The sequence below is a fragment of the Stenotrophomonas sp. YJH_SMC_138 genome (assembly GCF_059369855.1).
This window is the reverse complement of the sequence record NZ_JCAFTB010000010.1, coordinates 110,084-165,608: the sequence shown is the minus strand read 5'-3', so window position 1 is coordinate 165,608 and position 55,525 is coordinate 110,084. Positions and strand designations below refer to the sequence as shown.

Annotated in this window: 55 protein-coding genes, 6 tRNA genes, 1 other RNA gene and 1 pseudogene (1 of these 63 only partly in view); 41 read left to right on the top strand and 22 right to left on the bottom strand. The window is 65.8% G+C overall.

The window, feature by feature from the left end:
- Positions 1-164 precede the first annotated feature (164 nt).
- The 14 genes from AC5P7I_RS18950 to AC5P7I_RS18885 all read left to right on the top strand — a co-directional run bounded on the left by AC5P7I_RS18950 (position 165) and on the right by AC5P7I_RS18885 (position 11,991).
- A complete protein-coding gene (locus AC5P7I_RS18950) occupies positions 165-437 on the top strand; it encodes a hypothetical protein (RefSeq protein WP_014036176.1) in 273 nt (90 codons plus the stop codon).
- 112 nt (positions 438-549) lie between these two features.
- Entirely contained in the window at positions 550-2,079 is a 1,530-nt protein-coding gene (locus tag AC5P7I_RS18945; RefSeq protein WP_310759104.1) for a pilus assembly protein TadG-related protein, read from the top strand.
- On the top strand, positions 2,076-2,861 hold the full coding sequence (locus tag AC5P7I_RS18940) for a hypothetical protein (RefSeq protein WP_014646173.1): 786 nt from the start codon (positions 2,076-2,078) through the stop codon (positions 2,859-2,861). Before AC5P7I_RS18945 ends, AC5P7I_RS18940 begins: the two co-directional genes overlap by 4 nt.
- Before the next feature lie 15 nt (positions 2,862-2,876).
- A complete protein-coding gene (locus AC5P7I_RS18935) occupies positions 2,877-3,692 on the top strand; it encodes a TadE/TadG family type IV pilus assembly protein (RefSeq protein ID WP_014036173.1) in 816 nt (271 codons plus the stop codon).
- On the top strand, positions 3,676-4,344 hold the full coding sequence (locus tag AC5P7I_RS18930; RefSeq protein ID WP_014646172.1) for a hypothetical protein: 669 nt from the start codon (positions 3,676-3,678) through the stop codon (positions 4,342-4,344). Before AC5P7I_RS18935 ends, AC5P7I_RS18930 begins: the two co-directional genes overlap by 17 nt.
- A 10-nt stretch (positions 4,345-4,354) precedes the next feature.
- Positions 4,355-4,540 carry a hypothetical protein gene (locus AC5P7I_RS18925; protein ID WP_014646171.1) on the top strand — a complete coding sequence of 62 codons (186 nt, stop codon included), beginning with the start codon at positions 4,355-4,357 and terminating at the stop codon, positions 4,538-4,540.
- Positions 4,537-5,331 (top strand): Flp pilus assembly protein CpaB, encoded by a 795-nt coding sequence (cpaB, locus tag AC5P7I_RS18920; RefSeq protein WP_014036170.1) that lies wholly within the window; start codon positions 4,537-4,539, stop codon positions 5,329-5,331. Before AC5P7I_RS18925 ends, cpaB begins: the two co-directional genes overlap by 4 nt.
- Complete coding sequence (locus AC5P7I_RS18915; RefSeq protein ID WP_262088310.1) at positions 5,318-6,814, top strand: type II and III secretion system protein family protein; 1,497 nt, start codon at positions 5,318-5,320, stop codon at positions 6,812-6,814. Before cpaB ends, AC5P7I_RS18915 begins: the two co-directional genes overlap by 14 nt.
- Before the next feature lie 13 nt (positions 6,815-6,827).
- On the top strand, positions 6,828-8,552 hold the full coding sequence (locus tag AC5P7I_RS18910; protein WP_080342718.1) for a TadA family conjugal transfer-associated ATPase: 1,725 nt from the start codon (positions 6,828-6,830) through the stop codon (positions 8,550-8,552).
- Entirely contained in the window at positions 8,545-9,399 is an 855-nt protein-coding gene (locus tag AC5P7I_RS18905; protein ID WP_014646168.1) for a type II secretion system F family protein, read from the top strand. The genes AC5P7I_RS18910 and AC5P7I_RS18905 overlap by 8 nt, the downstream gene beginning before the upstream one ends.
- A complete protein-coding gene (locus AC5P7I_RS18900; protein WP_014646167.1) occupies positions 9,396-10,286 on the top strand; it encodes a type II secretion system F family protein in 891 nt (296 codons plus the stop codon). The genes AC5P7I_RS18905 and AC5P7I_RS18900 overlap by 4 nt, the downstream gene beginning before the upstream one ends.
- Before the next feature lie 10 nt (positions 10,287-10,296).
- Positions 10,297-10,680 carry a DUF192 domain-containing protein gene (locus AC5P7I_RS18895; RefSeq protein ID WP_053091726.1) on the top strand — a complete coding sequence of 128 codons (384 nt, stop codon included), beginning with the start codon at positions 10,297-10,299 and terminating at the stop codon, positions 10,678-10,680.
- Positions 10,677-11,363 (top strand): TadE/TadG family type IV pilus assembly protein, encoded by a 687-nt coding sequence (locus AC5P7I_RS18890; protein ID WP_032958205.1) that lies wholly within the window; start codon positions 10,677-10,679, stop codon positions 11,361-11,363. The genes AC5P7I_RS18895 and AC5P7I_RS18890 overlap by 4 nt, the downstream gene beginning before the upstream one ends.
- A gap of 1 nt (position 11,364) precedes the next feature.
- Positions 11,365-11,991 carry a hypothetical protein gene (locus tag AC5P7I_RS18885; protein ID WP_262088311.1) on the top strand — a complete coding sequence of 209 codons (627 nt, stop codon included), beginning with the start codon at positions 11,365-11,367 and terminating at the stop codon, positions 11,989-11,991.
- A gap of 100 nt (positions 11,992-12,091) precedes the next feature.
- Here the strand turns inward: AC5P7I_RS18885 and AC5P7I_RS18880 are convergent, their stop codons facing one another.
- Positions 12,092-22,984, bottom strand: coding sequence for an autotransporter-associated beta strand repeat-containing protein (locus AC5P7I_RS18880; RefSeq protein ID WP_262088312.1), 10,893 nt, complete (start codon positions 22,982-22,984; stop codon positions 12,092-12,094).
- Positions 22,985-23,343: 359 nt separating this feature from the next.
- A complete protein-coding gene (locus tag AC5P7I_RS18875) occupies positions 23,344-23,661 on the bottom strand; it encodes a DMT family transporter (protein WP_005415486.1) in 318 nt (105 codons plus the stop codon).
- A gap of 301 nt (positions 23,662-23,962) precedes the next feature.
- Between AC5P7I_RS18875 and ffs the strand changes: the two genes are divergently transcribed.
- An RNA gene (gene ffs / locus AC5P7I_RS18870) (signal recognition particle sRNA small type) lies at positions 23,963-24,059 on the top strand.
- Positions 24,060-24,149: 90 nt separating this feature from the next.
- Here ffs and AC5P7I_RS18865 read toward each other — a convergent pair.
- From AC5P7I_RS18865 to AC5P7I_RS18855, 3 genes and pseudogenes are all read right to left on the bottom strand, one after another.
- Positions 24,150-24,539 (bottom strand): annotated as a pseudogene (locus tag AC5P7I_RS18865) (nuclear transport factor 2 family protein).
- A complete protein-coding gene (locus tag AC5P7I_RS18860; RefSeq protein ID WP_046429135.1) occupies positions 24,536-25,303 on the bottom strand; it encodes an MBL fold metallo-hydrolase in 768 nt (255 codons plus the stop codon). The pseudogene AC5P7I_RS18865 and the gene AC5P7I_RS18860 overlap by 4 nt, the downstream one beginning before the upstream one ends.
- Positions 25,303-26,052 carry a 3-deoxy-D-manno-octulosonic acid kinase gene (locus tag AC5P7I_RS18855; protein WP_032958195.1) on the bottom strand — a complete coding sequence of 250 codons (750 nt, stop codon included), beginning with the start codon at positions 26,050-26,052 and terminating at the stop codon, positions 25,303-25,305. Before AC5P7I_RS18855 ends, AC5P7I_RS18860 begins: the two co-directional genes overlap by 1 nt.
- 20 nt (positions 26,053-26,072) lie before the next feature.
- Between AC5P7I_RS18855 and AC5P7I_RS18850 the strand changes: the two genes are divergently transcribed.
- Positions 26,073-27,119 (top strand): glycosyltransferase family 9 protein, encoded by a 1,047-nt coding sequence (locus AC5P7I_RS18850; protein WP_262088313.1) that lies wholly within the window; start codon positions 26,073-26,075, stop codon positions 27,117-27,119.
- A gap of 18 nt (positions 27,120-27,137) precedes the next feature.
- Here the strand turns inward: AC5P7I_RS18850 and AC5P7I_RS18845 are convergent, their stop codons facing one another.
- On the bottom strand, positions 27,138-27,542 hold the full coding sequence (locus AC5P7I_RS18845) for a DUF6165 family protein (protein WP_014646159.1): 405 nt from the start codon (positions 27,540-27,542) through the stop codon (positions 27,138-27,140).
- Between the two features lie 312 nt (positions 27,543-27,854).
- Positions 27,855-27,945, bottom strand: a tRNA-Ser gene (locus tag AC5P7I_RS18840).
- Positions 27,946-28,110: 165 nt separating this feature from the next.
- Here AC5P7I_RS18840 and AC5P7I_RS18835 point away from each other — a divergent pair.
- A complete protein-coding gene (locus AC5P7I_RS18835; RefSeq protein WP_014036153.1) occupies positions 28,111-28,815 on the top strand; it encodes a PP2C family protein-serine/threonine phosphatase in 705 nt (234 codons plus the stop codon).
- Positions 28,816-28,926: 111 nt separating this feature from the next.
- Here the strand turns inward: AC5P7I_RS18835 and dnaQ are convergent, their stop codons facing one another.
- Genes dnaQ through AC5P7I_RS18820 form a run of 3 tightly spaced genes read right to left on the bottom strand, consistent with a single transcriptional unit; the run spans position 28,927 to position 30,772 of the window.
- Positions 28,927-29,658: a DNA polymerase III subunit epsilon gene (gene dnaQ, locus AC5P7I_RS18830; RefSeq protein WP_014646158.1), complete on the bottom strand. Its 732-nt coding sequence runs from the start codon at positions 29,656-29,658 to the stop codon at positions 28,927-28,929.
- 4 nt (positions 29,659-29,662) lie between these two features.
- Complete coding sequence (gene rnhA, locus AC5P7I_RS18825) at positions 29,663-30,115, bottom strand: ribonuclease HI (RefSeq protein ID WP_014646157.1); 453 nt, start codon at positions 30,113-30,115, stop codon at positions 29,663-29,665.
- A gap of 12 nt (positions 30,116-30,127) precedes the next feature.
- Positions 30,128-30,772, bottom strand: a complete 645-nt coding sequence (locus AC5P7I_RS18820) for a methyltransferase domain-containing protein (RefSeq protein WP_041863105.1) — start codon at positions 30,770-30,772, stop codon at positions 30,128-30,130.
- 11 nt (positions 30,773-30,783) lie between these two features.
- Here AC5P7I_RS18820 and gloB point away from each other — a divergent pair, with 11 nt between their 5' ends.
- Both gloB and AC5P7I_RS18810 read left to right on the top strand, forming a co-directional pair.
- Complete coding sequence (gene gloB / locus AC5P7I_RS18815) at positions 30,784-31,548, top strand: hydroxyacylglutathione hydrolase (RefSeq protein ID WP_014646155.1); 765 nt, start codon at positions 30,784-30,786, stop codon at positions 31,546-31,548.
- Positions 31,545-32,747: a lytic transglycosylase domain-containing protein gene (locus AC5P7I_RS18810; protein ID WP_046429131.1), complete on the top strand. Its 1,203-nt coding sequence runs from the start codon at positions 31,545-31,547 to the stop codon at positions 32,745-32,747. Before gloB ends, AC5P7I_RS18810 begins: the two co-directional genes overlap by 4 nt.
- 182 nt (positions 32,748-32,929) lie before the next feature.
- Here AC5P7I_RS18810 and AC5P7I_RS18805 read toward each other — a convergent pair whose 3' ends face one another.
- From AC5P7I_RS18805 to tig, 11 genes are all read right to left on the bottom strand, one after another.
- Positions 32,930-34,885 carry a peptidyl-prolyl cis-trans isomerase gene (locus tag AC5P7I_RS18805; RefSeq protein ID WP_014646101.1) on the bottom strand — a complete coding sequence of 652 codons (1,956 nt, stop codon included), beginning with the start codon at positions 34,883-34,885 and terminating at the stop codon, positions 32,930-32,932.
- Between the two features lie 181 nt (positions 34,886-35,066).
- Positions 35,067-35,143: transfer RNA gene (locus AC5P7I_RS18800), tRNA-Asp, on the bottom strand.
- Positions 35,144-35,249: 106 nt separating this feature from the next.
- Positions 35,250-35,326, bottom strand: a tRNA-Asp gene (locus tag AC5P7I_RS18795).
- Positions 35,327-35,413: 87 nt separating this feature from the next.
- A tRNA-Asp gene (locus tag AC5P7I_RS18790) sits at positions 35,414-35,490 on the bottom strand.
- An 82-nt stretch (positions 35,491-35,572) separates the two neighbouring features.
- Positions 35,573-35,649, bottom strand: a tRNA-Asp gene (locus AC5P7I_RS18785).
- Positions 35,650-35,675: 26 nt separating this feature from the next.
- A tRNA-Val gene (locus AC5P7I_RS18780) sits at positions 35,676-35,750 on the bottom strand.
- 11 nt (positions 35,751-35,761) lie between these two features.
- Positions 35,762-36,034: an HU family DNA-binding protein gene (locus AC5P7I_RS18775; protein ID WP_004146343.1), complete on the bottom strand. Its 273-nt coding sequence runs from the start codon at positions 36,032-36,034 to the stop codon at positions 35,762-35,764.
- A gap of 219 nt (positions 36,035-36,253) precedes the next feature.
- Entirely contained in the window at positions 36,254-38,701 is a 2,448-nt protein-coding gene (gene lon / locus AC5P7I_RS18770; protein WP_014646100.1) for an endopeptidase La, read from the bottom strand.
- A gap of 143 nt (positions 38,702-38,844) precedes the next feature.
- Positions 38,845-40,134: an ATP-dependent Clp protease ATP-binding subunit ClpX gene (clpX, locus tag AC5P7I_RS18765; RefSeq protein WP_014646099.1), complete on the bottom strand. Its 1,290-nt coding sequence runs from the start codon at positions 40,132-40,134 to the stop codon at positions 38,845-38,847.
- 126 nt (positions 40,135-40,260) lie between these two features.
- A complete protein-coding gene (gene clpP / locus AC5P7I_RS18760) occupies positions 40,261-40,887 on the bottom strand; it encodes an ATP-dependent Clp endopeptidase proteolytic subunit ClpP (RefSeq protein ID WP_019659528.1) in 627 nt (208 codons plus the stop codon).
- A 74-nt stretch (positions 40,888-40,961) separates the two neighbouring features.
- Positions 40,962-42,257, bottom strand: coding sequence for a trigger factor (gene tig, locus AC5P7I_RS18755; protein ID WP_014646097.1), 1,296 nt, complete (start codon positions 42,255-42,257; stop codon positions 40,962-40,964).
- 562 nt (positions 42,258-42,819) lie between these two features.
- On the opposite strand from tig, the gene AC5P7I_RS18750 reads away from it, so the two are divergent.
- From AC5P7I_RS18750 to AC5P7I_RS18650, 21 genes are all read left to right on the top strand, one after another.
- On the top strand, positions 42,820-45,255 hold the full coding sequence (locus tag AC5P7I_RS18750) for a DNA-directed RNA polymerase (protein WP_005412423.1): 2,436 nt from the start codon (positions 42,820-42,822) through the stop codon (positions 45,253-45,255).
- 44 nt (positions 45,256-45,299) lie between these two features.
- Positions 45,300-45,443, top strand: a complete 144-nt coding sequence (locus AC5P7I_RS18745) for a hypothetical protein (protein WP_005412422.1) — start codon at positions 45,300-45,302, stop codon at positions 45,441-45,443.
- Positions 45,436-45,720: a hypothetical protein gene (locus AC5P7I_RS18740; RefSeq protein WP_005412421.1), complete on the top strand. Its 285-nt coding sequence runs from the start codon at positions 45,436-45,438 to the stop codon at positions 45,718-45,720. The genes AC5P7I_RS18745 and AC5P7I_RS18740 overlap by 8 nt, the downstream gene beginning before the upstream one ends.
- Positions 45,720-45,878 carry a hypothetical protein gene (locus AC5P7I_RS18735; RefSeq protein ID WP_154267700.1) on the top strand — a complete coding sequence of 53 codons (159 nt, stop codon included), beginning with the start codon at positions 45,720-45,722 and terminating at the stop codon, positions 45,876-45,878. Before AC5P7I_RS18740 ends, AC5P7I_RS18735 begins: the two co-directional genes overlap by 1 nt.
- A complete protein-coding gene (locus tag AC5P7I_RS18730) occupies positions 45,878-46,543 on the top strand; it encodes a hypothetical protein (protein ID WP_004154595.1) in 666 nt (221 codons plus the stop codon). The genes AC5P7I_RS18735 and AC5P7I_RS18730 overlap by 1 nt, the downstream gene beginning before the upstream one ends.
- The gene (locus AC5P7I_RS18725; RefSeq protein ID WP_157178715.1) at positions 46,527-46,964 is read left to right on the top strand and encodes a RusA family crossover junction endodeoxyribonuclease; all 438 of its coding nucleotides are present in this window, start codon (positions 46,527-46,529) and stop codon (positions 46,962-46,964) included. The genes AC5P7I_RS18730 and AC5P7I_RS18725 overlap by 17 nt, the downstream gene beginning before the upstream one ends.
- On the top strand, positions 46,965-47,327 hold the full coding sequence (locus AC5P7I_RS18720; RefSeq protein ID WP_004154593.1) for an N-acetylmuramoyl-L-alanine amidase: 363 nt from the start codon (positions 46,965-46,967) through the stop codon (positions 47,325-47,327).
- A gap of 11 nt (positions 47,328-47,338) precedes the next feature.
- Positions 47,339-47,725, top strand: coding sequence for a helix-turn-helix domain-containing protein (locus AC5P7I_RS18715; RefSeq protein WP_004154592.1), 387 nt, complete (start codon positions 47,339-47,341; stop codon positions 47,723-47,725).
- A complete protein-coding gene (locus AC5P7I_RS18710; protein ID WP_004154591.1) occupies positions 47,722-47,901 on the top strand; it encodes a hypothetical protein in 180 nt (59 codons plus the stop codon). The genes AC5P7I_RS18715 and AC5P7I_RS18710 overlap by 4 nt, the downstream gene beginning before the upstream one ends.
- Positions 47,888-49,519: a toprim domain-containing protein gene (locus AC5P7I_RS18705; RefSeq protein WP_262088314.1), complete on the top strand. Its 1,632-nt coding sequence runs from the start codon at positions 47,888-47,890 to the stop codon at positions 49,517-49,519. Before AC5P7I_RS18710 ends, AC5P7I_RS18705 begins: the two co-directional genes overlap by 14 nt.
- Before the next feature lie 165 nt (positions 49,520-49,684).
- Positions 49,685-49,933, top strand: coding sequence for a hypothetical protein (locus AC5P7I_RS18700; protein ID WP_005412417.1), 249 nt, complete (start codon positions 49,685-49,687; stop codon positions 49,931-49,933).
- Between the two features lie 10 nt (positions 49,934-49,943).
- A complete protein-coding gene (locus tag AC5P7I_RS18695) occupies positions 49,944-50,594 on the top strand; it encodes a Gabija anti-defense Gad2 family protein (RefSeq protein WP_005412416.1) in 651 nt (216 codons plus the stop codon).
- A gap of 12 nt (positions 50,595-50,606) precedes the next feature.
- Entirely contained in the window at positions 50,607-52,481 is a 1,875-nt protein-coding gene (locus AC5P7I_RS18690; protein ID WP_049417451.1) for a DNA polymerase, read from the top strand.
- A complete protein-coding gene (locus AC5P7I_RS18685) occupies positions 52,463-52,801 on the top strand; it encodes a hypothetical protein (protein WP_050483582.1) in 339 nt (112 codons plus the stop codon). The genes AC5P7I_RS18690 and AC5P7I_RS18685 overlap by 19 nt, the downstream gene beginning before the upstream one ends.
- Complete coding sequence (locus AC5P7I_RS18680; protein WP_005412414.1) at positions 52,798-53,163, top strand: hypothetical protein; 366 nt, start codon at positions 52,798-52,800, stop codon at positions 53,161-53,163. The genes AC5P7I_RS18685 and AC5P7I_RS18680 overlap by 4 nt, the downstream gene beginning before the upstream one ends.
- Before the next feature lie 28 nt (positions 53,164-53,191).
- Positions 53,192-53,317 (top strand): hypothetical protein, encoded by a 126-nt coding sequence (locus AC5P7I_RS18675; RefSeq protein ID WP_005412413.1) that lies wholly within the window; start codon positions 53,192-53,194, stop codon positions 53,315-53,317.
- Positions 53,314-53,562, top strand: coding sequence for a hypothetical protein (locus tag AC5P7I_RS18670; protein ID WP_005412412.1), 249 nt, complete (start codon positions 53,314-53,316; stop codon positions 53,560-53,562). The genes AC5P7I_RS18675 and AC5P7I_RS18670 overlap by 4 nt, the downstream gene beginning before the upstream one ends.
- Entirely contained in the window at positions 53,559-53,870 is a 312-nt protein-coding gene (locus AC5P7I_RS18665; RefSeq protein ID WP_043033722.1) for a hypothetical protein, read from the top strand. Before AC5P7I_RS18670 ends, AC5P7I_RS18665 begins: the two co-directional genes overlap by 4 nt.
- Positions 53,867-54,016 (top strand): hypothetical protein, encoded by a 150-nt coding sequence (locus AC5P7I_RS18660; protein WP_005412410.1) that lies wholly within the window; start codon positions 53,867-53,869, stop codon positions 54,014-54,016. The genes AC5P7I_RS18665 and AC5P7I_RS18660 overlap by 4 nt, the downstream gene beginning before the upstream one ends.
- The gene (locus AC5P7I_RS18655; RefSeq protein ID WP_004154583.1) at positions 54,013-54,846 is read left to right on the top strand and encodes a hypothetical protein; all 834 of its coding nucleotides are present in this window, start codon (positions 54,013-54,015) and stop codon (positions 54,844-54,846) included. Before AC5P7I_RS18660 ends, AC5P7I_RS18655 begins: the two co-directional genes overlap by 4 nt.
- Complete coding sequence (locus AC5P7I_RS18650) at positions 54,834-55,040, top strand: hypothetical protein (protein ID WP_005412408.1); 207 nt, start codon at positions 54,834-54,836, stop codon at positions 55,038-55,040. The genes AC5P7I_RS18655 and AC5P7I_RS18650 overlap by 13 nt, the downstream gene beginning before the upstream one ends.
- 25 nt (positions 55,041-55,065) lie before the next feature.
- Here AC5P7I_RS18650 and AC5P7I_RS18645 read toward each other — a convergent pair whose 3' ends face one another.
- A complete protein-coding gene (locus AC5P7I_RS18645; RefSeq protein WP_032961816.1) occupies positions 55,066-55,374 on the bottom strand; it encodes a hypothetical protein in 309 nt (102 codons plus the stop codon).
- Between the two features lie 68 nt (positions 55,375-55,442).
- Between AC5P7I_RS18645 and AC5P7I_RS18640 the strand changes: the two genes are divergently transcribed.
- Positions 55,443-55,525, top strand: partial view of a deoxynucleotide monophosphate kinase family protein gene (locus AC5P7I_RS18640; protein WP_004154581.1) — the 5' portion only. The gene runs 454 nt beyond the window's last position; 83 of the gene's 537 nt are visible here — the first part of the coding sequence; its start codon is at positions 55,443-55,445; its stop codon lies off the right edge, out of view.

Below are 55,525 nucleotides of genomic sequence, written 5' to 3'. Positions count from 1 at the left end.
TGTCGATAGGCTTGGCCCCGTTCTCGAACAAGCGACAAATTTTCGACGAACCAGGGTGTGAGCTTCCTGTCTTTACCTCGCCCTGCCATTAATCAGGATCCCCCAGCGGACACGCCGAATATCCCGCACACCCGGGAGGATTCCTGCCATCAAGGAGGAAATACATGGAACGCAGCCGTCGTCACATCCGTTTTTCCCGTAAGCAGGCCGGTCAGGGCATGACCGAGTACATCATCATCACCGCGCTGATCGCCATCGCCGCGATCGGAGCCGTCACCTTCTTCGGAGGCACGGTTCGCAGCCAGGTGGCAGGCATGTCGAAAGAACTTTCCGGCCAAAGCGCGACGCAGTCGATCAACCGCGCCAAGAACCAGGCCAACAGCGCCCAGCAGGAAGCTGACAAGACCAAGGGCATGGACGCGTACAAGAACAAGTAATACCCCAGCCCTGGCGGCATGAAGCCGCCAGGGCCCTCCCAGCATAATCTCCCTGCGCGCACCGCACGCGGCGCGCGACGGGCAGCCATGGCCTCCGGCCCAGGAATTCGTTATGCGCAGCGCATTGGCTTTGGCACGAAGCCGTGCGGCCCGGGGCGTTTCCAGCCACCGAACGGTCGCCGGCCAAGCAATGGTTCTCGGGCTGGCACTCATTCTGGTTCTATGCCTCGGGATTGTCCTGCTGTTCAACACAGGGCAGGTGGTGAACAAGAAGGTGGAGTTGGTCAATGCGGCTGACGCCGCCGCCTACAGCGTTGCGATCCAGCAGGCACGCGCACTGAACTACGCGGCCTACATGAACCGTGCCCGCGTTGCCAACGAAGTGGCCGTGGCACAGACGATCAGCCTCTATTCGTGGCTGAACCAGATGCACACCACCTCCATCGTCATCCGCACCACGCTGGATGTGCTCTCCGCCATTCCCTACATCGGCGTGGTGTTCAAGGCATTGGCAACCGCCTTCAAGGTCGCCGAACGCATTCTCAAGGTCACCCGCCAGGCGTTCCAGCCTGTCGCGCAGGCGGCCATCATCGCCATCGACAAGCTCAACATGATGTTCGCCGCCTCGGTGCAGCTCGTCATCGAGGGCGTATCGCGGCTGGACAGCTACACCATCGCCAAGGATGTGCTGCAGCGGAACTCACCGCAGGCACAGCTGGGCACCATCGGAACCGCGGTGCTCGGCACGCAACTGGCCACGGCCGAGAACCGGCTGCTGCAGCGCTACAGCATTCCCCGTACCGCCAACGGTGGCTCGGCCACGCAGCGCCAGGGCGCCGACCGCTTCCGCAATGTGGTGATGCAGTCGCGTGATGGCTTCAGCAAGAGCCGCAGCGATGATTTCCTCGGCTTCCTGGTGCAGTCCGGCGGCACCGACATGGTCGACTACAACCGATGGGCAGCGCTGGACACCATGGCCGTCGAGCTTCCGCTGCCATGGCCGCTTTCCGATATCGATATTCCGGTCGGCTGGGGCGGTGCGCAGGCCGTGGAAAGCTATCGCAACCAGCGCTTCCTCAACGGCTTCGGCAACGGCAACGGCTGGTACTCGGACTGGGACCGCCGCCGCTACCGCCCGTATGGCGAAGCGGTGCGCCGCAATCGTGGCGCGGCGTGGATTGTCGACCGCAGCCAGGATGCCAACGTGCGCTTCGCCAATGGCCAGCATCGCAAGGCCTTCTTCACCGGCTACAACGGCCTGCGCGACTATCACGACGTCAAGGCCGGGCAGGCACTGCAGCCCTACGCCGAGAATGATCGTGACCGCGACAAGGTCGGCCCGGTCTTCACCATCTATGCCGAGACCGCCGGCACCAGCGCGCGCACCACGTCCGGCGCCGGCATCGGCGCCCCGGCCGGCTCGCAGATGGAACTGCCGGACAAGATGGCCAACAACAAGATCGCCGCACTTTCCTCCGCGCAGGTGTTCTTCGACCGCCCGGTGCAGCTGCGCATGTTCAGCCGCGATGACCGCAAGCGTGAAACCGGAAACCTGTTCAGTCCTTACTGGCAGGCACGACTGGTCAAGACCGATGCCGCCACCAAGGCTGCCCTGGCGGCAGCCGGAGCCTTGATGCCATGACGTTTGCTGTTTTCAATCGCCTGCACCTGTCGATCGCCACACTGCTGATCAGCGGCTGTGGCAGCGCGGCGGACAACGGCGAGCCCGCCGCTGCCAGGAACATGCCGGGCATCCATCTTGACCAGATTGCCGAAACCCTGGTGGATGGACGCAACGCGGCGCGCACCAGCTACCAGCAGGCACTGAGCGACTGCCAGGCAGCAGGATTGCCGACCCGCGCACTGGATGACGCCGATGTCGCCCGCCTGGGAACCGTCCGTTACGAAGCCTGGCTTTCCAGCAAAGAGGAAGTGTTCCGTACCCGCGAATGGCGCCTGCTCAACGATGGCCCTGCGACCAGCTGCCAGTTCCGGCTGGAGGCCACCGGCCTGCAGGAGACCCAGAGCGCCTCCGGCGTGGAGCAGGTCGATCTGGCAACGGGAGAGCGTAGCCAGTCCCCTGCCGACAGCGACGGGCTCACCCGCTTTGCCGCCGAAGCCGACGAGGGCAGCGCCTCGCCGGGCTTCCAGCGCGCGGGCAACCGCAGGGTCGCTGGCCAGCCGTGCAACGTGTGGAAGGACGAGAACGGACGGTTCAGCCAGTGCGTGTGGTCGGCTGGTGCCAGCTGGGGCTTTACCCCCGGTGCGCTGAACGACTACCGGCCGAGCCGCTACGCCATTGTCCTGGAGCAGGAACCCCTCGACGGCAATGGCACCCGCCTGACCACGCAGCGCATGACGGTGGGCCAACCCTTTGAACGCGGCGACCTCGAGGTACCGCGCGAACCGTCCTCCCAACGATGACCTGCTGAGGTAGCCATGGACAGGGAACGCCCATTCCGCGGCGCGCGTCGCCAGCGCGGCCAGAGTCTCACCGAAGTCGCCGTGCTCTGCGCCGTGCTGGTGCCGATCTTCCTGCTGATCCCGATCCTGGCCAAGTACATCCACGCCCGCCAGGCCACCCAGCAGGCCGCGCGCGCGATCGCCTGGGAAGCCACCGTATCGCCGGACTACAAGCTGCCGGCCAGCGGCCGCCAGCGCGATCTTGCCGTCGACCGCTATTTCGGGCGTGCCAACGATCCCATCGTCAGCCAGGCGCAGACCGGCGCACGCGATGCCGCCGTCGGCGACGTCCTGATGAATACCTTCTCCAACCAGCCGCTGGTGCGGCGCGGTGACCTCGCCCTGGTCTCCTACACCAGCACGTCGGCAGGCGGCATGATGAAGAAGATCGGCGACGTGACCTCGATGTTCGGTTCGTTCCCGCCCAACCGCAACGGCCTGACCCAGGCCCAGCTGCGGTTGGATGTGCAGGATCTGAAAAGTGCCAACGGCAGTGCTGCCGCCTATCTGGAACCCTTCGATTCGCTGGGCCTGAAGCTGCAGGCCACCCATGTGGTGCTGGCCGACCCCTGGAATGCAGCCGGTTCCGGGCTCAAGGTCAACTCGTCACGCTCGGTGATCGCGCAGGTCAAGCCACTGGTGCCATCCCAGCACATGGCGGGCATCGCCAAGGCGTTTGACGGCCTCTCCGGCATCCCGATGATCGGGACGCTGAGCAGGCTTGATCCCGGTTACATCGCGCCCGACGTGGTGCCTGTCGACAAGTTGCCTGCCTATGCGCCGTCGCGTTGACCTGCTGGCGGCACTGGCCGCGCTGCTGTTCGCCTGGCCTGCGCTGGCCGCGTCCTGGCCGGACATTCCCGAGCCCGAGGGCGCGCAGAGCGAGTGGGTGGCCAAGGACATGCTCTACAACGGCCTGCCCATGCGCATCTCGCGCTTCACGTCCGCATTGCCGGTGTCGTCCATCGTCAGCTACTACAACCGCGAATGGCCCGGGCAGACCGTGATCAACGAGGTCGGCGGCAAGACCGTGATCGGCCACGCACACGGCGAGTACTACGTGACCATCGAGGTATCGGCCAAGGGCAGTGGCAGCCAGTCACAGATCGGCATTACACGCCTGCTCAAGCGCAAGCCCGATGCCGCGGCCGGCGCCGATTTCCCGAAACCGTCCGGGACGCAGGTGATCAACGACATCACCTACCTGGACACGCCCGGGCGCAGCCTGTCCATGGAAAGCACGCTGTCTCCGTTCCAGACCGATGCCTTCTATGCCAGCCGCCTCCCTGCGGACGGCTGGAGCCGAAGTTCCGGCCCTGCGGGGTGTTCGATGATCGCGCTGCAGTGCGTTGTCCGCTACAGCAAGGGCAGCCAGGAAATGACCATGACCTTCAACCGGCACGAGCAGGGAACCTCGATTGTCGTCAACCAGTCGCAGCACTGAGACCACCGCCATGAGAAAACGCATTCCCCCGTCCCTACGCCGCCAGCGCGGGGCCGCACTGATCGAGTACGCCGTGGTCGCTTCCGTCGGTGTCCTGGTCCTGGTCGCCGAGCCGAACATCGTGCTCGAGCTGATCGATTCACTGCGCAAGGCGTACCAGGGGTTCACCTACATGCTGTCGATGGGAGTCGTATGAAGGCGCTCCCGCTGAAAGCCAACCGCAACGTCGTCTTCATCATCATCGCCCTCGCGCTCGGCCTGTTCGCGGCCCTGGTCGCCGTGCGCTACGTGCAGAAGGCAGTGAACGAGCGTGCCGCTCCGCCGGTGGAAATGGTGCCGGTAGCCGTGCCCAAGACCGACATGGAGCCGGGCAGCATTGTCACCGTTGCCGACCTTGCAGTGCGCGAAGTCCCCGCCGACCTGCCGCCTGCCGATGCGATCACGCCGGACAATGTGTCCGAGTACAGCGGCCGCATGCTGCGCGCGCCGATCCGCGAAGGTGCACCGCTGGGTGCCAGTGCACTGGTACCGCTGTACGACCAGTTCTCGCGCGTGATCGCCAAGGGCAACGTGGGCTACACCCTCCAGGTGGACGAGACGAACTCGATCTCCGGCATGATTGCTCCCGGAGATCACGTCGACATCCTGCTCACCGTCGAGCAGGAACAGACCGGTGCCCGGGTGCTGCCGCTGCTTGAGGACATCAACGTGCTGGCAACCGGCAACCGCGTCGGCGAAACGCCGGCCTCGGAAGACCAGCAGGGCTATTCGAACATCACTCTGGAACTGACACCGGCACAGGCGCAGCGACTCACGGTCGCCGCCAAGGCCGGTTCGATGCGGGTGATGCTTCGCCAGGTGGAGGATCGTGGTGCGTTCGGCCTCAGTGGCATGACGCAGAGGGAACTGCTCGGCAACGGCACGCAGGGTCGTGCTGGCGTGCAATTCATCATTGGGGGCAAAGGGTCGACGAATGCGCAGCAATAATGGAATCCGCAGCCTCATTGCCGCCACTGCGGCCATCGCTGTTGTCACCTCGCCACTGCTGGCCGTGGCACAGACCACCGGCACCCAGCTGACCCCGGTACCGGTCATGGCCGCACCGCGCCCTGCTGTCCAGGCGCAACCGCAGCCCAACACCAACCATGCACCGGTACCCGGTGGGCAGAGCGCCTTCCCGGCGCCGGTTCCCGATCCCGCCTATCGCACCAGCGCGTCGGCCATGCCCGCGGTGCCACTGCCCACCCGCGCCCGGATCTATGCCGGCCAGGCCGCCGTCTACACGCTGCCCAGCGGGCTCAAGCGCGTGGCCGTCGGTAGTGGCGAGATGCTCGAGGTCACCAACGTCGGCCCGCGCGACCTGATCATGATGGGCATGAAGCCCGGCTCCACCACGGTTCACCTGTGGCTGCAGAACGGCAAGCAGCTGCAGGTGCAGGTGGACATCTCCGAGAACGATGCCGTCAGCCTGGCCGAGACCATCCGTACCCTGCTGGCCGACGTGGAAAAGATCAATGTGCATGCGGTCGCCGACCGTGTGGTCATTACCGGCCAGGACATCAACCCGGGCATCGGCAGCCGCATCGATGCGATCCAGAAGATCTACCCGACGGTGTTGAATTTCACTACCGCCGACCCGGTGGGCATGCGCCCGATGGTGCAGATGGACGTGAAGATCATGGAATTCGACAGCAATGCGCTGGAAGAACTCGGCATCCAGTGGGACAACGTCATCCGTGGCCCGGTGGCGGGCATCGTCAAGGATTTCACCAACAACAACTACTACCGCATCAACCCCGAGCAGAGCCCGGCGAACGGCGTGCTGCTGCCGAACAAGCTGCAGGGAACCCAGGCCTTCTTTGGCATCGCCACGCAGATCGGCTCGGCGATCAACCTGATGATGAACAAGGGCAAGGCGTTCCTGCTGGCCTCGCCCCAACTCAGCGCCCGCAGCGGCGGGCAGGCCAAGTTCCTGGCCGGCGGCGAAGTGCCGATCCCGGTTCCGCAGGGTTTCGGCCAGGTCACCGTCGACTACAAGGAATACGGCATCAAGCTCGACATCGAGCCCCTGGTCAACTTCAACCAGGACATCTCCACCCGCATCCTGGCTGAGGTCAGCCGCGTCGATCCGACGGTGACCGTGCAGGGCGTGCCTGGCTTCACCACCCGCCGCACCGAGTCGGAAATCAACGTCCACGCAGGGGAAACCATCGTCATCTCCGGGCTGATCGACTCCAGCGCGCAGCAGGATGCCAAGCGCCTGCCGCTGCTGGGCGATATCCCGATCCTCGGAAAGCTGTTCCGCTCCGATGGCTTCCGTGGCAATCGTACCGAGCTGGTGATGTTCGTTACTCCGCGCGTGGTGACGCCGGGCTCGCAGGAAAACCTCGATGGCCTGGAGCGTGCGCGACAGATCCAGGAGCGCGGCCAGCAGGCCATGCCGCGCAGGAACAAAGATTTCGTGCAGTGACCGGAGCCGTCGCATGTTCAACATCCTCATCGACACACCCAACCGCGACCAGCGACGTGTCCGCTGCCTGCACCGTGAATGCGGGATCGGCCGTGGCGACGGCAACCTGGTGGTGCTGCAGGGCTGGAGCATCGCCCAACGCCATGCGGCGCTGAAGCGCGAGGACGAGGGCATCTTCATCGAGAGCCTGGGAGGCCGCTCGCCGGTACTGGTGAATGGCGAACAGGTCAAAGGCAGCCGTGGCCCGCTCACCAGCCGTGACCGGGTGCAGATCGGCGACTACCTGCTGCAGGTGGTGGACGACGACCCGCCGGCCGAACCCACCGCCGATGCTGGAAGTTTCAATGCGGGCGCGGCCAACGATGTACCGGTGGACGCCACGCCCGCACCGGCACCCGCACCGGCGCAGCCATCCAGCGAACGCCAGCTGGCGCGGCCGGAGCAGCTGCCGCCGGACATGGCGGTCTATCGTGCAAAGCTGCATGCCTCGCTGGTCAAGCAGATGGACCTGCGCCGGCTTGACGTGCGCAGCATGGACGATGAGTCGCTGCGCAACGCCACGATCAAGCTGATCGATGAGGTGATGCAACGGGAGTTCTCCGAGCTGCCCAAGACGATCAACCCACGCAGGCTGGCCAAGGAGGTGCTCGATGAGGCCATCGGCCTGGGCCCGCTGGAAGACCTGATCGACGATGCGACGGTGACGGAAATCATGGTCAACGCGCACGACCAGATCTTCATTGAACGTGCGGGCCGGATCGAACGGTCCCCCATTGTCTTCACCAGTGACCGCGCGGTGCTGTCAGCCATCGAGCGCATCGTGACGCCCCTCGGTCGCCGCATCGACGAAAGCTCGCCGATGGTCGACGCGCGACTGAAGGATGGCTCCCGCGTCAACGCCATCATTCCGCCGGTGGCGCTGCGCGGCCCGAGCATCAGCATCCGAAAGTTCGCCAAGCGCAAGCTGGAAGGAAAGGACCTGCTCACCTTCGGTTCGCTCAGCCAGCCGATGCTGGAATTCCTGATCGTTGCGGTGCGCGAACGGCGCAACATCGTCGTCACCGGCGGCACCGGCTCCGGCAAGACCACCCTGCTCAACATCCTTTCCAACTTCATTCCCGATACCGATCGCATCGTCACCATCGAGGACGCGGCCGAACTGAAGCTCGTCCAGCCCAACCTGGTTGCCCTGGAAGCGCGTCCTCCCAACATGGAAGGCAAGGGCCATATTTCCATCCGCGACCTGGTGCGCAACGCGCTGCGCATGCGCCCGGACCGCATCGTGGTCGGCGAGTGCCGCGGCGGCGAAGCACTGGACATGCTGCAGGCCATGAACACCGGCCACGAAGGATCGCTGACCACCGCCCATGCCAACAATCCGCGCGAGGCGCTGTCGCGCCTGGAAGTTATGGTCATGATGTCCGGCATGGAGCTGCCGATGACGGTGGTGCGCGAACAGATCTCGTCGGCAGTGGACCTGATCGTGCACCAGAAGCGCTTCCCCTGCGGTTCGCGCAAGGTCAGCCACATCACTGAGTTGACGGGCATGGAAAGCGGAACCATCCAGCTGCAGGATGTGTTTCTGTTCAAGGCACGCTCCACTGCCGGACGCGATGGCAAGGTGGTGGGCGAGTTCGTCGCGACCGGTGCAGTGCCGGAGTTCTATGAAGAGCTTGCCGAGCGCGGCGTCGCCGTTGACCTGGACATTTTCCGTACCGGGGGACGGCGGAATGAGTGACATCCTGCTGATCGCCCTGCTGTGTTTTGCCTGCGTGACGGGCTCGGTGCTGTTGCTGGCGCGTGCCAGCTCCGGCTTCATGGACCGTTACCGCGCCAACTTCATGGACCAGGCGCGGGTCAATCTGGCCGACATGTTCCTGTTCGTCGACCCGCGCGTGCTGTTCAGGACCAATGTCCTAATGCTGCTGGCGATTCCCGTGCTGCTGTGGATCGTCACCGGCGGCAACCTGCTGCTGCCGATCCTGGCCCTGATCCTGCTGGCCATAGCGCCACGCAAGATCTACCTGTGGCTGAAGCAGCGCCGCCTCGACCAGATCCAGCAGCAGTTGCCCGACGGGCTGCTGATGCTGGCCGGCAGCCTCAAGGCCGGCGTCGGCTTCAATCCTGCGCTGGAAGCACTGGCCCATGACGGCCTGCCTCCGCTGGCCCAGGAGCTGGCACTGGTACTGCGCGAGCAGCACATGGGCGTGCGCACGGAGGAGGCGCTGGACAACTTCGCCGCCCGCGTGCCCATTGCCGACGTGAAGCTGTTCGTGGCCGCCGTCAGCATTTCGCGCGAGGTTGGTGGCAATCTCGCCGAGAGCCTCTCCACGCTCGCCGAAACGCTGCGGCGCAAGCTCATCATGGAAGGCAAGGTCAAGGCACTTACCGCGCAGGGGCGCCTGCAGGGCATCGTCATGGCGATGCTGCCAGCCGGCCTTGTCGGCTTCCTCGTGCTGTTCTATCCAGAAACGATGAACCCCATGTTCCACACCTTCATCGGCTGGTGCGTCATGGCCCTGATCGGGGTACTGGAATACCTCGGCTACCGCATGTGCCGCAAAATCATGACGATCGATATATGAACGCCCTGCTCATCCTGGTCGCACTGCTTGCCGCTGCCGCTGTTGGGCTGCTAGCATTCGCGCTGCGCGGACTGGTGCAGTCGGTCGAGGTGGACCAGCGCAACTACCAGGATCCGCTGCCGCTGCTGCTGCGCATCCTGTGGCCGCTGATTACGGTCGCTACGCGCCTGGCCGGGCCGCGCCTGTCCTCGGCACAGCTGGAGCGCGCGCATCGCAGCCTGCAGTCGGCCGGCCAGGACTTCGTGCTGTCACCGGAAGAACTGTATGGCGCACGGATCGTCTCCGCCGCCGTGGCCAGTACCTTCCTGTTGCTCACCATCATCCTGCTGGGCCGGTTCGGAGTCGGCTCCGTGCTGATGGCCCTGGCATTCGGCGCACCCTTCGGGTGGATGTATCCCACGCTGTGGCTGGGCGAACGGCGGAAAGCGCGCTCCAAGCATGTGATCCGCGACCTGCCTATCTTCCTCGACTTCATCACCATGGCCGTCGAAGCGGGCCTGAACATCACCGGTGCGATCGAACAGTCCGTCGACAAGGGTCCACCCGGTCCGCTGTCACAGGAGTTCTCGCGCATGTTGCGTGATCTGCGCGCCGGCCTTCCGCGTGCCGAAGCGCTGCGGCGCATGTCCGATCGCGCCGACATTTCCCAGGTGACCAGCTTCACCAGCGCTTTGATCCAGGCGGACCGGGTGGGTGCCAGCCTGAGTGACACACTGCGCTCGCAGGCCATGCAGCGCCGCGAAGAGCGCTTCCTTCGCGCCGAGAAGCTGGCCCTGGAAGCACCGGTGAAGATGATGCTGCCGCTGGTGCTGTTCTTCTTCCCGCTGATCTTCGTCGTCCTGGCCTACTTCATCTTCCTGCAGATGAAGCAGCAGGGCATCCTGTGAGTCCCCGCGCATGAGAACCGGCGCCCTGATCCGCGACCACCAGCAGTTGCTCAGCTGCGTCTGGCATGCCGATCGCTGGCACCAGCGGCTGCGCGGCCTGCTGTTGCGCGCGCCACTCCAGCCTGGGCAAGGCCTGCTGATAACTCCCTGCTCGAGCGTGCACACCCTGGCCATGGGGTATCCACTCGACCTGTTGTTCCTGGACCGCGATCAGCGCGCCGTTGGCTGGCGCGAGGCCGTGCGCCCATGGCGCGGCGCCTGGTGCCGCGGCGCCTACTCGACGCTGGAAATGCCGGTGGACAGCCTCGGGCATATTGCTCCGGTGCTGGGCGAGACGTTCCAATGGTGCCCTTCTCCGCCTGCGGCACCGCCATCCACGAGGGCGTTGCAATGAAGCACATCCGCACATCCATCCGCCAGCAGCGGGGGCAATCGCTGATTGAATTCTGCATCGTGGTTCCGGCCTTCGTCTTCCTCATCCTGGTCATCTTCCAGTTCGTCCTGATCTATCGCGCCAAGTCGCTGCTGGATTTCGCCACGCTGCAGGCCGCGCGTGCCGGCGCGGTCAGTGGCGTCAATCATTCCGAGATGCGCAGCGCACTGGAAATGGCAATGGCTCCCCTGTACGCGACCTCGCCGGACGCCGCCGGTGCCGTCGCCGCCCGCGCCAAGGTCGCCCTGCTGTGGAAGAACCCGTTGCTGTCACCGAAGATCGAGGTCATTTCACCCAGCCGCGCGGCGTACAACGAGTTCCGCGAGCGCCAGTTCGATGGGCGCTATGCGCTGCCGAACGACAATCTTGCCTTCCGCGATGCACGTGTCGGCAGCAGCCGCGTCAGCGTGCAGGACGCCAACATCCTCAAGATCAAGGTCACCTATCCGATGCCCCTGATCGTTCCCTTTGCCGACCGGGTGATTGCCGGTCTTTCAGACCTGGTCAGCGAAGGCGACAGCTTCCGCCCGGCCTCGATGCTGATCGAGGACCCGATCACCGGCCATCGCCGCATGCCGATCGAGTCCTACGCGATCGTCCGCATGCAGAGCCCCGTGCATGACAGCAACAACCTGGCGCGCTGACATGCAGGTGCTGCTGGCCAGCCTGTTGATGGCAGCAACCTGGGCCGTCGCCGCGCAATCCACGGACGCTGCTGACAACGAACCTCCACAGGCGCGATTGCTGGCACGCGCTTATGGCCTGGGCCCACTCGGTCCAAGCTCGCCTGGTGGTGAGGTCGAGGTCGAGATCCGTTTGCGCGGGCCTGCCATCCGTATTGATTTCCGCGGCGACAATGCGCCCGATGCATGGCTGACCACCCAGGGCCAGCGCGGCCGGGCATGGCTGGTGAGCGAGCGCGGCAACTACACGCTGCCGGTCGCCGACGCCAGTGGTCCCTACTGGTACGATCCTGCCGCCCCATGCCACACGATCGGAGGGCGCTGCTCTCCCGCACCCGGCGAGTTCATCCTGGGTCGCCTCGCTGCCGGCTGGCGCTATGACAATGCGCAGGGCCCTGATGGCACCACCTCCGGCACGTTGTGGATCGATACCCGCACGGGCCTGCTGCTGGGTTACCGCGGACGCACCGGCAACCAGCGTACCGAACGCGGCTTGCGGGTTACCGATGTCACATTCGATGAGGTGCCGTCGAGCCTGTTCGACCCGCCCGCCGGATTGCGGCGACGCACGCAGGATGCGGCGAACTGAGCGAGGTGGTTGCAGTGCCGACACCGTGGCGCGGGAGGTCTCACTCCCTCCGCGCCGGTAGATCCACGCAGCGCGTGGATCTACCGCTGGCCCGCCCCCCTTAGAAGCCTACCCGCAGGTTGATCTGCCCGCCGACATCGCGGCGGCCATCACCGTGCTGGCCCTGCACGAACATCGACAGCTGGCTGTTGCGACCCAGGCCGACCGCCACGCCGAGCTGGCTGACCAGCGCATTGCGTGCCATCACCGCGCTGTAGACATCGAAGGCATCGCCACCGACCGCGAAGCGGTTGCGGCTGGCCACATCGGTGTCACCCGATGCATGCTGCCAGCCCAGGCCGACGGTCAGCTGCGCCGGGAAGCGCGCGCCGCTACCCACGTCCCAGCGGCCCCGCACGCCCACCGTGCTGACGTTGAGCGTGTCCTTGCCGCCTTCCAGCACCAGTGCGGCACTGCCACCCTGCTCCAGCGCACGATCACTGTCGACCCAGTGCCGGGTGAACTGCACGTACGGCTGCAGTTGGGTCCTGCCATGGGTCCAGGTCCAGCTGCCTTCGACCTGGGCGATGGTCACGTCCGAATCCTGGCGGCTGTACAGGGTCTGGCCCAGCAGCGGCACCTCACGCGTGGTGCGCGTGCGGTAGTCACCGCGCGACACGCTGCCACCGACCGCAAAGCCGTTGTTCCACTGTCCCTGTGCATACAGGCCGAACGTGTTGCCGCGCAGGCGGGCGCGCGAACTGCGCTCGTACAGGCGCGTATCCAGCCGTTCGTTGCCGGCCGCCGCACCCAGCACCACGTGTTCACCCAGCTGCCAATCCAGACCCGCCATCACCGCATTGCGGTTGGAACGGATCTCATCGCCATTGCCATCGCCATCCTGCTTGAACACCTTGCCGCTACCGGCCAGCCAGGCCGAGGCACGCTCACCACGCACGGTCGGCAGCTCACTGCCCAGGCGCTGGCGGATGCCCTCTTCCAGGTAGTTGTCGTACAGCAGCACCGCGCGGCTGGCCGCGTGCACTTCGCCGGAGAGCTGGTCGAATGCGCTGCGCGCAGTGCCGGCGTCATACAGCAGCACCGTGTTGTACAGGCCCAGCGCCGCGCTACTCTGCGGCAGGCTGTCCAGCGCCGCAGCGGTGTTGTACTGGTTGCGCGTGTTGGCCACGGTGGTGAACGCCGCCGTCTGCGCCACGTCGATCTGCAGGTTGGCGGTGTTGGCGGTGTAGACCGGGGTGATGGTCAGGAAGGCCGACGGCGAGTTCGCCGAGGCGAACTGCCCGCTCACCCCACCGCCCGCATTGATCACCGTGTACTGCTGGCCCTGCTGGTAGCTGGTGCTCGGCGAGATGGTGTTCACCTTTACGGTGCTGCCACCCACGTTGGCGCTGCCGCCCACCTGTACCGTATCGCTGCCGCTGGCACCCAGATCGATGCCCAGCGTGCTGCCCGGCGACAGGGTCAGGTTGCCACCCACGGTGATCGTGCCGGTGCCATTGCCTGTGCCGCTGCCGTTGCCCGGGCCATTACCCGGCGACAGCACGCCACCACTGGACACCGTCACGCCACCGCCGGTGCCACCAATGGTGCCGGTGCCGGACAGCGTGGTACCGCTGCCGATGGTCCACTGGCCGCCGATGGTGCCGGTGACATTCAGGCCGCCGCCGGTGACCTGGCCGGTACCGTTGAAGCCACCACTGTTGCCGCCGAGGTTCAGGCCACCGGGGCCGGCCTGCACGATGCTGCCGCCGCCGCTGATGCTGCCGCCCAGCGTGGTGGTGCCACCGGTGTTGATCACCAGGCCACCGTTGTTGGTGATGTTGCCGCTGATCGCGCCGCTGGCCCCACCGTTGCCGACCTGCACCGTGCCACCGGCGTTGATGGTGGTGCCACCGGTATAGGTGTTGTTGCCGGTCAGGATCACGGTGCCGGTGCCGGCCTGGGTCAGGCCGCCGCTGCCGCTGATGGTGCCGCCGACGGTGGTGTTGCCACCCACGTTGAACACCAGGCTGCCGTTGTTGCTGACGTTGCCGGTGATCGCACCGCTCGCGCCACCGTTGCCGACCTGCAGCGTGCCGCCGGTGTTGATGGTGGTGCCGCCGGTATAGGTGTTGTTGCCGGCCAGGACCACGGTGCCGGTGCCGGCCTGGGTCAGGCCGCCGCTGCCGCTGATGGCGCCGCCGACGGTGCTGTTGCCACCCACGTTGAACACCAGGCTGCCGTTGTTGACGACACTGCCGCCGATCGCACCGGTCGCACCGCCATTGCCAACCTGCAGCGTGCCACCGGCGTTGATGGTGGTCGGGCCGGTATAGGTGTTGTTGCCGGTCAGGGTCAGCGTGCCGTTGCCGGCCTGGGTCAGGCCGCCACTGCCGCTGATGGTGCCGCCCAGCGTGGTGTTGCCGGCCACGTTGGACAGCAGCGTGCCATTGTTGGTGACATCACCGACGATCGAACCGGTCGCACCGCCATTGCCCAGCTGCAGCGTGCCACCCGCATTGATGGTGGTACCGCCGGTGTAGGTGTTGGTGCCGGTCAGCAGCAGCGTACCGCTGCCGGCCTGGGTCAGGCCGCCACTGCCACTGATGGTGCCGCCCAGCGCGGTGTTGCCGGCCACGTTGGAAATCAACGCACCATTGTTGGTGATGTCGCCGGCGATGGCGCCGGTTGTACCGCCATTGCCCACCTGCAGCGTGCCGCCGGCATTGATGGTGGTACCGCCGCTGTAGGTGTTGTTGCCGACCAGGGTCAGCACCCCGCTGCCGGCCTGGGTCAGGCCACCACTGCCACTGATCGCGCCGCCGACGGTGGTGTTGCCCGCGACGTCGAAGACCAGGCTGCCGTTGTTGGCGACATTGCCGGTGATCGCACCGGTGGCACCGCCATTGCCCACCTGCAGCGTGCCACCGGCATTGATGGTGGTACCGCCGGTATAGGTGTTGTTGCCGGTCAGGGTCAGCGTACCGGCACCGGCCTGGGTCAGGCCACCGGTGCCGCTGATGGTGCCGCCCAGCAAGGTGTTGCCGGCCACGTTGGACACCAGCGCACCGTTGTTGGTGATGTCACCGACGATCGCGCCGGTCGCACCGCCATTGCCCACCTGCAGCGTGCCGCCGGCATTGATGATGGTACCGCCGGTGTAGGTGTTGTTGCCGGTCAGCACCAGCGTGCCACTACCGGCCTGGGTCAGGCCGCCGCTGCCACTGACCACCGCGCCCACGGTTGCCGTCGTGCCCAGGTTGTAGACCAGGCTGCCATTGTTGGTGATGTCGCCCAGCACCGAGCCGGTGCTGCCGCCGTTGCCGATCTGCAGCGTGCTGCCACCATTGATGGTGGTGCCGCCGGTATAGACGTTGTCGCCGCTCAAGGTCAGCGTGCCGGTGCCGCTCTGCACCAGGCCACCAGTGCCACTGAGCACACCGCCGAAGGTGGTGCTGCCGTTGTTGCCGCCGGTGGTCAGGGTCGCACCGCCCAGCACCACGCTGGATCCGGTCACGCCGGCCAGGCCACCGATGCTCTGGCTGCCACCGGCACTGATGTCCAACGTGCCGGCACCGGACAGGTTCACCGTGCTGGCACCGGACAGGCTGCCACCGGCCGCCACCGCCAGCGTGCCGCTGTTGATGGTGGTGGTACCGGTGTAGGTGCTGGCGCCGCCCAGGGTGACGGTTGCCGCGCCATCTTTCAGCAGGCCGCCAGCGCCGCTGATCGGGCCATTCAAGGTCAGCGCGTTGCTGCCCGCCAGGTTCAGCGTGCCATTGGCCAGCTGCACGGTGTTGGCCAGGGTCAGCGCGCTGGTGCCGTCCAGGCTGGCGTTGCCGCCCACGGTCAGCGCGCCGGTGCCCAGCGAACCGTCGTTGCCCAGCAGCAGGCCACCGGCATTGAGGGTCACGCCGCCCGTGAAGACGTTGACGCCAGTCAAGCCCTGGATGCCTGCGCCGTTCTTTACCAGGCCACCGGCCCCTCCGATGGTGCCGGCGAACGTGGTATTGCCCACGCCATTGAGGGTCAGCGTGCTGCCGCCCAGCACAACGGTCGAACCCGCCACGCCTGCCAGCGAACCGATCGCCTGCGCACCACCCGCGCTGATGTCGAAGGTGGTACCGGCATTGGCCAGGTTCACCGCACCGGTCGCCGCCAGGCTGCCACCGGCGCCGATCGCCAGCGTGCCGGCGTTGATGGTGGTACCCCCGGTGAAGGTGTTGGTGCCGGTCAGCGTCTGGGTCCCCGAGCCTTCCTTGATCAGGCCACCCGAGCCGGCCAACGAACCACTGAACGTGCCATTGCTGGCATCACCGATCGTCAGCGTGTTGGCCCCCAGGTTCACCGTACCGTTGCCGACCAGTGTGCCGAACTGCTGCGTGCCGCTGCCCGCCGACAGATCGAAGGTCGCACCCGAGGCCAGGTTGACGATGCCACTGGCGTGCAGGCTCGCGCCAGCACCCAGTGCCAATGTACCGGCGTTGATGTTGGTGCCACCGGTGTAGGTGTTGGTGCCGTTCAGGGTCAGCGTTGCGGCTCCCTCCTTGGTCAGGCTGCCGGTGCCGCTCAGGTTGCCGTTGAGGGTGAGGTTGTTGCTGCCGAGGACGGTCAACGCGTTGTTGAGGGTGAAGTTGTTGGCGAGGGTGACCGCTGTGTTCGAATCGAGCGTCGCAGCGCCCGCGACCGTCACCGCACCGGTGCCCAGCGCAGCATTGTTGCCGACCACCAGGCCGCCGGCGTTGAGCGTTACGCCGCCGCTGAAGGTGCTGCCGCCGTTGAGCGTCTGCACGCCTGCGCCGTTCTTGACCAGGCCGCCGTTGCCACTGATCGCACCGCTGAAGGTGCTGTCCACGGTGCCACCCAGGGTCAGCGTGCTGCCGCCCAGCGCCACCGTACTGCCGGCGACGCCGGCCAGCGAGCCGATGGCCTGGTTGCCCGCCGAAATGTCGAACGTGCCGGCACCGGCCAGGTTCACCGCGCCGGTCGCGGCGAGGCTGCCACCCGCGCCGATCGCCAGCGTGCCGTTGTTGATGGTGGTACCACCGGTGTAGGTGTTGGCACCGCTCAGGGTCACGGTGGCCGCACCGTCCTTGACCAGGCCGCCGGTACCGGAAATCACACCGCCCAGTATCAGCGCCTGGCTGCCAAGCAGGTCGAGGTTCGCGCCCGCTGCGAGCCCGATGTTGTTGGCCAGGTTGACGCCTGTCGATGCATCCAGCGTCGCGTTGCCGCCCACTGCCAGCACACCGCTGCCGAGCGCAGCGTTGTTGCCGACCACCAGGCCACCACCGTTGAGTGCGACGCCACCACTGAACAGATTGGCGCCTCCCAGTGTGAGGACGCCGGCGCCATTCTTGACCAGGCCACCGGTGCCGGAAATCGCGCCATCGAAGAGGCTGTTGCCCACACCACCGAGTGTCAGCGTCTGTGCACCCAGGCTCACCGTCGAGCCCGCCACGCCGTTCAACGAGCCGATGGTCTGGTTGGCACCTGCGGTGGAGATATCGAAGCCGGTGCCTGCAGCGCTCAGCGTCACCGCGCCGGTGGCTGCAAGGCTGCCGCCCGGACCAATCGCCAGCGTACCGGCAGTGATGAAGGTGCCGCCGGTGTAGGTGTTGGCACCGGTCAGCGTCTCGATGCCCGTACCGACCTTGGTCAGGCCACCCGTGCCTGCGATCGAGCCACTGAAGGTGCCATTGGTGGCGCCGCCGACTTCGATCGAGTTGGCGCCGAGGTTCACCGCACCGTTGCCGACCAGGGTTCCGAACACCTGCGTGCCGCTGCCGGCAGACAGATCCAGCGTGGCACCTGTGGCGAGGTTCACGGTACCGCTCGCCGCCAGGCTGGCACCGGCCCCCAGCGCCAGCGTGCCGGCGTTGATGTTGGTGCCACCGGTATAGCTGTTGATGCCATTCAAGGTCAGCGTCGCGCTGCCGTTCTTGGTCAGGCTGCCGGCACCGGAAAGGACGCCGTTGAGCGTCAGTGCGTTGGTCCCGAGCACGGTCAGCCCGGCGTTGAGCGCGATGTTGTTGGCCAGCGTTGCCAGGCCGGTGGTATCCAGCGTGGCAGCACCGCCGACCGTCAATGCACCGGTGCCCAGCGCCGCGTCATTGCCGAGTACCAGCCCGCCTGCATTGAGGGTCACGCCGCCGCCAAAGGTGTTGGCACCGGACAGCGTCTGTACGCCCGCGCCCACCTTGATCAGCCCCCCGCCGCCACTGATCACGCCGTCGAACGCGGCGTTGCCGGCCGTACCGAACGTCAATGAGTTTCCGCCCAGCGCCAGCGTGCTGCCGCCCAGACCATTGAGTGCGCCGATGGTCTGGCTGCTGCCGGCACCGGAGATATCGAAGCCGGCGCCCGCGCCCAACGTGACGTCACCCGCCGCGGCCAGGCTGCCGCCCGTGCCCAGCGCCAGCGTGCCGGCATTGATGGTGGTACCGCCGGTGTAGGTGTTGGCACCGGACAGCGTCAGCGTGGTAGCGCCGTTCTTGATCAGGCTGCCATTGCCGCCGACTACGCCCGACAGCGTCAGCGCATTGCTGCCCGGCACCGTCAGTGCAACGCCCGAGCCCAGCGTGACCGCATTGCCGAGCGTCACTGCCGCGCCCGCATCCAGCGTGGTGCTGGTATTCACCGCCAGCGCGCCGGTACCAAGCGCACCATCCGCACCGACGACCAGGCCACCACCGTTCAGGGTCAGGCCGCCACCGAAGGTGTTGGTGTTGTTGAGGGTCAGCAGGCCCGTACCGTTCTTGACCAGGCTGCCATTGCCGGCCACCACGCCACCGAGCGTGACATCGTTGCTGCCGCCCAGCGTCAGCTGCGTGCCCGCACCGAAGTTCACTGCATTGGCCAGGTTCAACGCCACCGTGCTGTCCAGCGTGGTGGTGCCACCGATGCCCAGCGCACCGGTGCCGAGCGCGCTGGCATTGCCGAGGATCAGGCCACCCGCGTTGAGTGCAACACCGCCACTGAAGGTGTTGGCACCGGACAGCGTCTGCACGCCGGTACCCGTCTTGACCAGGCCGCCAGTGCCACCGATCACGCCGGCAAAGCTGCCGTTGCCGGCGCCGCCAAAGGTCAGCGACTGCGCGCCCAGCGCCAGCTGGCTGCCTGCGACGCCGTTGAGTGCGCCAATGGTCTGCGCGGCACCGGCTGCGGAGATGTCCAGCGTCGCACCGGCGCCGGCAAGATCCACCGCACCGGCCGCGGCAAGGCTGCCACCGGCCCCCAGCGCCAGCGTGCCGGCGTTGACGGTGGTGCCCCCCCCGAACGTGTTGGCGCCAGACAGCGTGAGGCGCGCCGCGCCATCCTTGATCAGCCCGCCGGCGCCGAACACCGGACCGGTCAGCGTCAGGTCATTGCTGCCCAGCACGGTGAGGTTCGCGCCGGCGGCGAGGCCGAGGGTGTTGCCCACCGAAAGCGCCGCAGTGGCATCCAGCGAAGCGTTGCCGCCCACGTCCAGCTGGCCGGTACCCAGCGCCTGTGCGTTGCCAAGCTGCAGTACGCCCGCGTTGAGCCCGACGCCCCCGCTGAACGTATTGGCGCCGTTCAACGCCAGTGTCGCCGCACCGTTCTTGACCAGCCCGCCGGTGCCGCTGATGACGCCCCCCAGCGACACGTTCTGGCTGCCCAGCAGATCCAGCACCGCACCGGCGCCGAGGTTGACGCTGTTGGCCAGGTCCAGCGCCACCGAACTGTCCAGCGTGGTATTGGCCCCCACCGACAATGCACCGGTGCCCAGCGCGCCGGCATTGCCCAGCAGCAGGCCGCCGCCGTTGACGGTCAGCCCGCCACCGAAGCTGTTGGCGCCATTGAGGGTCAAGGTGGTGGCACCGTTCTTCACCAGCCTGCCCGCACCGGACACCACCCCACCCAGCGTGATCGACTGCGAACCCGGCAGCGACAACGCGGCGCCTGCACCCAGTGCCACGTTGTTGCCCAGGTTCAGCGGCGCACTGCCGTCGAGCGAGACGTTGCCACCGATGCCCAGCGTCCCCGTGCCGAGTGCGCCGCTGTTGCCCAGCAGCAGGGCGCCAGCGTTTGCGTTCAGTCCACCACTGAAGGTGTTGGTACCGTTCAAGGTCAGTGTCGCCGCGCCGTTCTTGACCAGGCTGCCGGTGCCCGTGATGTTGCCGGCCAGGGCCAGGTTCTGGCTGCCCGGCAGGGTCAGGGCCGCGCCGAGGTTGATCGCATTGCCCAGGTTCAACGCTGCCGTGGTATCCAGCGAACCGTTGCCGCTGACCGTCAACGCCCCGCTGCCGATCGCACTGCTGTCGCCCAGCAGCAGGCCGCCCGCCGTCAGATTCACGCCGCCACTGAAGGTGTTGGCGCCGCTCAGCGTCTGGATGCCCGTGCCCTGCTTGACCAGGCCGCCGGTACCACCGATCACGCCCGCGAACGTCTGGTTGGTGGCATCACCGAAGGTGAGCGTGCTGCTGCCCAGCGTCACCGTGCTGCCGGCAATACCGGACAGCGCGCCGATGGTCTGGTTGCCGCCGAGCGAGATGTCCAGGTCCGCGCCAACGCCGGCCAGGCTGACCGCACCGCCGGCAGCCAAGCTTCCGCCGCTGCCCACCGCAACCTTGCCGGCATTGATCGCCAGGCCGCCGGTGAAGGTATTTGCGCCACCCAGCGTAAGCGTGGCTGCACCGTTCTTGACCAGGCTGCCGGTGCCACCGATGGCGCCGCCCAGCGTCAATGCGTTCGAGCCCAGCACATTGAGCGAGCCACCCGCGCCCAGCGTGATGCCATTGCCGACCGCAAGCGCCGCGCTGGTGTCGAGCGACACCACGCCACCAACATTCAGCGCACCGGTTCCCAGTGCTCCAGCGTTGCCCAGCACCAGGCTGCCGGCATTGAACGCCACGCCGCCGCCGAAGGTGTTGGCGCCATTGAGCGTCAGCGACGACGCACCGCTCTTGACCAGGCCACCGGCGCCACCGATCACGCCGTTGAACGTCAACGCCTGGTTGCCGAGCAGATTGAGGCTGGCACCCGAACCGAGGTTGACCGCGTTGGCCAGTGCAAGCGCCCCCGTGGTTCCATCGAGCGTCACGTTGCCGCCGACACTGAGCGCACCGCTGCCCAGCGCAGCAGCATTGCCCAGCAGCAGTCCGCCGCCGTTGAGTGCCACGCCGCCGCTGAGGTTGTTCACGCCCGACAAGGTCTGCACGCCGGTGCCCAGCTTGACCAGGCCACCCGTGCCTGCGGCGAACGTGCCGCTGTAGCTGGTATCGCCCAGCCCGGCGAGGGTGAGCGTGTGGCTGCCCAGGTTGACCGAACCGCCGAGGCCCGCCAGCGAACCGATGGTCTGGTTGGCGGCCGCCGACAGGTCCAGGGTGGTACCGACGCCGACCGTGATCGCACCGGTGGGTGACAGGCTGCCGCCCGCGCCCAGCGCCAACGCGCCTCCGGCCAGGTTGAAACTGCCGGTCAGCGCATTGGCGCCGTTCAAGGTGAGGGTGCCGGCGCCGCTCTTGGTCAGGTTGCCGGCACCGGAGATCGAACCGTTCAATGACAACGCATTGCTGCCGAGCAGGTTCAGCGAGCCCCCGCCATTGATCACCAGATTGTTGCCCAGGGTGAAGCCCGCCGTCGTATCCAGTGAAGCGCTGCCACCCACGGTCAGGTTGCCGCTGCCCAGTGCACCGGCATTGCCCAGTACCAGGCCGCCGGCATTGAGGTTGACGCCGCCGGAGAACAGGTTTGCGCCGCCGAGAGTAACGATGCCGGTATTGTTGACCGTCAGCCCGCCAGTACCGGACAGCAAGCCCCCCAGGCTGAACGCATTGGTCCCTGCCAGGGACAGATTGCCACCAAGGCTGAAAGCGTTGGCCAGGTTCAGACCGGCCGTGGCAGAGGCGATGGCACCGCCGTTGGCGGTGAACAGCCCTGTGCCGAAGGAACCGGCATTGTTGAAATTGACCAGGCCATCATTGAGCGTGGTCGTACCTGCACCCGCCCACGCACCCTGCAGGTTCCAGGTGCCGCTGTTGACGGTGAGCTTCTGGAAGTTGAGGTACTGGTTCCAGCCCAGCGTGGTCACCGCTCCGCCGGTGCCGGACCCCGGACCGCTGACGACGTTCTGCAACACCAGCGTGTTGTTGGCCGCACCACTGCCGGTACCGGCGTCGACCGATCCCGCAGCCGCAACCTTTACCCCGGTGACACCGGTAATCACGCCGGCAAGAGCGCTGCCGCCGCCGCTCACAACGCTGGAACCCGACACTGCGGTGAAGGTGTTGCCGCCGGTTGAATCACCCAGGTGAACGCTGCCACTGACCGCCCCCGCATTGAGGAACGTGTTACCGCCAGAAGCACCCAGGCCGACGCGTCCGTCGATGGTGCCTGTGTTGGCCACATTGGCGGCTGCACCACCATAGGTCACCACCGTGGTCGCGTCGGACACGCTGCCTGCACCGATCAGCGACGTGCTGATCAGGCCGGCGTTGTTGATGGTGGTGGTGCCGTTGACATTCTGTGCCACCAGCGCCTGTCCACCGAAGCCCAGCAGCGTTGCGATGTTGACGACACCCTTGATCTGTCCGCTGGCGTTGTTGTTGACGACGATCGCGCTGTTGTTGGCAGAACCATTGCCGATGACCAGGCCGGGCGAGGCGAGGATGATCGAGCTCGGATCGATCGTGCCATTGTTGTTGACCGTCACGTTGTCGCCGGTCAGCGTTGCTGCGTTGCCGCCGCCTACGACCGGCGGCGTACGCAGCAATGCACCCGCGTCGATGTTCAGCGTGAGGCCGTTGGTCGCGTTGGAGTAGTTGTTGATGCTGGTGGTGCTGTCGCAGTTTACGGTTGTGGTGCCCGTGCACGCTGCGAATGCCGATCCGCTGGCCAGTGTGGCGGCCAAAGCCGCCGCCAGCTGGTGCGCCCGCAATCGCGGCACCCGCCCTGCGCTGACCGCGCTTCCGCCGGGGTTCTGGGCGACCTCCGAAGCAACCTGCATTACCCCAAGGGCACGATTGAAAACCAGACGGTAAATGCGGTTCATCGGTAAATCTCCATGAAAAGACCGGATGGCACAGCTGGCAGGTTTTTTGGAGACAATGCGGCCCACCCCGGCTCCCCGAACGGGAACAAGGCCTGAAGGCATTAACTCCTGAAAATCTTCACATCTTCACGCGATCGCACCCGGGGACAGGTGCGCCAGCGCGTCCGTCAAGGCGAAAACTCCCCGATTTCGCCCGACGAATGGCGGCACTGTGCGACCGACGGTGCCAGCGGCATGTGAATCACGCGCGCTATTTTCATGACGTGCGTCAAATAACAGGGGCGGACAAAATGGTTTTGCCGAAAATGCATATTGCTGCATGTGGCGGAGAATCCATTCCCCGCCATGAGTAAATAAATTCAGCTGCTGGAGAGTTTCATCAGCACCAGGCCGGAAACGATCAACACCGCCGCACCGATCCGCATCGGGCTGACCTGCTCGCCCAGGAACACAATGCCAACCACGAACGCCCCGACCGCGCCGATGCCGGTCCAGATCGTATAGGCGGTTCCCAGCGGCAGGCTGCGCATGGCCACCGCCAGCAACCAGAAGCTGGCGATCATGCCGATGATGGTGACCACGGTGGGGGTGAGCCGGGTGAAGCCTTCGGACTGCTTCATGGACACGGCCCAGACAATTTCCAGCAGGCCGGCAAACAACAGATAGATCCAGGCCATGACGGCCCTCCTCTTGGTAGGGCCAGGCCGTCCTGGTCATTGGTTCCCGATGTGGGGGAGGTCGTTCCTCCTGGCCGGCATTCTAGCAACGGGGGTGGGTACCGGCCGCTGCCGCCGGAAGCGGGTTACAGCCGATTCAGTGCATGAAGCTGGCGTCGATGGGCCCGTCTGCGCTAGAATGCGCGTCTGCCATCGGCCAGCCCGATGTGCAGTCCGGCTGTGGTCTCCGGCGCGCCGCGCGCTGTTTCCCCTGATCCGTGAACTGGCCGCCCACCGGGCGGCCAACGTCTCTATGGTGGCCCCGTCGGCCCCTCGCGACGCTAGGTCGAAAACCCCGCCAGGGCCGGAAGGCAGCAACGGTATCGATCGACGCGGGCGCCGAGGTCAGCCGGCGGGGCCACCGCCTTTTCCGCACTGGGCTCAGATCCCTTTGCATGGCAGAGGGATCTGACCCCGGCTTCGCATTCTTGGCCCGGCATGGCGCCGCGCTACCCTGCCTCGGGCGTGCCCTGGTGGAACACCATGCGCCATCTGTCCCCGTGCCGGCGCCACAGCGAACTGCGCAGCACCCAGTGCTGCAGCTGCCCATCAAGGTGATGGCGGCTGCGGTAGCGCACCTGGGCCAGGTCCTGCGACAGCAGCCAGACGGCGTACTGCTCCGATTCGATCTGCACCTGGGCACGCTCCAGCGGAATCTCCACCAGCGCGGCCGCACGGTCGTAGCACTAGCCGGAGCTGCCGATCTCGCTGAAATCCTCATCAAGCAATGCGGCCAGTTGCTCGCGGTCGGCACGCACCTGCGGCGCATGCAGTGCGCGCTCCAGCGCCTCCAGCCCGGCAGCCAACGCCGCATCTGCGGGCTGGCCGGTACCCCTCACGGCGGGTCCTGGGCCAGCACGTGCGGGGCGGTCGGGCTCGCCAGCGGCACGCACTGCCCCGGCTGCGCCACGCGGTGCCCACGCGCAGCCAGCGCCAGACCATCGGCCGCGCTGGCGTAGTGGTACAGCATCATCCGCGCCTGCAGTTCGGCGCTGTACTCACGCTCCAGATCGTCCACGCCGGTATGCGAGGGATTGCCGTGCAGGCCGCAATCGTGAGCGATCAGTTCGTTGTCACTGGCGAAGCGTGCCAGCATCTCCGGAATCGGCCGGGTATCGCCGCTCCAGGTCAGCGCGCCCTGCAGGCGCAGGCCATAGGCCGTCTCCGGCCAGTGGTGGCGCACCGGAAACACTTCCAGGCGCACGCCCTCGTGCCAGAACGCCTCGCCCACCACGATCAGCTGGAAGGCATCCCAGAAGTTCGCACCGCCCTCGGCCAGCACGTTCGGGTAATCCCCGATGCGCTTGTGCAGCAGCGGCACCACCGTGGCGGGCACGTACAGGCGCACCTTGCCGCGCCGGTGCGCATTGAAGAAGGTATCCACGAACAGGCGCTCGAAGCCGGCCACGTGGTCCAGGTGCACATGGGTGACGAACAGCGCCTGCGGCATCTGCCCGTAGTGCGCCTTGAACGCGGTCAGGCCTTCGCCACCACAATCGATGGTCAGCCATGGGCGCCCATCGCGCTCGATCACCGACATCGGCGACCCCAGCTCGACCGCCGACGCATTGCCGACGCCGAGGAAACGCAACGCCCAGTCCATCAGGTGCCCCGGTTCCAGGCCATGTCATAGGCACGGCGCAGCCGCGCGTAGTCCTTCTGCACGTCTTCCACGCTGCGCTCGCCGCGCAGCTTGATCAGCGAGCGCAGCAGGCGCTTGAGGTTGCGCTCGCGCCAGGCGGTCGCCGGGATGCGGATCACGCCGCGGTCGAAATCGATCAGCCAGCCATGACCGCTGCCATCGAACAGGATGTTGTGCGCGTTGAGATCGGCATGGTCCAGGCCGGCACGATGGAAACGGGCAATCAGGCGCCCGGTCTCCTCCCAGGGAGCCCCCCGGCCGGCCACCAGTGCGCGGTCGGCCAGCGAGCGCACGCCCTCGATCCGCTCCATCAGGATCGCCGCCCGGTAGCGCAGGCCCTCGCGCATGTAGAACGCGGCGATCGGCCGTGGCACCGGCAGCTTTTTCTCGCGCAGGGCGCGCATCAGGCGGAATTCGGCGAAGCTGCGGGTCCGGTCCGAGCCGCGCCAGAGGTACTGGTCATGGCTTATACGGGCCGCCATGCCGCCGCGCAGGTAGTGGCGCAGCACGCTGGCACCGAACGGCGCATCGACGAACCAGGCGCTGCCGCGGCCGCCCTCGCCCACCGGCCGGGCCCTGCTGCCCCAGTGCTGGGGCGAGAACAGGCCGATCTCGGCTTGCCGCAGCCGCTCGCGGTCGAACAGAATGGCCCCGATGCCGCGACCCTCGCGGCATGGCGTCAGCGCTTCATTGGCGTCGAATGCGACCATTTCATTGAGTCTAACAACACATGGCATCAGCGTCCTCCTCCTTGTGCCTCCTGCGCCTGTCCGCACTTGGCGATGTCACCCACGTGGTGCCCCTGGTGCGTACCCTGCAGGCCGCGCGCCCGGACACGCCGATCCACTGGATCATCGACAAGGTCGGCCACAAGCTGCTCGACGGCCTGCCCGGCGTCACCTTCCATGCCTACGACAAGAAGAGCGGCATGGCCGGGGTCAAGGAACTGCGCAGGCAGCTGCCGCCGGGGCGCTTCGAAGCGCTGCTGCAGATGCAGGTCGCGTTCCGCGCCAACCTGCTGTCGGCCTTCATTCCGGCCGAGCGCCGCATCGGCTACGACCGCAGCCGCTCGAAGGACCTGCATGGGCTTTTCATCAACGAACGCATTCCCGACCGTCCGGGCATCCATGTGCTCGATGCCATCGGCAGCTTCTGCGAACCGCTGGGCCTGCGCCAGACCGAGGTCAGCTGGGACCTGGCCGTGCCGCAGTCGGCATATGAGTGGGCCGCCGCGCAGTGGCACGACGATGGTCGCCCGGTGCTGATGATCTCGCCGTGCTCCAGCCACGTGCGCCGCAACTGGTACGCCGACCGCTACGCCGCCGTGGCCAACCACGCGGTCACGCGCGGCTGGCAGGTGGTGCTGTGCGGCGGCCGCAGCGAACTTGAGCGCAGCATGGCCGACGCCATCCAGGCACAGCTGCACACGCCGGCGCTGGACCTGGTAGGCAAGGACACGCTGAAGCAGCTGCCCGCCCTGCTGGCCCGCGCCAACCTGGTGATGACGCCCGATTCCGGCCCGATGCACATCGCCAACGCGATGGGCGCCAAGGTGCTGGGCCTGCATGCGGCCAGCAATCCGAACCGCAGCGGCCCGTACTCGGATCGTCGCTATTGCGTGGACCGCTACGACGATGCGGCACGCAAGTACCTCGCCAAGCAGGCCACCGATCTGAAGTGGGGCACCAAGATCGAGTTCGACGATGTGATGGAACTGATCACCGTGGAAGACGGTATCGCTGCCTTCGAACGCTACGTCGCCGACCACCTGGAGTGAGCGGCAGGCCGCCCGGGATTACACGCGCTGCGCGTAATCCTGATAGGACTTCTCCTCCACGTACGCCGAGCCCAGCGCCAGGTTGATCGCCTTCTTGATGCGCGCGCGTTCGTCATTGCGCAGGTACACGCTGCGCGCCAGGTCGATGAAGCCCTGGTCGAACGCCTGCGCCTTCTCCTTCAGCCGGATGTCGTCCTCGATCTCCCACAGCTGCTCGTTGACCACCTTCAGCTCGGCACGCAGCCTGGCGATGTCCTTCACGGCCGCCGGGTGTGCCATCCAGGTCTGCTCCAGCGCCGACAGCTCCCTGCGCACGTTGGCCAGCTTGCCCTCGTCGCTGATGCGCTCGGACTTGATCTGCAGGATCGAAATCTTGTCCAGCAGCTCGCCGAAAGAAACGGGAACGAGGATTTCAGCGGTCATGGGGAAAAGCTCCAGCAGGTGATGCGTACATGGTAACCCGCAGCGTCCGCACGGATATCCCCGGTAGATCCACGCCATGCGTGGATGAGCCTGCCAGCAGGAACAGCGTCCACGCGCCGCGCGGATCTCAGTGATGCATCTGGAGGACCAAGCGCCTCTGTTGAGGGGCTGCCCCGACAGGGGCGGGGAGAGGCCGGCAAAGGGAGGGGCCCACGCGTTGCGCAGCAACGTGTGGGGCGACGCGCAGAGCGCGTCGCGTCCCGCGCCAGATAAAGAAAAAGGGCTGCCTTTCGGCAGCCCTTTTTCTTTATCTGGCGGAGAGGGGGGGATTCGAACCCCCGAGGCGCTATAAACGCCTGCCTGATTTCGAGTCAGGTACATTCAACCACTCTGCCACCTCTCCGGGTGGTCCCCGGCGGACCGGGGACGCGCATCATACGAGGAAGTCAGGCCGACGACAAGTCATTCCGGTCAATGAAGTGAAAATTTCCCGGATGCATGCCTTGCCGGATGCCCGCAGCCCCCCGATGATGCCTGTCTCCCCAGCAATACCCCGCCCCTGCACACCATGATCGAATTCGGACACCTCACCCACCCCGGCCTGCGCCGCGAGCTCAACGAAGACACCTACTACGGTGACAGCGAGCTGGCCCTGTGGCTGGTGGCCGATGGCATGGGCGGCCACGCCTGCGGCGAGGTGGCCAGCGCGCTGGCGCGCGAAACCATCGTGCGCGAGATCCGCCGTGGCGCGCCGCTGGCCCAGGCCATCCGCACCGCCGACGAAGAGATCATCCGCGCCTCGCGGCGGCGCAACGACACCCTGCCGATGGGTACCACCGTGGTCGCCGCACGCGTGCAGGGCAATCGCTATGAAGTGGCATGGGTCGGCGACAGCCGTGCCTACCTCTGGCGTGACGGCCAGCTGGCACAGCTCAGCCAGGATCACAGCGTGGTGCAGGAACTGGTCGCGCAGGGCAACCTGACGGCCGAACAGGCACGCGCGCATCCACATCGCAACGTGGTCACCCAGGCGCTGGGCGTCACCGATCCGGCACATCTGAACGTGGCCACCACCAGCGGCGAGCTGCGCCCCGGCATGCAGCTGCTGCTGTGCAGTGACGGCCTGACCGAGGAAGTGGACGACCGCGGCATCGCCCGCACCCTCGCCTTCGAGGATGCAAGCGCACAGGAATGCGTGGACACGCTGGTCGCCGCCGCGCTCGACGGCGGTGGCCGCGACAACATCAGCGTGATCCTGGTGCGCTGCCATTAACCCGTAGATCCACGCCATGCGTGGAGGCGGTAGTGCCGGCCGCTGGCCGGCTCACCGGGAAACGTGTTCACGCAAATGCCGGCCAGCGGCCGGCACTACCTCTTCCAGGCATTACGCGCTGGCGGCCTCTTCCACCTTCGGCCCATCCCACAGTGCGTGGCCGGCCTTCTTGCGCAGCCGCTCCAGCCGCGCGGCATGCGCTTCCAGCTCCGACGGCGTGGCCATTACGCGCGGGCGCGGCAGCAGCTTGCTGGTATCGAAGGCCTGCAGCGCCGCACCGGCGCCACCGCCATCGTCATCCCCCAGGCCGAATCCGATCTCTTCCTGCCCCGAGGTCAGCGCGATGTACACGTCACCCAGGATCTGCGCATCGAGCAGGCCGCCGTGCAGCGCACGGTGCGAGTTGTCAACGCCCAGTCGCTTGCACAGCGCATCCAGCGAATTGCGCTGGCCCGGGAAGCGCTCGCGCGCCATCACCAGGGTATCGATCACCGTGCAGCGATCGGTGATCTTCCCGTACTGCGGGCCCAGCAGCGACAGCTCGTTGTCGAGGAAGCCCAGGTCGAACGCCGCGTTGTGGATGATCAGCTCGGCGCCATCGATGAAGGCCAGGAACTCGTCGGCGATCTGCGCGAAGTCCGGCTTGTCAGCCAGGAACTCCAGGGTCAGGCCGGTGACTTCCTGCGCGCCCTGTTCGAACTCGCAGTCCGGCTTGATGTACTGGTGGTAGTTGTTGCCGGTCGGGCGGCGCTTGAACAGCTCCACGCAGCCGATTTCGACGATGCGGTTGCCCTTCTTCCATTCCAGGCCGGTGGTTTCGGTATCGAGGATGATCTGACGCATGGCCTCAGTTTACCGGGCTGGCGTCGCGGATCTGGATGGCCGCGTTGCGCGCCAGCGTATCCACCCGCTCGTTGTCCGGGTCACCGGAGTGGCCCTTTACCCAGCGCCAGTCGATCTGATGCCGCAGCGTCGCGGCATGCAGGCGCTCCCACAGCTCGCGGTTCTTCACCGGGTCGCCGCCGGCGGTCTTCCAGTTCTTGCGGATCCAGCCGGGCAGCCACTGCGTCAGGCCCTGCCGCACGTACTGCGAATCGGTATAGAGCACGATGTTGCAGGGCTCGGTGAGCGTCTCCAACCCGGAAATGGCCGCCATCAGCTCCATCCGGTTGTTGGTGGTGTGCGCTTCGCCGCCGCTCAGTTCACGCTCGTGGCCCTTGTAGCGCAGCAGCGCAGCCCAGCCGCCGGGGCCGGGATTGCCAAGGCAGGAACCGTCGGTGTGGATTTCGATGGTTTTCAATACAACTCCAGATCAGGTGGCAACGGTGCCGAGCCAACGCACCGGCAACGGTTTCGGCCCGGGCAGGGCCAGCGTGCGCTTTTCAGCATGGAACAGGCAGGCCGCGCGCAGCGGCGCCCAACCGCCCGTGCGGCGACTGCCTGCACCGCGCCAGAGCGGGCCGAGGTAACGCATATCGTCGCACTCCAGCCCGTGGCGGCCGAGCAGCAGGCGGATCCGCTGTGGCGTGCGCACCACCAGTCCGTGCTGGCGCCAATGCGTGCGGTAAGGGCTGAACGGGTTGAGGCTGCTCAGCCACAGGTGGCCGCCCGGCATCAGCACGCGCTCGCACTCGTCCAGCAGTCGCTCCGCATCGCCCGCGGTCACATGCTGCAGCACGACCGCGTTGACGCTCTCGCTGGCCAGCGGCAGCGGCAGCGCACAGCGGGTGTCGCCGGCATAGCCCTGGCCCTGCCGGAACAGCCGCAGCCCGCGCCCGCCCAGCTGCGCATCCTCCAGCCAGGCCGCACTCGGTGCGATCCACAGCCAGGGCTGCGTCGGCAGGACAGACAGCTGCGGCAGCAGCAACTGCCGCTCCAGCACGCGCAAGGAGCCCGCCGGTTCAGTGTCGAACCACGGGGCCTGGCTCGCTTGACGGGTGCTCTGCAGCGCGGGCATGGTCCAATTCTATGCGACTGACTGCCCTGCCCGCATTTGCGGACAACTACATCTGGACGTTGATCGACGACGCTGGCGCCGCCGTGGTCGTCGATCCCGGCGATGCCGCGCCGGTGCTTGCGCTGGCCGATCAGGGCCTGCGCGTGGACACGATCCTGCTCACCCATCACCACGATGACCACATCGGTGGCGTGCCCGCGTTGCAGGCACGTTTTCCCGGTGTACGGGTCATCGCGCCCGTCGAGGAGCGCATCCCTGCAGCGACCGAGCGGGTCGGCGAAGGTGAACGCGTTCAGGCACTGGGCCGGACGTTCCACGTACTATCCGTGCCCGGGCATACCCGCAGCCACATCGCGTTTCACACTGCTGAACATCTTTTCAGCGGAGATTCGTTGTTCAGCCTGGGCTGTGGACGCCTGTTCGAAGGTACGCCGTCCCAGCTGCTGGCATCGATGCGCAAGCTGGGTACCTTGCCCGCGCAACTGCTGCTTTGTTGCGCCCACGAGTACACCGTGTCAAATGCCGTCTTCGCGCGGCATGTCGACCCCGCCAACGCTGCCCTGTGGCAGCGCCAAGAGGAGGCTTTGGCCATGCGCCGCGATGACCGTTCCACCCTGCCGGTAACCCTGGCCAACGAATTCGACTGCAATCCGTTCCTGCGCGTGCACACGGCGCCGATCCGCGCGGCAGTGTCGGCGCACCTGGGCCGCGACGTCGTTGACGACGTCGACGTCATGGCCGGTCTCCGGCACTGGAAAGACGGCTTCCGCGCATGATGCGCCGAAGTCTGCCGCTGGCCCTGGGCCTGGTCCTGGGGCTGGCCGGAACCGCCGGTGCCCAGTCGCTGGGCGCGGGCATCGGCCAGAACCTGGCCGCCGCGGCGGCCCTGCCGCTGGATCCGGCCGCGTTGCCGGCCGCGTCGGTCCGCAATGGCCAGGAGATCTTCTCCAGCTTCCGCGACGGCCTGGCCGAGCCCACCTGCAATGCCGAGGCCACCAGCCCGCGCTGGCAGAAGCAGTTCGCCCACGCCCCGTCGCGCCTGGCCAACCAGGATGACGATGCGCTGGTGCTGTTCGGCTACGTGGTTGAAGAGCTGCGCAAGGCCAACCTGCCTACCGAATTCGCACTGATCCCGTTCGTGGAAAGCGGCTACCGACCCAATGCCCGCAATGGCAGCGGCCCGACCGGCCTGTGGCAGTTCATCGCCACCACCGCGCGCAACCACCGCGTGCCCATGGCCAACGGCTACGACGGCCGCCTGTCGGCGGTCGATTCCACCCAGGCCGCAGTGCGCTACCTGAAGACCCTGCACGGCATGTTCGGCGGCGACTGGCGCCTGGCCACCATGGCCTACAACGCCGGTGAGTACCGCGTGTTGCAGTCCATGCGCAAGGCGGGCATGAACGCGCAGAACGCCAAGCCGTCGGCGCTGCCCGGCCTGTCGCCGGTCACCCATGCCTACGTCGAGAAGCTGCATGCCCTGGCCTGCGTGCTGGAAGACGTGGAAGACCAGCCGGGCGTGATGGCCTCGCTGGACCGCACCGTGCCGGTGCTGAAGGACCACACCCTGCCCGCCGGCACCAGCGTCCAGCAGTGGGCCGCACAGCGCGCCCTGGACCCGGCCAGGATCGCCCGCCTCAACCCCGCCCTTGCGGGCGGTGGCCGCGCCTCGTCGGGTACCACCCGCGTGCTGGCTCCTGTCTCGGCTGCCAATGCGACGGTGGCGGACACCGCATCCGCCCTGGTCGCCAGCGCTGCGCCGGTCGCCACCGCAGCACCGACGCCGCAGGTGGCCAAGACCGTCGCCGCGATCGCTGATCGTCCGCGCAGCCGCCGCCACACCGTGCGTGATGGCGAGTCGGCCTGGACCATCGCCCGCCGCTACGGCATGCCGGTCAAGGCCCTGTTGTCGCTGAACGGCCTGAGCGGCAGCAGCGTGCTGAAGCCGGGCGCCGTGCTGCGCGTCGAAGACTGACGCGTAGGCCAGGGCCCTCCTGTAGAGCCGAGCCCATGCTCGGCTTTTTTCTTGCCTGCGACTTGTCGGGGTTCATGACCAGCCGAGCACGGGCTCGGCTCTACAATTCGATTTCCAGCAGCGCCCGCACAAAAAAAAGGCCCGGCAGTGCCGGGCCTTTCTCATGGATGCAGCCGCAAGGCTTACAGGTTCGCCTCGGTGGTCTGGATCACGAACTTCTTGCGCATCGCCTCGATGTAGGCCTTGGCCGCGGCCATGCCATCGATCTGGCTCAGCTGTTCCTTCAGCTGCTTCTGCTGCTCTGCAGTCACTTCCTTGATGTCGCCCGGATTGACCTTGTTCACCGCGAACAGCAGCGCGTGGCCATTGACGTCGACCTTGCCATAGCTCGGCTTGCCTTCGGCCGGCACCGGCGCACTGAAGATCGCGCGGTTGATTTCCGGGGTCGGCACCGGCTGGCTGCGCGGCAGGCCCGGCATCGGGCTCAGCTGCAGCTTCTCGCTGGCGGCCAGCGACTGCAGGGTGGCACCCGCCTTCAGCTTGGCCAGGATCGCATCGGCCGCCTTGTCGCTGGCCTGGCGCTGGCGGTCAGCGCGGATCGCGGCGATCACCTGGTCACGAGCCTTGTCCAGCGGCAGGGCCTGTTCCGGGGTGTGCGCAGCCACGCGGATGACCACGCTGTGGTTGGTCGCGCCCCCCAGGGCGATCGGGTCACTGGCGGTACCGTCCTGCACCAGCACGTCGGAGAACGCCGCACGCAGCACGGCCGGGTCAGCCGCGATGCCACTGGCGGTCGCGCGGGTGATCGGGCCCAGCGTCTGCAGCGGCAGGTTCACTTCCTTGGCGGCAGCGGCCAGATCGCTCGGGCTCTTGTTGATGGCATCGACCAGGCGACCGGCCAGCTCGTTGAAGCCGCGCTCACCGTCGGCCTTCAGCTGTTCGGCGGCCAGCGTGTCACGCACTTCCTCGAACGACTTGCCCTGGCCACCGCGCACAGCGGCCACCTTGATGATGTGGTAACCGAACTCGGTCTTCACCGGGCCGATCACGTCACCGGCCTTGGCCGCAAACAGCGCGTCCTCGAACGGCTTCACCATCGCACCGCGCTCGACCCAACCCAGGTCACCGCCCTGGTCCTTGGAGCCCGGATCTTCCGAATTGGCCTTGGCCAGCGCGCCGAAATCGGCACCAGCGGCCTTGGCTTCGGCAGCGATCCTGTTCGCCTTGGCTTCTGCACCGTCACCGGTGATCAGGATGTGCGAGGCCTGGCGCTGCTCCGGCGAGGTGAACTTCGCCTTCTCGTCTTCATAGCGCTTGCGCAGGGTGGCTTCATCGGCCGCCGCCGGTGCCGGCAGGTTCGCGCCGTTGATCTCGACGTACTCCAGCGACACGCTCTCGGCCTGGCGGAAATCCTTGCCGTGGCTGTCGTACCACTGCTTGATCTGCTCATCGGTCACCGGCGCGGTATCGGCCGGTACGGGCGGCAACGCGGCCAGCTCGACGTCGCGGGTTTCGCCCAGCAGCTTCAACAGGCGCTCGGTCTCTGCCTGGGTGACGAAGCCGGAGCTCTGCAGGCCCGACGGAATCACCGACTGCTGCAGGCTCTCGCGCACCAGCTCCTGGAACTGGGTCGGCGTACGCGGCGGGTTGCCGCCGGCCAGGGCCAGGCGATAGTTGTTCTCGTTGAACTTGCCGTTCGAATCGAGGAATGCGGGCATGGTCGCGATGTACTCGCGCACCGCGCCGTCGCCGATCACCACGCCTGCCTGCTCACCGACCAGGCGCACGACCTGCTCGTCGATCAGCTGATCGAGCACGGCCATCTTGTTCTCGGTGCTCTCGAACGCGCGCGGGTCGAAGTTGTCGCCCTGCTGCTGGCGCTCACGCATGCGCTCCTGCTCGAAACGCGTGCGGAAATCCTGCGAGCTGATCTCGTGGTGCTGCCACAGCATGCGCACCGGCCACCACGACGGCGCCGAACGCCACCAGGTCGGCGGCGCGGAAACCTTGGCCACGTTCTGTGCGCCAACGCCACCGAGGTAGCTGTTGTCGATCACGAACAGGAACGGAATCATCAGCAGCCCCAGGATCACAGTGACGATCCAGCCTGAGGTCTTGTCGCGGAGTTTCTGCAGCATGGTGAGGAATCACAAGGCCTTATTGGCGAGCCCGGCAGTGTAACCCGCTTCGCCGCAGGGACCAAAAGCAGCGCCAGCGCGGCCTGCGCCCACATCGGCAGGCATGCGCCATCCGTGTGTCGGCCATTTCCACCATGGCGCAAAGAAAAAGCCCCCGGCTTGCGCCGAGGGCTTTTGAAGTTGGCGGAGCGGACGGGACTCGAACCCGCGACCTCCGGCGTGACAGGCCAGCATTCTAACCAGCTGAACTACCGCTCCGCGCTTGAACTTTGCAGGCGCCCAGTATATCCGAAGACTGTCTGGAAACCCAGCCCGATGAACACTTTTTTCAAAGTTTTTTCACAGGGACTTAAGAATTCTGCAATGGCGGAGCGGACGGGACTCGAACCCGCGACCTCCGGCGTGACAGGCCAGCATTCTAACCAGCTGAACTACCGCTCCGTTCTTGCAAAAACCTTTTCGCCTTCCTTCCGAACCTGTCGGTGAGAAGACAAGGCCCCCAGCTTCAGGCCGGGGGCCTCGATGTAGTGGCGGAGCGGACGGGACTCGAACCCGCGACCTCCGGCGTGACAGGCCAGCATTCTAACCAGCTGAACTACCGCTCCGCGTTGTTACCTTTTTTGCTTTCAGCCGGCCTGGACCGGGAGAAAACAAAGCCTCCAGCTTTTGGCCGGAGGCCTCGTTGAATGGCGGAGCGGACGGGACTCGAACCCGCGACCTCCGGCGTGACAGGCCAGCATTCTAACCAGCTGAACTACCGCTCCACACTCAAACTTTTACCGCGGTGCTGTGGTGGGTGCTGAGGGTTTCGAACCCCCGACCCTCTCCGTGTAAAGGAGACGCTCTACCGCTGAGCTAAGCACCCCAGCGAGCCGCTTAGTTTACAGCATCCTTCAGGGCCTTACCAGCCTTGAACGACGGATTCTTCGAAGCAGCGATCTTGATGGTGTCGCCGGTCTTCGGGTTGCGGCCGGTGCGGGCAGCACGGTCGCGGACCTGGAAGGTACCGAAGCCAACCAGGGTGACCGCATCGCCGTCCTTCAGCGCCTTGGTGACGGCAGCAACGACGGCATCGACAGCGCGGCTGGACTCGGCCTTGGTCAGGTCTGCAGCTTCAGCAACGGCATCGATCAATTCGGTCTTGTTCATTCTCTACAACTCCTTTGGCGGTGGGTTCCGCTTATTCGACAGGGAAGCAACCGCACGCGCTCTGCATGCGGCCGCCATGTGGAAACGGTTCGCCGAATTCAGCGATCGCCAGACTGCGATCACTCATTCGCGAGTGCTGCTTTTATACCAGTGGCCCTACCCCCACGCAAGCTGGAAAGCCAGCAACGACGCGGGTTTCGGGCCATTGGACAGCGCGCGTCAATGCTTGACGCGCGCGTTTCCACTCGGTTTGGCCTTGCTGCGCACCGTGACACGTTGCGCACTCTTGCGCGCCTTCTTCGGTGCCAACGGACGCTCCAGCGCCAGGTCCAGGACCTCTTCGATGTACTTCACCGGCACGATCTCCAGATCGCGGGTGACGTTGGCCGGGATGTCGGCCAGGTCCTTGCGGTTCTCCTCGGGAATGATGACCGTGCGGATTCCGCCACGCAGTGCGGCCAGCAGCTTCTCCTTCAGTCCACCGATGGCCGTGACGCGACCACGCAGGGTGATCTCGCCGGTCATCGCCACGTCGGCACGCACCGGCACCTTGGTCAGCATCGATACCAGCGAGGTGACCATCGCCGCGCCGGCACTCGGGCCGTCCTTCGGCGTAGCGCCATCGGGCACATGCAGGTGCACGTCGTGCTTCTGCAGGAAGTCGCTGTCGATGCCGAAGCCGACGGCGCGCGAACGCACCACCGACAGCGCCGCTGAAGCCGATTCCTTCATCACGTTGCCGAGCTGGCCGGTCAGGATCAGCTGGCCCTTGCCCGGCACCAGCGTCGATTCGATCTGCAGCAGATCGCCACCCACCTCGGTCCAGGCCAGGCCGGTGACCAGGCCGATCTCGTTCTCTTCCTCGGCACGGCCGAAGTCGAAGCGACGCACGCCCAGGTACTTGTCCAGGTTCTTGCTGGACACGCTCACCAGCGCCTTCTTCTTCGCGCCCTTCTTCGCCTTCACCGGCTGCGGGCCGGCCAGCGCGATCTCCTTCACCACCTTGCGGCAGATCTTGGCGATCTCGCGTTCCAGGTTGCGCACGCCCGACTCGCGCGTGTAGTAGCGCACGATGTCCTGGATGGCGTCACTGCCGATCTCCAGCTCTTCCGGCTGCAGGCCGTTGGCCTTGACCTGCTTGGGCACCAGGTAACGGGTGGCGATGTTGAGCTTCTCATCCTCGGTGTAGCCGGGGATGCGGATCACTTCCATGCGGTCCAGCAGCGGGCCGGGAATGTTGAGCGAGTTCGAGGTGGCCACGAACATCACTTCAGACAGGTCCAGGTCCACTTCCAGGTAGTGGTCGTTGAACGCGTTGTTCTGCTCAGGGTCGAGCACTTCCAGCAACGCCGAGGACGGATCGCCGCGGAAGTCCATCGACATCTTGTCGATCTCGTCGAGCACGAACAACGGGTTCTTGCTGCCGACCTTGTTGAGGTTCTGCACGATGCGGCCCGGCATCGAACCGACGTAGGTGCGACGGTGGCCACGGATCTCGGCCTCGTCACGCACGCCGCCCAGCGACATGCGCACGAACTTGCGGTTGGTGGCCTTGGCGATGGACTGTCCCAGCGAGGTCTTGCCCACGCCCGGCGGCCCGACCAGGCACAGGATCGGGCCCTTCATCTGCTTCACGCGCGACTGCACCGCCAGGTATTCAAGGATGCGTTCCTTGACCTTCTCCAGCCCGTAGTGATCGGCATCGAGGGTGTCCTGCGCCACCTTCAGGTCCTTGCGAACCTTGCTGCGCTTCTTCCACGGCACGCCCAGCAACCACTCCAGGTAATTGCGCACGACCGCCGCTTCGGCCGACATCGGCGACATCTGCTTGAGCTTGTTCAGCTCGTTGCGCGCCTTGGCTTCAACGGCCTTCGGCATGCCGGCCTCGGCGATCTTGCGCGCCAGCTCTTCCAGCTCGCCAGGCGCATCGTCCAGGTCACCCAGTTCCTTCTGGATGGCCTTCATCTGTTCGTTGAGGTAGTACTCGCGCTGGCTCTTCTCCATCTGCGACTTCACGCGGCCGCGGATGCGCTTCTCCATCTGCTGCACGTCGATCTCGCCGTCGACCAGGCCGACCAGCATCTCCAGGCGGTCACCGACGGCCAGCGTTTCCAGCAGGCGCTGCTTGTCGGCCAGGCGCACGCTGATGTGCGCGGCGATGGTGTCGGCCAGGCGCGCCGGCTCATCGATGCCCGACAGCGTCTGCAGCAGTTCCGGCGGCAGCTTGCGGTTGGTCTTCACGTACTGCTCGAACAGCGACATCAGCGAGCGGGCGATCGCCTCGACCTCGCGCGCTTCGCGCTCGTCGCTGGCGTCGATCTCCACGGCCTGGCCGTGCAGCGAGCCGTTGCGCTCGTCAACGTGGGTGACCTGCACGCGCGACAGGCCTTCGACCAGCACCTTGATGGTGCCGTCGGGCAGCTTCAGCAGCTGCAGCACCTGCGCCAGCGTACCGACCTGGTAGAGGTCGGCCGCATGCGGGTCGTCGGTTTCGGCCGACTTCTGCGCCAGCAGCAGGATGCGCTTGTCCGCCTCCATTGCCTGTTCGAGCGCGTGCATGGACTTGTCACGGCCGACGAACAGCGGAATGACCATGTGCGGGAACACCACTACGTCGCGCAGCGGCAGGACCGGCAGGTCGAGGGTTTCACTTGGGGAACGGGCCATGGGGGCTCCAGGGAAGGGGGAAAACCGCCTCCGGGAGGGCATCTTCCGGAGACAAAAAAAGCCGATGGCCCCGTTATGGGGCCATCGGCTTTCAGATGCAAGGCATTCCTTGAAAATCCTTTCCAATCAACAACCTGGAAGGATCACTCGGCGCCTGCGGCCTTCTGTTCAGGGACCGCCGGGGTCTGGTAGATCAGGTACGGCTCGGACTTGTGCTCGATCACCGATTCGTCCACCACCACCTTGCTGACGTTTTCCTGCGACGGCAGGTCGTACATGGTGTCCAGCAGGACCGATTCGACGATGGTGCGCAGGCCACGGGCACCGGTCTTGCGCTTGAGCGCCTTCCTGGCGATGGCCGACAACGCGTCCGGACGGAACTCCAGCTCGACGTTCTCCATCTCGAACAGCTTCTTGAACTGCTTGGTGATGGCGTTCTTCGGCTCGGTCAGGATCTTGATCAGGGCCGGCTCGTCCAGCTCCTCCAGGGTCGCCACCACCGGCAGGCGGCCGACGAACTCCGGAATCAGGCCGAACTTGATCAGGTCTTCCGGCTCGACTTCGGCCAGCACCTTGCCCACTTCCTGCTTGCGCTCGCTGCTCTTCACCTTGGCGCCGAAGCCGATGCTGCCGACGTCGGTGGAACGGGCCTGGATCACCTTGTCCAGCCCGGCGAACGCGCCGCCGCAGATGAACAGGATGTTCTTGGTGTCCACCTGCAGGAATTCCTGCTGCGGATGCTTGCGCCCGCCCTGCGGCGGAACGCTGGCCACGGTGCCTTCGATCAGCTTCAGCAGGGCCTGCTGCACGCCTTCGCCGGACACATCGCGGGTGATCGACGGGTTCTCGCTCTTGCGCGAGATCTTGTCGATTTCATCGATGTAGACGATGCCCTGCTGTGCCTTCTCGACGTCGTAGTCGCACTTCTGCAGCAGCTTCTGGATGATGTTCTCCACGTCCTCGCCCACGTAACCGGCTTCGGTCAGCGTGGTGGCGTCGGCCATGGTGAACGGCACGTTGAGCAGGCGGGCCAGGGTTTCGGCCAGCAGCGTCTTGCCCGAACCGGTCGGGCCGACCAGCAGGATGTTCGACTTCGCCAGTTCGACGTCGTCGTTCTTCTGCCGGCTCTCGATGCGCTTGTAGTGGTTGTACACGGCCACGGCCAGGGTGCGCTTGGCGCGGTTCTGGCCGATCACGTACTGGTCCAGGACCTCGAGGATCTCGCGCGGCTTGGGCAGCGAACTGCGCGCCGACTGCGCCTTTTCCTCAAGTTCCTCACGGATGATGTCGTTGCACAGCTCCACGCACTCATCGCAGATGAATACGCTCGGACCCGCAATCAGCTTGCGCACTTCATGCTGGCTCTTGCCGCAGAAAGAGCAGTAGAGGATCTTGCCGGTGTCCGTGGAACGACCTTGGCGGTCTTCGCTCATGCTTCGCTTACCCAGTTACCCCACCCGCTGAACGGGGGTTCGATTCGAGAATAGCACAGGGCCGAGGGGACACCAGTCCCGCCCGACCCTGCAGGAACGGGGCCTCCCTGGCCCCGTGAAGGCCGGTCAACCGGCCTGGATCGACTCATCCGGACGACGCTCCAGGACCTGGTCGACCAGACCGTAGGCCTGCGCCTCGAAGGCGCTTTTGAAGTTGTCGCGCTCGGTGTCGCGGGCGATCGTCTCCAGCGACTGGCCGGTGTGCTTGGCCAGGATCTCGTTCAGGCGCGAACGCAGGGTCAGGATCTCACGCGCGTGGATGTCGATGTCGGTGGCCTGGCCCTGGTAGCCGCCCAGCGGCTGGTGGATCATCACGCGCGAGTTCGGCAGCGCATAGCGCTTGCCGGCTTCGCCCGCGGCCAGCAGCAGGGCGCCCATCGAGGCGGCCTGGCCGATGCAGGTGGTGCTCACATTCGGCTTGATGTACTGCATGGTGTCGTAGATCGCCATGCCGGCGGTGACCACGCCACCCGGCGAGTTGATGTAGATGTTGATGTCCTTTTCCGGGTTCTCCGATTCCAGGAACAGCAACTGCGCCACCACCACGTTGGCCATGTGATCGTCGATCGGGCCCACGAGGAAGATCAGGCGCTCCTTCAACAGGCGCGAATAGATGTCGTAGGCACGCTCGCCGCGGCTGGTCTGCTCGACCACCATCGGAACCAGGTTCAGGGCTTTGGTTCGGTTGTCCATTACGTGAGGTACCTATCTTGGGGGGCAACAACCCCGCGCCGGCAAAGGCGCGGGGCATCCGGTGATCCGCCGGCTTACTGGCGGATCGCGTCCTGGAACGACAGCTTCTCTTCGGTGTGCTGGGCACGCTCGGCGATCCAGTCGATCACCTGCTCTTCCATCACACGGTTCTGCAGGCCAGACATCAGCTGGGGGTCGTTACGGTACATCTCAATGACCTGCTCCGGCTCTTCGTAGGTCGAGGCGATCAGACGCATCGTTTCGTTCAGGCGCTTGGCTTCCAGGCGCAGGTCGTTGATGCGGGCCACTTCACCGACCAGCAGGCCGACCAGCACGCGCTTGGCGGCGGCGTCCTTGAAGCCTTCGTGGGCATCGGCCGGGATCTCGCCGACGTTCTGGCCGTTGCGGCGCAGCTGCTCGACCTGCTGGGCCAGCATGGCGCGGGCTTCGTTCTCGACCAGGCGCGGCGGCATTTCCACCGACGAGTAGGCCGCGATCAGCTGCTCGCCCACTTCGCGGCGCAGGCGGTTCATCAGCGCGCCCTTCAGCTCACGCTCCAGGTTGGCGCGGATGTCGCTGCGGAACTGCTCGACGTCGCCACCCTTCACGCCGAAGCTCTTGATGAAGGCTTCGTCGACCGCCGGCACGACCGGCTCGGACACGTCGGCAACCTTGACGGTGACCTGCACGGTCTTGCCGGCCAGCACCGGCACGCGCCAGTCAGCCGGGAACTCGACGTCCAGGGTCTTCTCTTCGCCCTTGGCCAGGCCGACCAGGCCCTTTTCGATGGTGTCGAACATCATGCCCTGGCCGAGCACGATCGAACCCTTCTCGGTGCCCTCGGCCGGCAGGCGCTCTTCGCCGGCCTGCGACCAGGTTTCCACCGCGACCAGGTCACCGTCCTGCGCGCCACGGCTGACCGGGGCCCAGGTACGACGCTGGTTCTGCAGGTTCTCGATCATCTGGTCGATGTCGGCGTCGGTGATCTCGGCGGTGTGGCGCACGACGGTCAGCTTGCTGACGTCGATGTCGCCGAAGTCCGGCACCACTTCCACGGTGGCCACGAAGGAGAACTCACCCTCGTCGCCCTTGTCGATGCGCGGGCTGCCGACGACGCGCAGGTCGTGCTCGCGCACGGCCGCGTCGAAGGTCTCGCGCAGCAGGCCGTCCAGCGCCTCGCCACGGACCTGCGCGCCGAAGCGCTGCTCGATCACCTTGGCCGGCACCTTGCCCGGACGGAACCCCTTGATGCGGGTGGTACGGGCGATTTCGCCCAGGCGGCCGGCGATGTGGCTCTGCAGACGCTCTTCCGGCAGCGAGAAGCTCAGGCGGCGTTCCAGGTTGCCGGTGGATTCGATCGAAGCTTGCATGTTGACTCCTGCCACCGGTGGCCCAGGCCCCCGGCTCGATGATTGGGATGAAACGGTTGTTAGGACACGACGTCTGGGACGCGCCTGCTTGCCGCAGCCCTTTAGTTTCGCCCAATTCGGCCTGCACTGCCAGCGCGTGCCGGTCAAGGGGGCGCCGATGGCCCGATCAGGGCGGGGACAGGCCGGCACTGGTGCGAAAGGGGGGACTCGAACCCCCACGCCTTGCGGCACTGGAACCTAAATCCCGAAGCCCCTGCCGATTAGTGCTGACCACTCAACTACTTACAGCGTTCCAGTCTATCAGGTGACGCTTCGGGTGACATATAGGTGACGCCGGGTGCCGCGACAGGTGACACCAGGTGACGCCGAATAAAGTGGTCATCTTCGGCGGACCTCCTCCTAGGACAACCATTCAGAACTACTCATTGCTGTTCACCACCGAGGACTACTACAGTTCCACATAGGTCCACCCAGGACCAACAACCGAACCACTCAGGACCGTACCGGGCAGCCCCCGGTGCGGTCCTCCCGTTTTGACTTTTGCATCCCCCGAGGGCAAACGATGACGACTTGGCAAGAGAACGACCTGCACGCCGCCCAGCTCGAACTGGAGAAGGAAAGCACCAGCCTGGGCATTGCCCGCTACGAGAAGATCAGGGAGCAGCGCCAGGAGGCCGAGACCGGCCCCGGCCGCAAGCTGGTCATGGAGAGCATCGACGCCACCGCCGCCGCGATCATGGCGTTCGTGGCCGAAGCCGACACCGGCAAGCCGGGCAAGCGCCACGCCGCCCTCAAATTCATCCGCCACCTGAACCCCCACGCCCTCGCCTATCTGACCAGCTTCACCTGCGTCAACGCGCTGGTCGCCGATCACCGCAAGGCGGTGTCCGTGGCGATCACCCTGGGCCACGAGGTCGCCAACGAGATCAACTTCTCCCTGCTCCGCGAGAAGCACCCCGGCCTGTACCGGGTCGTCCAGGAGCAGCTCAAGAAGTCCACCTCGGCCCGGCACTCCACCGCCGTCATGCGGCACGTCATCGCCGACGCCGAGTTCGCCCCCGAGGACGACAAGCGCCTCTACCTGTCCGACAAGGACGCGCTGCTGGTGGGCATGAAGCTCATCGAGCTGTTCGTCGAGGCGACCGGGCTGGTCGAGCTGGTCACCGTCGCCGAGCGCGGCAAGCGCCACCTGCTCATCGCCGGGAATCAGAAGGTGCTCGACTGGCTGACCAAGGCCCACGACAGCGCCGCCCTGTACCAGCCGGTGCTGATGCCGATGGTCGTCCCGCCCCGTCCGTGGACCACGCCCCGCGACGGCGGCTACCTGACCGACATCGGCGGCCGGGCTGACCTCGTGCGTACCCGCAACCGCGCCTACAAGCGCGAGCTGGCGCTGGTCGATATGCCCAACGTCTACCAGGCCCTCAACGCCATCCAGGCAACCGCCTGGAAGGTGAACGTGCCCGTCCTAGAGGTCATGCGCGAGCTGTGGAACGCAGGCGGCGGTGTCGCCGGGCTGCCGGAGCGTGAACTGATGGACCTGCCGAGCCGCCCTGCCCTGCTGGAGACCGACCCGGACTACTTCAAGGAGCACCACGCCGACGAGTTCAAGGAATGGAAGCGCGACCGCGCCAAGGTCTACGAGGCCAACGCGCGCAGCGTGTCCACCCGCCTCGCCGCCGCGCAGAAGATCGCCTTGGCGGAGAAGTTCGCCGAGTACCCCGCGATCTACTTCCCTCACAACCTCGACTTCCGCGGCCGGTGCTACCCCCTGCCCCCGACGCTGACCCCGCAGGGTGATGATGCGGCCAAGGGCCTGCTGACGTTCGCCCAAGGCGTGCCGCTCGGCGAGGACGGTGCCTACTGGCTCGCCATCCACGTCGCCAACTGCTTCGGCGTGGACAAGGTGTCGTTCGAGGAGCGCGTGGCCTGGGTGCGCGAGCACGAGGAGCAGATTCTCGACAGCGCCCTCGATCCGCTGGACGGCCAACGCTTCTGGATGGACGCCGACAGCCCGTTCTGCGCGCTGGCAGCGTGCTTCGAGTGGCTCGGCTACAGCCTCAACGGCCGCGATCACGTCTCCCATCTGCCCATCGCGCTCGACGGCTCCTGTAACGGCCTCCAGAACTTCTCGGCCATGCTCCGCGACTCCGTGGGCGGTGCAGCCACCAACCTGATCCCGCAGCCGAAGCCCGCCGACATCTATTCGCGCGTGAAAGACGTGGCCCAGGAGAAGCTGCGCGCCCGTGCCGAGAGCGGCGACCCGCTGGCGATCAAGCTGGACGGCCAGCTCACCCGCGACATCGTGAAGCAGCCGGTGATGACGCTGCCCTACGGCGTCACGAAGTCGGGCATGCGCGCCCAGGTGCTCTCCAAGTTCAAGAAGCTGGGCATGGAGGACGATTGGGAGACCGCCGAGTACCTGGCGACCCTGCTGTGGGAGTGCATCGGCGAGGTCGTGATCGCAGCCCGCGCGGCGATGGACTGGCTGCGTGACGCCTCCAAGGTCGCCTCGTCGGCCGACCTGCCGGTGAGCTGGACGACCCCCGCTGGCTTCCCGGTCCTCCAGGAGTACCGCGAGGAGGAAGGCGTCCGCATCCGGCCGCACGTCGGAGGCCGCGAGGTGAATTTAGTGGTCAACATCGGCGGTACTAAGCTCGACCGTCGCAGGCAGACCCTCGGGATCAGTCCGAACTTCGTCCACTCCTGCGACGCCAGCCACATGATGCTGACCACCTGCCTCGCGGCAGAGAACGGCATCGAGTCGTTCGCCATGATCCACGACTCCTACGGTACGCACGCGGGCCAGGCAGCAATCCTCGCCGCCGCACTCCGGCAGGCGTTCGTCGATCAATACAGCGGCGACGTACTGGCCGACTTCCGACAGCAACTCGTCGAGCAGCTCCCGCCAGAAGCGGCAGAGAAACTCCCACCCCTCCCGCCGCATGGCGACCTGGACCTCAGCCTGGTGCTGGAGTCGCGCTATTTCTTTGCCTAGTCCATCCCCCTTTGGCAATTGATACCCCAAGCGAGAACATCAACATGAGCATCAACTACCAGCACGCACTGAACACCTACGTTGCCCAGGACCACTTCGGTGTGGTCCTCGGCATCTACAACCCGGCCGAACACGGCACGGTCGAGGAGTTCAAGCACCGCATGACGGAGCTGCACGCAGGTGCGTGATCGCGTCATCGACGGACTGCACTCACGTTCTGCCGAGAGCGCCGCACGCGGCGCTTTCGTAGTGATCGACAGCGTGCAGTCCCTCGGCCACCCGGCCGATCAGGTGATCGGCTTGGCGTGCGCCTTCAAGAACTTCTGCGAAGTGCTCGGCCTCGATCCGATGGAAGTGCTGCGGGTCGTCTCGCGCATGGAGCAGGACTGCCGCTACCGGCAGGTCAACACCCTCAACGCCGTGCGCCGCTACGCGGAGCGCGAGCTGAAACCGCACTACCCGTGATGCGTGACCCGATCACCGACGCCTTCATCGACGAGGCGCTCATCGGCTTCGACATCGACGAAGCCTTCGGCATTTCCGCCGACACCCCGTTGACCGCCGCCGCTGACCTGTGGCGCGCGGGCATCTATCTCCCGACCAACTACGAGACCGACAACTGATGGCAACCAAGAAGCGCGAACGATTCGTCTCCCCCAAGGGCACCGCCGTGTGGCCGCGCCTGAACGAACCGGACACCAAGTTCAAGCCGGAAGGCGAATACACCGTGAGCCTGGCGTTCGACCCGAACGACAAGGACTTCAAGGCGCTGGCGAAGAAGCTGGAAACCCGGCGCGACGAGCTGTTCCAGGAGTTCCTGAGCGAGAACCCGAAGAAGAAGAAGGGTGCCGAAGTGGCCCCGGTGTTCACCGAAGAAACCGACGAGAACGGCGATGACACCGGCCGCGTGCTGGTGAAGTTCAAGATGAAGGCCAGCGGCGTCAGCAAGCGCACCGGCAAGAAGTTCACCATGCGCCCGGACATCTTCGACGCCCGCGGCAAGAAGATCGACAACCCGCCGCAGATCGGCGGCGGCAGCGAACTCAAGGTCTCCTACGAGATCGGCGGCTCGTTCGTCGAATCGGCCAAGAAGTTCTACCTGACCTGCTACATGGTCGCCGTCCAGGTGATCGAGCTGGTCGAGTTCGGCCAGCGCAACGCCAAGGACTACGGCTTCGGCGAGGAGGACGGCTACGAGGCCGCCGACAGCGCGCCGTTCAGCGACAGCGATGACGACTCGGACGACGACAGCGACTCCGACGACGAGGGCGATGACGGCGACTACTGATCCGCTGTCGGTCATCGTGAACACCGCGAGGGGGGCCAAGCATTTGGCCTCCCTCACGTTCCCGTTTGACCCGGTGCCCGCCTCGCGCCCGAAGGTTTCGCGCTGGGGCGTCTACTACGGCAAGACCTACAAGACCTGGAAGGAAGCCGCAGAGAAGCATCTGCCAGCCGGTGATCTGGACCTGTCGCCGACCGATCCGGTTTTAGTGGTCATCATCGCGGTATGCAAACGCGCCAAGACCTCGAAGGCCGCGTTTCCCAAGGGCGACGTGGACAACCTCGCCAAGGGGCCGATGGACGTTGTGACCAAAGCCACCGGCTATTGGGCCGACGACAAGCAAGTCATGTGGCTGCTCTCCGGTAAGCGCTGGGCGCAGCCGGACGAAGAACCACGCACCGAAGTCCACCTCTACAAACTCTAAGTGCGCCTCAAACCTCTGGAATCGGTAGAGGCGCTGTTCGTCCTCGCCAGCATGACCCGCCCCGAGCAGGTCACGACCGGCGAAGAACTCGCACGCCTGCACCGCTCGCAGGGCTACTCGAAGATCGCCGTCCACTTCGTCATCGAACGTGACGGCTCGATCTACGACGGTCGCCCGCTGAATCAGCCCGGCGCTCTCGCCGGTAAGCACAACCAATCCGCATACCAAGTCTGCCTCCTGGGCGGCGTCAACGACGCCATGCAGCCCGAGGACAACTTCACCGAAGCCCAACACGCCGCGCTGCGACGCCTGCTCGCCGCCTACGGCAAGCCCGTCGTGTGGGCACCTGACTTCCCTCGATAGGAGAACCCAACGTGAAACCGCTGCCCCCGCAAACCCAGGTCGTCCTGGATCACCTGCGTCGCCACTCGCACCTGACCTCGTGGCAGGCCGAAGGCGTCTACCGCATCCGCCGCCTCGCCTCGCGCGTCGATGAGCTGCGCGCTGCTGGCTTCGAGATCGAAACGCAGACCTGCGAGGACGCCTCGGGGCAGCGGTACACGCGCTATCGCCTGTCGCGCCGTCAGCGCCGCAGCAAGGCTCCGCTCCTGGAAGCGCGCCGCGCTCCGAAGCAGTACCGCGTCGATGCGCTGCTCCAGCTGTATCGCAACTACTGCACCGACGAGCTGGGCCTCGACGCCAACGATGCGACCGAAGAAGTCGCCGCATTCACCAAGTTCCTGCTGGAGAAGAACGCATGACCAACACCGCTACCACCGTCATTCCGTCCGCGATGCGCCTGGCTTTCGAGCGCGCATGGGCGCGCGCCGACAAGCCGTTCCGCGGCCTGGGCCGCACCGTCAAGGGTGCGCTGAATCGTCGCCTCGGCATTTCCTACCGCAAGCGCATGTGGTCCGTGGAGCGTGCAAAGCGCTGACTCCGAATACCTCCACAAAGAGCCGTGCCCGAACTGCGGCAGCAAGGACAACCTTGCGCGCTACAGCGACGGGCACGGCTACTGCTTCGGCTGCGGTCACTACGAGCCAGCCGAAGGCGAGGAGGTCTCTCAACCCACCAGCAGGAAAACCATGAGCGACTTTGCGAAGGGTGAACCGCAAGCCCTGGCGAAGCGCGGTATCACTGAGGAAGCATGCCGTAAGTACGGCTACTGGATCGGCAAGGACAAGCACGGCAAGACCGTGCAGATCGCCAACTACAAGCGCGATGGCGGCATCGTCGCGCAGAAGCTCCGCTACCCCGACAAGAAGTTCTCATTCATCGGCGACTCGAAGGCGTGCGGGCTGTTCGGCCAGCACCTCTACGAACCGGGGCGACGCCTCGTCATCACCGAAGGCGAGATCGACGCGCTCTCCGTGGCGCAGGCACTCGGCCTCCGCTGGCCGGTGGTGTCCGTTCCGAACGGAGCGCAAGGCGCGGCCAAGTCCATCAAGCGCGAGCTGGAGTGGGTCAACGGCTTCGACGAGGTTGTGCTCATGTTCGACATGGACGAACCGGGCCAAGCCGCCGCGCAGGAAGTGGCGCTGCTGCTGACTCCCGGCAAGGCCAAGATCGCACAGCTCCCGGCGAAAGACCCGAACGAGCTGCTCCAGCGTGGCGATGCCGAGGCGATCACCCGCGCCATCTACGAAGCGCAGACCAAGCGCCCCGATGGAGTGGTGACGTTCGGCTCCCTCAAGGAGAAGGCACTCAAGCCGGTCTCGATGGGCATGCCTTGGCACGACCCGCGCCTCACCGCGCTGACCTACGGCAAGCGGTACGGCGAGGTCTACACCTTCGGCGCGGGCACCGGCATCGGCAAGACCGACTGGCTGATGGAGGAAGCAGCCTTCATCGCGCAGGAAACCGGCGACCGCGTTGGCCTGTTCTTCCTGGAGCAGCAGCCGGTCGAGACGGCGAAGCGCATGGCAGGCAAGGTTGCTGGCTGCCGCTTCCACGTCCCCGATGGGAGCTGGACGCAGGAGGAGCTGGAAGCCGCGTTCGAGATTCTCGACAAGGGCCAGGTGTTCATCTACGACCACTTCGGCTCGTCCGAGTGGGACGTGATCGAAGCCAAGATGGCCCACATGGTCGTCGCCGAGGGCGTCAAGCACATCGTCCTCGACAACCTCACGTCGTTTGCGGCCGGTGCCGAGGACGAGCGGAAGATGCTGGAGGACACGATGGCGAAGATCGCGCAGTTCGCGCAGCGCCACCTCATCTGCATCTACCTGGTCTCGCACCTCGCCACGCCGGAAGGCAAGCCACACGAGGAAGGCGGGCGCGTGATGCTCCGCCACTTCAAGGGCAGCCGCGCGATTGGCTTCTGGACGCACTTCGCGTTCGGCCTGGAGCGCAACACGCAGGCCGAGAACGAGGCCGAGCGCAACTGCACGACCTTCCGCGTCCTAAAGGATCGCTTCACCGGCCAGTCGAACGGCCAGGTTCTCTACTACAGCTACGACCACGCATCCGGCCGCCTGCTCAATGCAGATGCTCCGGGCGAATACGGCGACTTCGCCGACGAGTCATCCGATGTATCCACCTCCGACTACTGACGGCCGCTCGGTCGTCGGCTTCATCCCAGCTGATGCGCCGCTCTCCTTCGCTGAGAGCCTCGTTCTCCCCTACCAACTCCCGCGCTCCGACCAAGCCTGCCGTGTCATGTACGGCAAGCCTGGGCGGCGCGTGGTCATCCACATCAAAGCCGAGGAACTACCCCAATGAAAGAGATCGTCGCCATCGCAATCGACCTGCTGACCGCTCCGTTCCGCAAGGACACCGTGACCGACGTGGTGAAGGTGCTGGAGGGCCAGGTGGACAAGCTGTTCAAGATCAGCGCCGACCGCATCGCCACCGCATCGACGCTGCGCGACAAGGCCGATGTCCTGCACTCGCAGGCCGACGAGCACGAGGAAGAAGCCGAGCGCGCCCTGCGCGTCGCCGAGCGCTTCACCAACCTGATCCGCTAAGGGACCAACCATGACTGCCGAGCAACACGCTCGGTCCCTGTTCGACGTGTTGCCGGCCGAAGTCCGCCACCTGGTGATCCTGGGTGGCGGAAGCCTGCGCGCGTTCTACGACGGGACCGAAATCAAGGACATCGACTGCTTCTTCGTGTCACTGGCGAGCTACACCTACGTGGCCGCGTACCTGAGCGGCCGTAACGACTGGACCAGCGAGGCCGCTCCGAACGGCATCCGCAACTTCCGCTCGCCCGAGGGTCACCTCGTGAGCCTGATCGGCTTCGAGTTCGGTACGCCGCACGAGCACTGCGCCCGGTTCGATCTGCGGTGCTGCGCCCACGTCGCCATCTACGAACCCAGCACCGACGAGGTGGTGGTCGTATCCCTCGAAGGCGCGGTTGCCGACGCATCGGAGAAGCTGCTGTTCGTGCTGAACAACAACGGCACCGAGCGCACCATCCGCCGCATCACGCACTACGTCGAGGATTACGGCTACACGCTGCATCCCGACCAGCCCGAGCAGGACGAACTGTTCGAGGACGACGACTTCCCCGGCCACGCGCCGCAGGGCGTCCACACGCCGCCGAAGGCCCCCGAGCCGGAGTACATCCTCCGCGCCCGCCGCCGCGTCCGCGCAATCCCCGTAACCAACCACGGCTACCCGTAAGGAGGACCGCCGTTGATCCTCGTATTCGACTGCGAGACCAATGGCCTCCTCGACGAACTTGACACGATCCACTGCATTTCCCTCCAAGAGGTAGATGAGACCGGCGCACCGCGCGGTCCCATCCTGTCCGCCAACGATCACGGCACGGGCGAAATGACAGTCCGTCAGGCCGTCGAGAGGCTCAAGAAGGCCAAGCGCGTTGTCGGCCACAACATCGCCGGATTCGACATTCCGGCTATCGCCAAGGTGTTCCCGGACTTCAAGGTCCAGGCGTACTTCGACACGTTGCTGATGTCCACGCTGGTCTACCCGGACCTCAAGGACCGCGACTTCAAGGCCCGCAAGAAGCAGGGAGCGAACCCGGTGTTGCCGGGCAAGCTGATCGGCCGCCACGCCCTCGAAGCGTGGGGCTACCGCCTCGGTCGCTGGAAAGGCGACTACGCGGCGCAGATGGCCGCACGCGGCCTCGATCCCTGGGCACAGTGGTCTCAGGAAATGGACGACTACTGCGACCAGGACGTTGCGGTCACGCAAGCGCTGTTCGCGTTGCTGATGAGCAAGGGCCTCCCTACCGAGGCCATCGAGCTGGAGCAGGCCGTCGCGCCGATCCTCTCGCGTCAGCAGCGCTACGGCTACCTGTTCGATCAGGAGAAGGCGCGTGAGCTGGAGTGCATCCTCGTGTCCCGGCGCACTGCGCTGGAGGCCGAGCTGCGCAAGGTCATTCCGCCGTGGAAGGTGGTGAAGCGCAAGTTCGTACCGAAGCGCGACGACAAGCGCCGCGGTTACGTCAAGGGCGTGGAGGTCACGACCTACAAGGACGTGGTGTTCAACCCGGCAAGCCGCCAGCACATTGCTGACCGCTTGACTGCAATGTACGGCTGGCAGCCCCAGGAGTTCACCGAGAAGGGCCAGCCGAAGATCGACGAAGAAGTCCTGGGCGCGCTCAAGTTCCCGATCATCCCGCTCCTGCTGGAGCACTTCATCGTCAACAAGCGCCTCGGCCAGCTCGCCGAAGGCGACGAGGCGTGGCTCAAGGCCATCAAGAAGGACGGCCGCATCCACGGCAGCGTGAATCAGAACGCAGCGGTGACCGGCCGCATGACGCACTCGAAGCCGAACATCGCTCAGGTGCCGAAGGTCCAGCACTCGAAGGAGAAGGGAATCCTCAAGGGCCAGGAAGGCGGCTACGGATTCGAGTGCCGCTCGTTGTTCTGCGTCCCAACAGGGAAGCTCCAGGTCGGCGCGGACGCCTCGGGATTGGAGCTGCGCTGCCTGGCGCACTTCATGGCAAAGCACGACGGCGGCGAGTACGCCAAGGTCATCCTCGAAGGCGACATCCACTCCGTCAACCAATCGGCGGCAGGACTGCCAACCCGCGACAACGCCAAGACCTTCATCTACGCCTTCCTCTATGGGGCAGGCGACGCGAAGCTCGGCTCCATCGTTGGCAAGGGTCGCCAGGCCGGGGCGAAGCTCCGCTCGAAGTTCCTGGCCGGGCTGCCTGCGCTGGAGAAGCTGGTACGCGGGGTCAAGAAGCGCGCGGCCGAGAAGGGATACCTGATCGGTCTCGACGGCCGGAAGCTGCACATCCGCAGCGACCACGCCGCGCTCAATACCCTGCTCCAGTCGGCCGGTGCGCTGGTGATGAAGAAAGCCCTGGTGATCCTCGACGCCGACCTGCAAGCCGCAGGGTTGGTGCCGGGCGTCCACTACGAGTTCCTCGCCAACGTCCATGACGAGTGGCAAATCGAAGTGGACGAGGACAAGGCCGAGTTCGTGGGCAAGACCGCCCAGGCTGCCATCCGCAAGGCTGGCGATTACTTCGGCTTCCGCTGTCCGCTCGATGGCGAGTTCAAGATCGGAAGGAATTGGGCCGAGACGCACTGACCCGCGGCAAGCGGGACATTGCACTCGCCCTGGTGCGCCAAGCGAAACGCCGGGCAGCTAGGAAGGGACTGCCGTTCGACCTCACGTCGGACGACATCGTGGTCCCCGACTTCTGCCCGGCACTGGGCATCCCGCTGTACCGCGCTGTCGGGCGCAAGGCCCAAGGCCCCAACTCACCCACGCTCGACCGCATCGAACCTGACCTCGGCTACGTCCGGGGCAACGTGCGCGTGATCTCCGCACGCGCGAATCAGATCAAGTCCGACGCGACTCCCTCGGAGCTTCTGCGAGTCGCCTGTTACGTCCAAGAGAACCGATGAACCCAACCAACATCCTGCGCGCCCTCGCGGCGCTGCTGGTCGTTGCCGCGCTCGCGGCAGGCGGCTTCGCAGCCTGGAAGTACACCGCAATGGCCCAGCGCGTGACGGAGCTGGAGGAGTCGGCAAAGGAACTGGCCGACCTCAAGCAGACCGTCGAGACCCTCAACCGCGAAGCCGTGCGCCGCTCTGCCTTCGATGCAGCGCTGCGGAACGCCCGCGCCACCACCAACCGCTCTGTGGAGATTGCAGCAAATGCTGACCCGGAAACTGGCGATTACCTGTCTCGCCGCATTCCTGACGAGCTGCGCCGCGCACACCTCGAAAGTCGTGCCGGAGCAGTTCCTCCAGCCGACCGTCATTGAGGGCACGCACTCCTCACTCGACGCCGTGATGGCTGACCCGACCACCACCACCTACGACCTCTACCGCTTCGGCGGCAACGCCGAGGACGGCCTCCAGCGTTGCAACGCCGACAAGGCGAGCGCCCTGGAAGTCCTCAAGGAATCGAACCGATGAACGAGAACCGGCTTCGCGTGCATTTCATTGGCGGCCCCGCTGACGGCGATGTCCGCGTGATCGATCCGTGTACCACCTACCGCGTGGCTGTGCTCGAACACCAGCCCGAGGTTCATGCCTACAACGCCAAGTGCCCGTGCTGCACCGAGCGCATGCTGCGCCCCGTGGAGTGGAGCACCGCGACCTACTTCATCCGCCGCGTTAGCGAGAAGTGCTGGGTCGCCGTACACGAGAGCATGGTATGAAGCGCGCTCTCCTGATCCTGGCGCTGTGTGCTGGCCTCGCTGCGTGCGATATGAAGCCCTGGCCGCCGAGTGCGGACTATGGCTCGTGCCTGAAAGGGCACAGCGAGAACTCCTACATCATCATGTGGCAGTCGATGTGTACGGGGAACTCCTGCACGCAGATTCCGTACACCATCCCGACCACCGACTTCGTGTGCGACGAGCACGAGTACCCGCTCGGCGACGGCCCGGAGTACCAGGCCGGAATGAAGCGCTACGCCGCCGAGCTACAGGCGTGGTATGAGCGCCACCCGGAGAAGCGGCCATGACTTCCTACGTCACCTATCGGCCACCGCAGGCGGCCGGTTCCTGGGTCATTGGCGGCAACTTCTTCGTGCAGGTCCGGGAGCGTCCGAACTGGCTGCACCGCTGGTTCGCGCTGGCGTTCCTGGGATGGCAGTGGGTGGACGCATGAACAAGCGCGGCCCCCTGCTACTGATCGACGCCGATGTGCTGCGCTACCAGCTCGCGTTCTCGAACACCGCGAACATCGACTGGAACGGCGACGGCAACAAGGTCGAAGCGATCCAGCCCGAGCGCGCGAAGGCGAAGCTGGAGGACTACATCGACGAGATCGTCGAGAAGTTCGGCGCGCGTGATTACCTGCTGGCCCTGTCCTGCAAGAAGCACAACTTCCGCAAGGACATCGACCCAACCTACAAGCTCAACCGTGCCAGCAAGGACAAGCCTGCCCTGTGGTACGTGCTCGACGAGTTCGTCTACGACGAGTTCGGCGACAAGATCGTGGAGATCGAGAACCTGGAAGGTGACGACGTGCTGGGGCTGCTGGCCTCGCACCCGAATCCGAAGCGCGCGCCAGGCAGCCGCATCGTCGTGTCCATCGACAAGGACATGCAGACGATCCCCGGCATCCGTCTCTACAACCCCAACCGTCCCGACGTGGGCGTCCGGCCGATCTCGGCTCACGACGCTGACCTGTTCTGGATGAAGCAGGTGCTCACGGGCGACCAGGTGGATAACTACCCCGGCTTCCCCGGCATCGGCCACAAGGGCGCGGACGAGCTGCTCATGCCCATCCACGAGGCGTACCGCGATGCGTCCGTCGAGGAGCACCTCGGCGCGCTGTGGAACACCGTCGTCACCACCTACACCACCCGCATCCCCCGCGGCGGCACCGAGCCGCTGTCGAAGCACGATGCGATCCGCCAAGCACGCCTCGCGCGAATCCTGCGCTACGGCGACTACAACCCCAAGACCAAGGAAGTGAAGCTGTGGAAACCCTGATCCTGTTCATCACCATCGTCGCCGTGCTGGCCGTGCTGTTCGCCTTCGTCGCCTACGGCGCTGCCTGGCTGTGGTGGCGCAGCCTCAACACCCTCGAACGCACCCTGTACCGCTCGGCTGGCAGCGTCAAGCTGTGGCCGGCCGCTGTCGGCGTTGCTGGCGCGGCTTGGCTGATCGCCCGGTGTTTCGCCTGACGACAACCAAGCCACCTGATCCTGCTTACCGCAACTCGTCCACGTAGAACTGCTTCCAGTGTGCAATCTCTGACGGATTCCGACTTACGGGTTCTCGGCTATTGAAAACCCAAAGCTGGATCGCCTTCGGCGTAGTCAACGTTTCATACGTGCAGCTGAACTCAGTGAGCTTATCTGTGATGAGCTGCTTGGCCGCATCGTAGCGCTCTCGCTGAATTCCTTGTGCTTGCCCTGATGCCACGAGCGCATCCATCGCCTCCTGTAGGCCATAGAGCTTCTGTGCAAGCTCAGAGATTTCCGCTCCGTTTGTGTTACTCGGCGTAGAACTCGCCATACCTGTCTCCTTCCATAACGAACACGAATTGTACCCGGCTAAGGCCGGGTTTCTCTTTTGGAGTCCCCATGAAGATCATCGGAATCACCGGCCGCGCCCGCAGCGGCAAAGACACCCTGGCCGAGTTCCTGGTCAGCGACCACGGCTTCGT

Coding starts and splice junctions, on each gene's coding strand:
- AC5P7I_RS18890 (WP_032958205.1), top strand. CDS start 10,677: ATGAAGCACATCCGCACATCCATCCGCCAGCAGCGGGGGCAATCGCTG.
- AC5P7I_RS18670 (WP_005412412.1), top strand. CDS start 53,314: ATGAACGAGAACCGGCTTCGCGTGCATTTCATTGGCGGCCCCGCTGAC.
- tig (WP_014646097.1), bottom strand. CDS start 42,257: ATGCAAGCTTCGATCGAATCCACCGGCAACCTGGAACGCCGCCTGAGC.
- AC5P7I_RS18925 (WP_014646171.1), top strand. CDS start 4,355: ATGAGAAAACGCATTCCCCCGTCCCTACGCCGCCAGCGCGGGGCCGCA.
- AC5P7I_RS18950 (WP_014036176.1), top strand. CDS start 165: ATGGAACGCAGCCGTCGTCACATCCGTTTTTCCCGTAAGCAGGCCGGT.
- AC5P7I_RS18805 (WP_014646101.1), bottom strand. CDS start 34,885: ATGCTGCAGAAACTCCGCGACAAGACCTCAGGCTGGATCGTCACTGTG.
- dnaQ (WP_014646158.1), bottom strand. CDS start 29,658: ATGCGTCAGATCATCCTCGATACCGAAACCACCGGCCTGGAATGGAAG.
- lon (WP_014646100.1), bottom strand. CDS start 38,701: ATGGCCCGTTCCCCAAGTGAAACCCTCGACCTGCCGGTCCTGCCGCTG.
- AC5P7I_RS18945 (WP_310759104.1), top strand. CDS start 550: ATGCGCAGCGCATTGGCTTTGGCACGAAGCCGTGCGGCCCGGGGCGTT.
- AC5P7I_RS18700 (WP_005412417.1), top strand. CDS start 49,685: ATGAAAGAGATCGTCGCCATCGCAATCGACCTGCTGACCGCTCCGTTC.
- AC5P7I_RS18665 (WP_043033722.1), top strand. CDS start 53,559: ATGAAGCGCGCTCTCCTGATCCTGGCGCTGTGTGCTGGCCTCGCTGCG.
- AC5P7I_RS18885 (WP_262088311.1), top strand. CDS start 11,365: ATGCAGGTGCTGCTGGCCAGCCTGTTGATGGCAGCAACCTGGGCCGTC.
- AC5P7I_RS18730 (WP_004154595.1), top strand. CDS start 45,878: ATGGCAACCAAGAAGCGCGAACGATTCGTCTCCCCCAAGGGCACCGCC.
- AC5P7I_RS18895 (WP_053091726.1), top strand. CDS start 10,297: ATGAGAACCGGCGCCCTGATCCGCGACCACCAGCAGTTGCTCAGCTGC.
- AC5P7I_RS18910 (WP_080342718.1), top strand. CDS start 6,828: ATGTTCAACATCCTCATCGACACACCCAACCGCGACCAGCGACGTGTC.
- AC5P7I_RS18855 (WP_032958195.1), bottom strand. CDS start 26,052: ATGGTCGCATTCGACGCCAATGAAGCGCTGACGCCATGCCGCGAGGGT.
- AC5P7I_RS18655 (WP_004154583.1), top strand. CDS start 54,013: ATGAACAAGCGCGGCCCCCTGCTACTGATCGACGCCGATGTGCTGCGC.
- AC5P7I_RS18835 (WP_014036153.1), top strand. CDS start 28,111: ATGATCGAATTCGGACACCTCACCCACCCCGGCCTGCGCCGCGAGCTC.
- AC5P7I_RS18820 (WP_041863105.1), bottom strand. CDS start 30,772: ATGCCCGCGCTGCAGAGCACCCGTCAAGCGAGCCAGGCCCCGTGGTTC.
- clpX (WP_014646099.1), bottom strand. CDS start 40,134: ATGAGCGAAGACCGCCAAGGTCGTTCCACGGACACCGGCAAGATCCTC.
- AC5P7I_RS18845 (WP_014646159.1), bottom strand. CDS start 27,542: ATGACCGCTGAAATCCTCGTTCCCGTTTCTTTCGGCGAGCTGCTGGAC.
- AC5P7I_RS18745 (WP_005412422.1), top strand. CDS start 45,300: ATGAGCATCAACTACCAGCACGCACTGAACACCTACGTTGCCCAGGAC.
- AC5P7I_RS18905 (WP_014646168.1), top strand. CDS start 8,545: ATGAGTGACATCCTGCTGATCGCCCTGCTGTGTTTTGCCTGCGTGACG.
- AC5P7I_RS18930 (WP_014646172.1), top strand. CDS start 3,676: ATGCGCCGTCGCGTTGACCTGCTGGCGGCACTGGCCGCGCTGCTGTTC.
- AC5P7I_RS18880 (WP_262088312.1), bottom strand. CDS start 22,984: ATGAACCGCATTTACCGTCTGGTTTTCAATCGTGCCCTTGGGGTAATG.
- AC5P7I_RS18850 (WP_262088313.1), top strand. CDS start 26,073: ATGGCATCAGCGTCCTCCTCCTTGTGCCTCCTGCGCCTGTCCGCACTT.
- AC5P7I_RS18675 (WP_005412413.1), top strand. CDS start 53,192: ATGGCTGACCCGACCACCACCACCTACGACCTCTACCGCTTCGGCGGC.
- AC5P7I_RS18860 (WP_046429135.1), bottom strand. CDS start 25,303: ATGGACTGGGCGTTGCGTTTCCTCGGCGTCGGCAATGCGTCGGCGGTC.
- AC5P7I_RS18680 (WP_005412414.1), top strand. CDS start 52,798: ATGAACCCAACCAACATCCTGCGCGCCCTCGCGGCGCTGCTGGTCGTT.
- AC5P7I_RS18750 (WP_005412423.1), top strand. CDS start 42,820: ATGACGACTTGGCAAGAGAACGACCTGCACGCCGCCCAGCTCGAACTG.
- AC5P7I_RS18935 (WP_014036173.1), top strand. CDS start 2,877: ATGGACAGGGAACGCCCATTCCGCGGCGCGCGTCGCCAGCGCGGCCAG.
- AC5P7I_RS18710 (WP_004154591.1), top strand. CDS start 47,722: ATGACCAACACCGCTACCACCGTCATTCCGTCCGCGATGCGCCTGGCT.
- AC5P7I_RS18900 (WP_014646167.1), top strand. CDS start 9,396: ATGAACGCCCTGCTCATCCTGGTCGCACTGCTTGCCGCTGCCGCTGTT.
- AC5P7I_RS18660 (WP_005412410.1), top strand. CDS start 53,867: ATGACTTCCTACGTCACCTATCGGCCACCGCAGGCGGCCGGTTCCTGG.
- AC5P7I_RS18645 (WP_032961816.1), bottom strand. CDS start 55,374: ATGGCGAGTTCTACGCCGAGTAACACAAACGGAGCGGAAATCTCTGAG.
- gloB (WP_014646155.1), top strand. CDS start 30,784: ATGCGACTGACTGCCCTGCCCGCATTTGCGGACAACTACATCTGGACG.
- AC5P7I_RS18940 (WP_014646173.1), top strand. CDS start 2,076: ATGACGTTTGCTGTTTTCAATCGCCTGCACCTGTCGATCGCCACACTG.
- AC5P7I_RS18810 (WP_046429131.1), top strand. CDS start 31,545: ATGATGCGCCGAAGTCTGCCGCTGGCCCTGGGCCTGGTCCTGGGGCTG.
- AC5P7I_RS18915 (WP_262088310.1), top strand. CDS start 5,318: ATGCGCAGCAATAATGGAATCCGCAGCCTCATTGCCGCCACTGCGGCC.
- AC5P7I_RS18695 (WP_005412416.1), top strand. CDS start 49,944: ATGACTGCCGAGCAACACGCTCGGTCCCTGTTCGACGTGTTGCCGGCC.
- cpaB (WP_014036170.1), top strand. CDS start 4,537: ATGAAGGCGCTCCCGCTGAAAGCCAACCGCAACGTCGTCTTCATCATC.
- clpP (WP_019659528.1), bottom strand. CDS start 40,887: ATGGACAACCGAACCAAAGCCCTGAACCTGGTTCCGATGGTGGTCGAG.
- AC5P7I_RS18725 (WP_157178715.1), top strand. CDS start 46,527: ATGACGGCGACTACTGATCCGCTGTCGGTCATCGTGAACACCGCGAGG.
- AC5P7I_RS18775 (WP_004146343.1), bottom strand. CDS start 36,034: ATGAACAAGACCGAATTGATCGATGCCGTTGCTGAAGCTGCAGACCTG.
- AC5P7I_RS18735 (WP_154267700.1), top strand. CDS start 45,720: ATGCGTGACCCGATCACCGACGCCTTCATCGACGAGGCGCTCATCGGC.
- AC5P7I_RS18875 (WP_005415486.1), bottom strand. CDS start 23,661: ATGGCCTGGATCTATCTGTTGTTTGCCGGCCTGCTGGAAATTGTCTGG.